The following is a 57,671-nucleotide window of genomic DNA, read 5'->3' on the forward strand; positions in this document are numbered from 1 at the left end:
GCGGCTGACGCGGTGGGAGAACCACACCCGCCGCCCGCTGCTCGGGCTCGCGCTGCTGTTCGCCGTCGCGTACGCGGTGCCGGTCGTGGCGCCCGACGCGCCGGGGGCCGTGCGCACGGCGTGCCACGCCGCGACGTGGGCGGTGTGGGCCGTCTTCGCCGTCGACTACGCCGTACGGCTGCGGCTGTCCCGGCAGCGGTGGCGGTTCGTCCGTACGCACCTGCTCGACCTCTGCGCGGTACTGCTGCCGCTGATCCGCCCGCTGCGGCTGCTCCAGCTGGTCTCGGCGCTGCTGCTCGCCGGACGGCTCTCCCGGGCCGCCGCGCAGGTGCGGCTGACGACGTATGTCGCGGGGTCGGTGCTGACGCTGTGGCTGTTCGGCTCCCTCGCGGTGCTGGAGGTGGAGCGCAACGCCCCCGAGTCCAACATCCGCACCCTCGGCGACGCGGTGTGGTGGGCCTTCACCACCATGACCACCGTCGGCTACGGCGACCACGCCCCGACCACGGGCCTGGGCCGGGTGCTGGCGATCGGGCTGATGCTCTCGGGGATCGCGCTGCTGGGTCTGGTCACGGCGAACATCGCGGCGTGGTTCATCTCCCAGGTGGAGCGGGAGAGCAAGCACGAGGAGGAGCAGACGGCGGCCCTGCGGGAGCTGACGCAGGAGGTGGCGTCGCTGCGGGCGGAGATCACGGCCCTGCGGCGAGCGGGCGACGCGGAGACGCCGGGGGCGGCCGGTGCGGGGGTGGCCGAGGCGGGCGCGGGCGGCGCGGGGGCGGGCCCGGGCGCGGCGGTGCCGGGGGCGGGGGTGGTGCCGGGGGCGGGGGTGGTGCCGGGGGCGGCGGCCCCGCGGGAGTAGCGGCGCCCGCGGGCGGCGGGCACCGCGGCGGCCGGCGCCGGTGCGCGACGCGCCCCGGCGCCCCGGCGCCCCCCGCGCCGCCTACTCCCGGCCCGCCGACGTGAAGCTCACGTCCGCGTACCGCGGCCCGGCGACCTGCTCCGCCAGCGGCTCCAGCAGCGCCCGCTCCGCCTCCGTCAGCTCGATCGACGCCGCCGCCGCGTTCTCCGCCACCCGCGACGGCTTCCGCGTCCCCGGGATCGGCACCACCGTCATCCCCCGCAGCGCGGCCTGCCCGTGCACCCACGCGAGCGCGATCTGCGCCGGCGTGGCCCCGTGCGCGTCCGCGACCTGCCGCAGCGGCGCGAGCAGTCCGGCGTTCTTCGCCGCGTTGTCGCCGCTGAACCGCGGCATCGTACGGCGGAAGTCGTCGGCGGTCAGATCGGCCTGGGCGTCGACGAAGGAGCCGGTGAGGAAGCCCCGGCCCAGCGGCGAGTACGGCACGAAGGCGACGCCCAGCTCCTTGGCCGCCGGCACGGCCGTCCGCTCCACGTCCCGGCTGAAGACCGACCACTCCGACTGGAGCGCCGCGATCGGGTGGACCGCGTGCGCGGCGCGCAGCTCCGCGCCGGTGACCTCGCTCAGCCCGAGCTGCCGCACCTTGCCCTCCTGCACCAGCTCGGCCATGTAGCCGACGGCGTCCTCCAGCGGTACCCGCAGGTCGCGGCGGTGCATGTAGTACAGGTCGAGGGTCTCGACACCGAGCCGCCGCAGGCTGGCCTCGATGCAGGAGCGCAGGTACGGGCGGTCGTTGCGGATCACGCGCTTCTGCGGGTCGTCCGGGTCGGTGGAGAGCGAGAACTTGGACGCCAGGGTGACGGCGTCCCGGTTCGCCCGGATGAAGGGGGCGATGAACTTCTCGTTCTCGCCGTCGCCGTACATGTCGGCGGTGTCGTAGAGCGTGACGCCGAGCTCCAGCGCCCGGTCCAGGGTGGCGCGGGCGGCGTCCGTGTCGGTGGGCCCGTACGCGAAGCTCATGCCCATACAGCCGAGGCCCTGGACGCCGACCTGGGGGCCGCCGGCGCCGAGCGGGACGGTGGGGAGAGGGGTGTTCACGGTGTGCATCGGGAGGCTGCTCTCTCGTAGAAGTCGATCTTGAAGTCGAGAACGGCGAGTGTCGACTGCAGATCGGCGATCTGCTGCCGGACCACCTCCCGGTGCTCGCGGAAGAGCTGGATCCGCGCGGTGAAGGTCTCCTCCCCCGCCCGCACCAGCTCGGCGTAGCGGACCATGTCCGCCACCGGCATCCCGGTGAGCCGCAGCTTGCCGACGAGATCCAGCCAGTCCAGATCGTCGTCGGTGTAGAGGCGCTGCCCGGTGTGCGAGCGGTGCACGTCGTTGAGCAGCCCGATGCGCTCGTACCAGCGCAGGGTGTGCGCGCTCAGCCCGGTGTACGAGGCGACCTCGCTGATGGAGTAGTGATCTTGGCCGACGGGCCGTACCCGGGCCGCTGTGGTCAGGCTCATTACCCGCTCCCCACTCTCGACGCGCTCGACGCTACTGACTTCGAGTGCACTCCAAGCAACAACATATGCCCGGGTTAGGCTCGCCGCATGGACAGCCTGCATGTGATCGAGTCCTGGCCCGTCGACACGGCGGCCGCAGCGGCCGTACGCGCCGACGGATCCCTCGCCGGGACCCACGGCCCGACAGACCACCGCTTCTACCTGGCCTCCGTGACAAAGCCGCTGGTCGCGTACGCCGCGCTGGTGGCCGTCGAGGAGGGCGCGATCGAGCTGGACGAGCCGGCGGGCCCCCAGGGCTCGACCGTACGCCACCTGCTGGCCCACACCTCCGGCCTCGGCTTCGACGAGCACCGCGTGATGGCCCCGCCCGGCACCCGCAGGCTGTACTCGAACGCCGGCTTCGAGGTCCTCGGCGACCACCTCACCAAGGCCACCGACATACCGCTGTCCGAGTACGTCCGGGACGCGGTCTTCGCCCCGCTGGGCATGACCGCCACCACCCTGGACGGCTCCCCGGCCCACGCCGGAACGTCGACGGTGGCGGACCTGGCGCGGTTCGCCGCGGAGCTGCTGACACCGCGGCTGATCTCGGCGGGCACGCACACGGAGGCCACGACGGTGGCGTTCCCCGGCCTGAAGGGCGTACTGCCGGGATACGGGCACATGAACCCGAACGACTGGGGCCTGGGCCTGGAGATCCGCGACGGCAAGTCCCCGCACTGGACGGGAACGTCCTCCTCCCCGCGCACGTACGGGCACTTCGGCCAGTCGGGCACGTTCCTGTGGGTCGACCCGGACGCGGCGACACCCGCGGGGCGGGGCGCGGCGTGCGTGGCGCTGGCGGACAAGAAGTTCGGCGACTGGGCGGCGCGGGTGTGGCCGCCGTTCACCGACGGGGTGCTGGCGGAGCTGACGGCGGATTAGGCTGGTGGCCACTCGACGGTGAGGGGGAGAAGGCCCGTGCTTTTCGGATTCGGCAACGCTTTAGAGAAGCTGGTCACGGTCGCGGGGGTGGTCGTCGCGGCGGTCGCGGTGGTGAAGCTGGCGGAGGACCCCGAGCCGGCTGACGCGGCGGGCGCCCCCGCGGGAGACGACGCACCACCACCGGAGGACGCCCGCCCCGCGGGGGCCTGAGCGGTGTTGCGCGGCCTGTGTCCCGGGCGTCCGCCCGGGACACAGGCAGTGCAACGCGAACCGAGGCGCTGCGCCCACGGGACCCCGTTCGGTGCATCCACCGCCCCCGACGCCTGACCCCCGCCTCGCGCTTCGCCCGCTGGCCCACCCCGGCGCCGTACCCTGCGCAGTGCCCGCCACCGTGACGGACACAGAACTGTCAGAGGAGCGGCATACCCTGGGGCGGGAGTGCGGGGATACGTGAGGCGGAATGCCGGATGCCGGATGCGGGGTCCGGAGCGCCGGCTGCGGGGCGCCGGACGCGGGGCGCGGGCCCCGGACGCGGGGTGCCGGATGCGGGGCGCCGAACTCAGGTGCGGGGATGCCGGATGCGGAGTGCGGGATCCCGGATGGGGGCGGCGGACGCGGGCGTGGCCCCACGCGGCGTACCGGGTGCCGTGTCGGTGCCCGTGCTCGGGCGGCAGCCGCCGGCGTCGTCGGCTGACCGTTCCGGCGCGTTCTGAGACCCGTCAGTCGGCTATCGCGTAAAGCGTGGACTTCTCCGTGCGGCCGTCCGTGGCCGTGAAGTAGACCGCCTTGTTCGTGGCCGTCGGGGGCGAGAGGAACCGGCCGCTGGTTCTGAACACCCACGCCTCCTCGGACACGGAGACCGCCCGCATGGTGCCGTCCTCGTGGCCGAGGAAGACCGTGGCGAACCCCACAACCGGATCGACCCTGATCTCGCTGGCCAGCGGATAGGACGACTTGTGCGTGCCGACCACGGTGTAGACCCCGTACAAGGTGTCGGTGTAGTTGTGGAAGTAGAGCGACGTGCCCGACAGGGCCAGTCCGCTGATTTCTCCCCTCGCCCGGAACGTCCAGCGCTGGCCGCCGTTCGCGACGTTCACCGCGTGCACCACCCCGTTGGTCGTGCTGCCGACGTAGACGGTGTCGTCGGACAAGGCGGGAGCGGAGTTCAGAGAGCCGCCCGCGACGTAGTGCCAGCGTGGGCGCCCCCCGGTGTCGAAGGCGTGCAGCTTGCCGTCGGCGGCGCCGACGTAGACCGTGCCGTCGCCGACGACCGGCGCGGCGGGGGCGCGGTCGCCGGGGGTGGCGTACTCGGCGGTCCAGCGTCGTCTGCCGCTCTTCGCGTCGACAGCGTGGACCAGGTTCCCGGTGCCGGCGACGTAGACCGCGCCGTCCCCGAACGCCGGGTCCGAGGGGAGCACCTTCCTGCCGAGGGGATACGTCCAGCGGGTGCTGCCGTCGGAGGTGTCGAGGGCGTGGAGTGTGCCGCCGGCGTCGGCGACGTAGGCCGTGCGCGCTTTGTCGTCCACCACGGTCCGGGTGTGGACGCGCTCGCCGAGCGAGACGGACCAGCGTTCCTTGCCGTTGATCGGGTCGATCGCGTGCATCTTCTTGTCGCCGCCGACGTAGATCATGTCTTCGACGTACGACGCGACCGGACCGAGCAAGGGCTTCGAAGTGTCCCAGAGGAGGGTGCCGGGTTCGGCGTCGTCGGCCGGGTCTTCGCGCTTGTCGTCGTTCGTGGTGTCCCCGTCGTCGCCCAGCACTTGCCAGGCGGTGAACCCGAGCGCCATGGCGCCCAGCGTGCCGAGCGTGGCCAAGGCCTCCCGGCGGCTGCGCGCCTGTTTGGGGGGCGGTGCGGGTTCGGGCAGCGGGTTGTTGGGCTGGCGGACGACGTGGGGACGGGACGAGGCCGGGCGGCGGGACGAGGGCGGGCGAGGGGACGGGGCGGGGCGGCGGGACGGTCGGGGCGGGGTCGCGGGGGCCGTGGGGGGATGCGGGGCGGCCGCGGGCGCGTCCGGCGTTGCCGGGGCGGTCGCGGCCTGGTGGAGGGGCGCCGCCGGGGCGTTCGGGGCCGGGGCGGGCTGCCGCTCCGGTACGGGCGGCTCCCCGGGGGCCCGGCGCGGGGCGGCGGGCATGGTCGGGTCGGCCGGTGCCGGTGCGGGGGCGGGGGCCTCCGCCGGTGCCGGTGCCGGTCCCTGCGCGGGTGCGGGTGCCGGTCCCTCCACCGACGCCGGTCCCTGCGCCGACGCCGCCGACGCCGCCGACGCCGGTGACGCCGGTGTCGCGCCGGGCCCCGCCGCCGGCGGCGGTGTCGCGGGCCCGTCGTCCGACGGCGGAGGGGAGACCCGCGCCGGGTCCCGGAGCGCGGTCGCGACCGCCGGCGGGAGCCACGAGTTGTCGTCGCCGGGCGCGTGCGCCAGCTCCGTCACCAGCGACGTGACGGAGGGCCGCTGCTCCGGGTCCTTCGCGATGCACCGCGCCACGACGTCCCGCAGGACCGGCGGGAGGGCGCTCAGGTCGGGCTGCTCGTGGACGATGCGGTAGTTCAGCGCCTGGAACGACCCCGTGCCGAAGGGGCCGTTGCCGGTCGCCGTGTAGACGAGCAGCGCGCCCAGCGCGAACACGTCCGTCGCCGGGCCCACGTTCCGGCCGCCCGTGAGCTGCTCGGGGGACATGAAGCCGGGTGTGCCGATCACCGTGCCGGTCTGTGTCAGCACGCTGGCCTCGGCGGCCACGGAGATGCCGAAGTCGATGACGCGCGGCCCGTCCTGGGCCAGCAGCACGTTGGACGGCTTCAGGTCCCGGTGGACCACCCCGGCCGCGTGGATGGCCTCCAGCGCCTCGGCCAGCCCGGCGGCCAGCGCGAGGACGCCGTGCTCCGGCCACGGGCCGTGCGTTTCGACGGCGTCGCCGAGCGGCAGGCCCGGCACGTACTCGGTGGCGAGCCAGGCGGGCGAGCCCTCCGGGTCGGCGTCCACGACCCCGGCGGTGAAGAACCCGGTGACGCGCCGGGCGGTGGCGACTTCGCGGGCGAACCGGCGCCGGAACCCGGGGTCCTGGGCAAGCTCGGAGCGTACGACCTTCACCGCCACGCTCCGGCCGCCGGGCGAACGGCCCAGGAACACCTGGCCCATGCCGCCCGCCCCGAGCCGGGCCACGATCCGGTACCTGCCCACCTGCCGCGGATCCCCCGCCTCCAGCGCCGTGAACACCCGAGCCGTACCCCCTCTGATTCCGCCCGACCGCGTCCGATCCGTCCGCGTGCCCCCCGCACGATAGCGCGGAGGCCCGACGTGACCTGGGCGGGCATGCGTTCCCGCGCAGATTCGATCTTGAGCGCGCCTTCCGGATGACCACGCAGACGCCGGGCCGGGCCCCCGCTGAAACTTTCGAAGAACCCCGTGCACGGCTGTTGCCGACGCGCGGGTTCGCTCCTACCGTCGTTGGGAGCGCTCCCATGAATCGTTTCAATCCTCTCCCCCGAAGAGAAAAGAGGACCCCCCATGGAACGTTTCGCAGCACGGCGAATCCCGCTACCGAAGGAGCAGCGGCCATGAGCCCCCGTCACCCGCACAAAGTGCGCGGCCCCCTCACGGCGCTGCTGGTCATGGCGCTCGCCGCCGTGTCGCTGGTCGCTGTGCAGGCCGCGCCGTCGCACGCCGCCGTCATCGACACCGACGAGTCCTACGTGCTCGTGAACCGGCACAGCGGCCAGGCGCTGGACGTGTACAACCTGGCGACCGAGGACGGCGCGCCGCTGGTGCAGTGGCCGCGCAACGACGGCGCCTGGCAGCAGTGGCAGTTCGTCGACTCGGGCGGCGGCTACTACCGGCTGAGGTCCCGGCACAGCGGCAAGGTGGTCGACATCGAGGGCGCGTCCACCGCCAACGGGGCGAACGTCATCCAGTGGACCGACAACAACGCCGCCAACCAGCAGTTCCGCGTCGTCGACACCGACAGCGGCCACGTACGGCTGATCAACCGCAACAGCGGCAAGGCGCTGGAGGTCTGGGAGTGGTCCACCGCGGACGGCGCGCGGGTCTCCCAGTACACCGACAACGACGGGGCCAACCAGCAGTGGCGGCTCGTGCCGGTGGGCGGGGGCGGCGACCCCGACCCGCCCGTGGAGGACGCCAAGCAGATGGAGGACCTCGACCGCGGGCTGGTCTCGGTCCGTTCCGGCGACGGCAACCTGGTCTCCTGGCGGCTGCGGGGTACGGAGAGCTACGAGACCGCGTTCAACCTCTACCGCGGTTCGACGAAGGTCAACTCCTCCCCCCTCACCGACTCCACCAACTACCGGGACGCGGGGGCGCCCGCCGACGCCTCATACACGGTGCGGGCGGTGGTCGACGGTGTCGAACAGCCCGCGTCGAAGGAGTCGCTGCGGTTCACCGGCGGAAACCACCTCGACGTTCCCCTCCAGTCCCCCGGCTCGGGCTACACCCCGGTCGAGGCGAGCCCGGGCGACGTGGACGGCGACGGCCGGTACGAGCTGATCGTCAAATGGGACCCGGACAACGCCAAGGACAACTCGCAGTCCGGCGTCACCGGGAACGTGTACGTGGACGCGTACCGCCTGAACGGCCAGCGGCTGTGGCGCATCGACCTGGGCCGCAACATCCGCGCGGGCGCGCACTACACGCAGTTCCAGGTGTACGACTACGACGGCGACGGCCGCGCCGAGGTCGCCATGAAGACCGCCGACGCCACCCGCGACGGCCAGGGCGCGGTCATCGGCGACGGAGGCGCCGACCACCGCAACTCCGGCGGCTACATCCTGACCGGGCCCGAGTACCTGACGGTGTTCGACGGCCTGACCGGCGCCGCCGTCGACACCGTGGACTACGTGCCGCCGCGCGGCAACGTCGGCGACTGGGGCGACGACTACGGCAACCGCGTCGACCGCTTCCTGGCCGGCACCGCCTACCTCGACGGCGAACGGCCGTCCCTGATCATGGCCCGCGGCTACTACACGCGCGCGACCATCGCCGCCTGGGACTTCCGCGACGGGCAGCTCACCCGCCGCTGGACGTTCGACTCCGACTCCTCGGGCAACGGCGCCGCCGCCGGCCAGGGCAACCACCAGCTGTCCGTCGCCGACGTCGACGACGACGGCCGCCAGGAGATCGTCTACGGCTCCGCGACCGTCGACGACGACGGCAGCCTGATGTACACCACCGGCTTCGGCCACGGCGACGCCCTGCACGTCGGCGACTTCGTGCCCTCCCGCTCCGGCGTCGAGGTCTTCACCATCCACGAACCGGGCGGCCAGCCCGGCTCCGACCTGCACGACGCCGGTACCGGCCAGGTCATCCACCGCACCCCGGCCAGCGGCTCCGAGGGACCGGGCCGCGGCGTGGCCGGCGACATCCACGCCGGCAACCCGGGCGCGGAGTTCTGGGGCTCGGGCCCGAACATGGACCACCTGCGCAACGCCTCCGGCGGCAACGTGGGACGCAACCCGTCCTCCGCGAACTTCCTCGCCTGGTGGGACGGCGACCCGGTGCGCGAGCTGCTGGACGGCACCCGTATCGACAAGTACGGCACCGGCGGCGACACCCGCCTGCTGACCGGCAGCGGCGTCTCCTCCAGCAACGGCACGAAGTCCACCCCGGTGCTGTCCGGCGACCTCTTCGGCGACTGGCGCGAGGAGGTGATCTGGCGCCACTCCGACAACTCCGCCCTGCGCATCTACGCGACGTCCACGCCCACCGCCACCAAGCTGCACACCCTGGCCCACGACGCCCAGTACCGCGTCGCCCTGGCCTGGCAGAACACCGCCTACAACCAGCCGCCCCACCCCGGCTACTTCCTCGGGGCCGGCATGACCCGCCCACCGCAGCCGAACGTCTACCTGCGCTGACCCGGGCGCCGGCGCCGCACGCCGCGCAGACGCGCGGCGTGCGGCGGGCCCGGCCGCCCCGCGCGGTTGGCTGCTCGTCCGGGCCTCTCGCCGCTCGGCACCGGTAGCCTGCGCGGATGATACGTACGGAACGAGCCCTTGCGACGGTCGTCGGGTCGGCGGTAGGCGACGCGCTGGGCGCCCCTTTCGAGTTCGGTCCCGCGGGGGCGTTCTCCGCCCGGTTCCCCGAGCCCGGGGGCGGGGGCGAGATGTGCGGGGGCGGCGGGTGGGATCCGGGGGAGGCCACGGACGACACGCAGATGGCCGTCTTCGTCGGGGAGTCGCTCCTGGAGCGGGGCGGGCTGGACCTGCCGGACATCTTCGCCCGCTTCCAGCGGTGGGCCGGGGCCGGGCCCAAGGACATCGGCCTGCAGACCGAGGACGTGCTGACGAACGGCAGGCCGTGGGACCGGGCCGCGGCGGCTCACTTCGAGGTCAACGGGCGGGCGGCCGGCAACGGCTCCCTGATGCGGGCGTCGACGTCCGCGGTCTGCTTCGCCCGCGCCGGCCGGGCCGCCACGATGGACGCCGCCCGGCGCATCGCCGCCCTCACCCACGGCGACCGCGCCGCCTGGGAGGGCACCGCCGTGTTCCACGAGCTCGTACGCCTCGCCCTGGCCGGCGCCGACCCGCTGGGCGCCCTGCCGGAGGTGCTGGAGCACGTCCATCCCGACCACCGGGAGCGGTACGCGACGGTCCTCGCCGCCGACTGGCACCCCGGCCGGGCCACCGAGGTCAACGGCGCGGTCTGGCCCTGCCTGGGGTCGGCGGTCTGGGCGCTGCGGACCACGGCGGGCTTCGAGGACGCCGTCCGCGCGGCGGTCGACCTGGGTGGCGACACCGACACCGTCGCCGCGGTCACCGGAGGTCTGGCGGGCGCGTATCACGGGCTGGACGCCGTCCCCGCCCGCTGGACCGAGCCCCTGCACGTTCCTCTGCCGGGGTTCGGCGGACGGGTGCTGCGCCTGGCCGATCTGCTCGATCTCGCGCGGCGCCTCGAAGCCGCCGCGCCCTGACGCGCGACGGCGCCTCGACGTCCGCTCCGCTACTCCGCGTCCTGGACGCGGGTGAACACGGAGGTCTCCAGTGGACCTCCGATCCAGTCGATCGTCAGGGTGTCGCCGCTGTACTCGAAGGACCCGGCGCGATTCGGCGGATCGCCCCGGCACAGAAAGCCCAGCCGGATGAGGTATTCGCCTTCCCGCACGCCCCACTCGCCCCGGCAGCTGTCACCGTCGATGTGGAGTTCGGCGCGGTGCCGGCCGGGTCCCTCGCCGCCGGGCTCGGCGAGTATCAGCTTGTCCCGCGCGTCCGCTTCGCCGCGCCAGACGCCCGGCGCGCCCTCGATGCCGGGTGCCGACTCGGACGGCCCGGGTTCGGGGACGGACGCTGGCTGCGTTTCGGCGGCGGAGGGCGAGTTCGGTAACCGGGCGGCGGGTTCGTCCTCGTCTCCGCCGAGGTGGAGCGTCAGCCCGGCGGCGCCGGCGGCGAGGAGGACGGCCCCGGCCAGCGCTCCCAGGACCGTGCGGCTCCGGCGCCGTCCGGACGCGGGCGGCCCTGCCGGCGGCGGCTTCTGTGGCGGGGCAGGCGTGTGTGACATCAGCGGTTCCCTCCCGGGCGCCCCCACGGCGCCCCGGAGCCTTCTACCACTGCCACGGCGAAGAAGGAGATCCATCCGCCACGGCATCCGCCCTCAGTCCCGGCCCGCGCCGCGCATCTCCCACACCAGCGCCTCCGCCCCGCCGTCCGCCGCCGTCAGGGCCTGCCCCTCGCAGCCCGCGATGCGGACCGCGTCGCCCGCTTCCGCGGGCGGGGTGCCGGGGTCGAGGCGGACGGTGCCGCGGGCGACGTGGACGTAGACCCAGGGGGCGTCGGGGAGGGCCGTGCGTTCGCCGGGGCGCAGGCGGCGCAGGTGCAGCACCGACGCGGCGCCTTCCACGGCGAGGGGGGTGCCGTCGGCGATGCCGCGGACGATCTCGTACGACGGGGGGCCGCCCGGTGCCGTGGGCATGAGCCACATCTGGAGGAAGGTCAGCGGCGCCGGGCCCGCGTTGCGTTCGACGTGGCGGATGCCGGTGCCGGCGGTCAGGTGCGCGACGTCGCCGGGGCGGAGGGTCCCGGTGCGGCCGGCGGAGTCCTCGTGGGTGAGTTCGCCGTCGAGGACCCAGGTGACGATCTCCATGTCGCGGTGGGCGTGTTCGGCGAATCCGGCGCCGGGCCGCAGCCGTTCCTCGTTGCAGGCGACGAGGGAGCCGAACCGGACGTTCCGCGGGTCGTAGAAGCCGCCGAAGGAGAACGCGTGCCGCGTCTCGATTCCCGCCTCCGGGTCCCCGCCGCGGTAGCGGCCCCGTCCGCGCCGTAGCTGAATCACCCCGCCACCGTACGCTCCGGGAGCCGGCCGCCGGACGGCTGTTTCGTCCGCCGCGACCCGGATAGGGCAGGCTAGACCCGTGCCTGAACCGACCGAGACACCCGAGCCGCGCGATCGCGACGCCGCCCGGCTGCAGCATCCGCACGCCGCGACCCTGCGCCGGCTGGAGAAGTCCTCCGGGGAGCTCGCCGCCGCCGCCATCGCCCGGATGGATGAGCAACTGCCCTGGTACCGGGCCATGCCACCGGAGCACCGTTCGTGGATCGGGCTGGTGGCGCAGGCGGGGATCGCGGCGTTCACGGAGTGGTTCCGGCACCCCGAGACGCCGCAGGCGATCTCCACGGACGTGTTCGGCACCGCGCCGCGCGAGCTCACCCGGGCGATCACGCTGCGGCAGACGGTCGAGATGGTGCGTACCACGATCGAGGTCATGGAGTCGGCCATCGAGGACGTCGCCGCCCCCGGCGACGAGTCCGCGCTGCGCGAGGCGCTGCTCGTCTACGCGCGCGAGATCGCCTTTGCCACCGCCCAGGTCTACGCGCAGGCCGCCGAGGCCCGCGGCGCGTGGGACGCCCGGCTGGAGTCGCTGGTGGTCAACGCCGTGCTCTCCGGGGAGGCCGACGAGGGCGCGGTGTCGCGGGCGGCGGCGCTCGGCTGGATCTCGCCGGAGCACGTGTGCGTGGTGCTCGGCACCGCGCCGGACGGGGACAGCGAGCTGACCGTGGAGGCGATCCGGCGGGCCTCGCGGCACGCGAAGCTCCAGGTGCTGACCGGGGTGCTGGGCAGCCGGCTGGTGGTGATCGCCGGCGGCAGCGCGGATCCGCTGAAGGCGGCGAAGGCGCTGATCGGCCCGTTCGCGCAGGGCCCGGTGGTGGCCGGGCCGGTGGTGGGCGACCTGCTGGCCGCGACCCGCTCCGCGCAGGCCGCCGCGGCGGGGCTGAAGGCGTGCTCCGCCTGGCAGGACGCGCCGCGGCCGGTGCTGGCGGACGACCTGCTGCCGGAGCGGGCGATCGCCGGTGATCCGGCGGCGCGCGAGCAGCTGGTGGAGGAGATCTACAGTCCGCTGGCGGAGGCCGGGTCGGCGCTCCTGGAGACGCTGAGCGTGTACCTGGAGCAGGCGTCGAGCCTCGAAGGTGCCGCGCGGATGTTGTTCGTTCACCCCAACACCGTTCGCTACCGGCTGCGACGTGTGACCGATGTCACGGGCTGGTCACCGTCCGACGTCCGCTCAGCGTTTACTCTGCGTATCGCGCTGATCCTCGGGCGGCTGACGGAGACGGAACCCCCGCGGTAGCCATTTGTTCGGTCCCCACAAATCCCTCCGGTGTTCTTCGTCCCCGTCCCCACGGGCGGCACACACCCCCGACAAGAGAAGGTTGAAGGGTGCTCGTACTCGTAGCTCCCGGCCAGGGCGCCCAGACGCCCGGCTTCCTCACCCCCTGGCTCGGCCTCCCCGGCGTCGCCGAGCGGCTGTCGGCCTGGTCGGACGTGGCCGGGCTCGACCTGGTCCGCGCCGGCACCGAGGCGGACGAGGACGAGATCCGCGACACCGCCGTGGCGCAGCCGCTGCTGGTCGCCGCCGGCCTCGTCAGCGCGTACGCGCTCTTCGACGGCCCCGAGCCGCTGCGCCGGCAGGTGGGCATGGTCGCCGGGCACAGCGTCGGCGAGCTGACCGCCGCGGCGCTCGCCGGGGTGATCACCGACGAGGAGGCCATCGCGCTGGTACGGGCCCGGGGCCTGGCCATGGCGGAGGCGTCCGCCGCCGTGGAGACCGGCATGGCCGCCCTTCTCGGCGGCGAGCAGGACACGGTGCTGGGGCATCTGGCGCAGCTCGGCCTGACCCCGGCCAACGTCAACGGCGCCGGCCAGATCGTCGCCGCCGGCACCGCGGCGCAGCTCGCCGAGCTGGCCGCCGACAAGCCCGAGGGGGTGCGCCGCGTCGTTCCGCTGAAGGTCGCCGGCGCGTTCCACACCGAGCACATGGCGCCCGCCGTCGCCGCGCTGGCGGAGCGGGCCGGGCGGCTCGCCCCCGCGGATCCGCGGATCCCGTACGTGTCCAACGCCGACGGCCGGGTCGTCGACGGCGGCGCGGAGGTGATGCGACGTCTGGTCGCGCAGGTCGCGAGCCCGGTGCGCTGGGACGCCTGCATGGAGACCTTCGCGGCCCACGGCGCGACCGCGCTGGTGGAGGCCGCGCCGGGCGGCACGCTCACCGGGCTCGCCAAGCGGGCGCTCAAGGGTGTGCTGCCGGTGCCGCTGAAGACCCCCGAGGACCTGGAGAAGGCCCGCGCCGCCGTCGCCGGGACGGCCACAGAGACGGCCGCCTCCGCGGCCGCGGAGGAGAGCGCATGACCGCGAAGATCCGGCCCACCAAGGGGGCCCCGTACGCCCGGATCATGGGCGTCGGCGGCTACCGCCCGACCCGCGTCGTGTCCAACGAGGAGATCCTCAAGTACATCGACTCCTCCGACGAGTGGATCCGCAGCCGCTCCGGCATCGCCACCCGGCACTGGGCCGGGCCGGACGAGACCGTCGCGCAGATGTCCGTCGAGGCCGCCGGCAAGGCGCTCGCGGCGGCCGGCGTGACGGCGGAGCAGGTCGACGCGGTGATCATCTCGACCGTTTCGCACTTCATGCAGACGCCGTCGGTCGCCACCGAGATCGCGCACCTGCTGGGCGCCGGCAAGCCGGCCGCGTTCGACATCTCCGCCGCCTGCGCCGGCTTCGGGTACGGGCTGACGCTGGCCAAGGGCCTCATCGTGGAGGGCAGCGCGGAGCACGTGCTGGTCGTCGGCGTCGAGCGGCTCTCCGACCTCACCGACCTGTCCGACCGCACCACCGCCTTCCTCTTCGGCGACGGCGCCGGCGCGGTCCTCGTCGGCCCCGCCGAAGAGCCGGGCATCGGCCCCTCGGTGTGGGGCTCGGAGGGCGACAAGCACCAGACCATCAAGCAGACCGTGTCGTGGGACCGCTTCCGGATCGGCGACGTGGAGCAGCTGCCGCTGGACGAGAACGGCGACGTCAAGTTCCCGGCGCTGACCCAGGAGGGCCAGACGGTCTTCCGCTGGGCGGTCTACGAGATGGCCAAGGTCGCCCAGGAGGCCCTGGACGCCGCCGGTATGACGCCGGACGACCTGGACGTCTTCATCCCGCACCAGGCGAACATGCGGATCATCGACTCGATGGTGAAGACCCTCAAGCTGCCGGAGCATGTCGCGGTCGCCCGCGACATCGAGACGACCGGCAACACCTCGGCCGCCTCCATCCCGCTGGCCATGGAGCGGATGCTGGCGACCGGGCAGGCGAAGAGCGGGGACACCGCCCTCGTCATCGGGTTCGGAGCAGGTCTGGTCTACGCCGCCACGGTCGTGACCCTGCCCTGACCCGCGGGCCGCCGGTCCGCAGGCCGGGCCGCCCGGCCACCCGCAGCTCATCCCTCATTGAGATCAAGGAACGGAAGAAGGAGTCCCCAAGATGGCCGTCACGCAGGAAGAGATCGTCGCCGGTCTCGCGGAGATCGTGAACGAGATCGCCGGCATCCCGGTCGAGGACGTCCAGCTGGACAAGTCCTTCACCGACGACCTGGATGTCGACTCGCTGTCCATGGTCGAGGTCGTCGTCGCCGCCGAGGAGCGCTTCGACGTCAAGATCCCGGACGACGACGTCAAGCAGCTGAGGACCGTGGGCGACGCCTCGGACTACATCCTCAAGCACCAGAGCTGACCCCCGCCCCGCTGTCGCCACCCTCTCCCCCGCGCCCCGGCGCGGACGGCGGTCCGCGGTGGCGCCGTAGTACGACCCTCGACCTTTCGGAGTGAGCTTCGACGTGAACACGACCAATCGCACCGTGGTCGTCACCGGAATCGGCGCAACCACACCGCTGGGTGGCGACAGCGCATCCACCTGGGACGGGCTGGTGTCCGGCCGGTCCGGCATCGCGGACCTGGACCACGCGTGGGCCGCGGACCTGCCCGTGCACTTCGCCGGCGAGGTCGCGGTGGAGCCCACCGAGGTCATCCCCCGGCCGCAGGCCCGGAAGCTGGACCGGGCGGCGCAGTTCGCGCTCGTCGCCACCGGGGAGGCGTGGGCCGACGCCGGGTTCACGGCCCGGGCCGGCGAGGACGCGGCGGTCGACCCCGACCGGCTGGGCGCGGTCGTCGCCTCCGGCATCGGCGGGGTGACGACGCTGCTCGACCAGTACGACAACCTCCGCGACAAGGGCCCCCGGCGGGTCTCGCCGCACACGGTCCCGATGCTCATGCCCAACAGCCCGGCGGCCAACGTCGGCCTCCAGATCAACGCCCGGGCCGGCGTGCACACGCCGGTCAGCGCGTGCGCCTCCGGCGGGGAGGCGATCGGGTACGCGGTAGAGATGATCCGCTCCGGCCGCGCCGACGTCGTCGTGGCCGGCGGCACGGAGGCGGCGATCCACCCGCTGCCCATCGCGGCGTTCGCCAACATGATGGCGATGTCGAAGAACAACGACGACCCGCAGGGCGCCTCCCGCCCGTACGACAAGGCCCGCGACGGCTTCGTCCTCGGCGAGGGCGCGGGCGTGCTGGTGCTGGAGTCGGCGGAGCACGCCGCGCGGCGCGAGGCGAAGGTCTACTGCGAGGTGGTCGGCCAGGGGCTGTCGGCGGACGCGCACCACATCGCGCAGCCGGAGCCGAGCGGGCGCGGCATCGCCGCGGCGCTGGAGAACCTGTTCGCGCACAACGACGTGACGCCCGCCGAGGTCGTCCACGTCAACGCGCACGCGACGTCGACGCCGCAGGGCGACGTGGCGGAGATCAAGGCCATGCAGAAGGTGTTCGGCGACGAGCTGGGGCACGTCCTCGTCTCCGGTACGAAGTCGATGACCGGACATCTGCTGGGCGGCGCCGGCGGCGTCGAGTCGGTGGCGGCCGTGCTGACCGTCGAGCACCGCACCGCGCCGCCGACGATCAACGTCGACGACCTGGACGACGAGATCGACCCGGCGCTGATCGCCGTGAAGGCGACGCCGCTGCCGGCGAGCGGCCCGATCGTGGCGCTGAACAACTCGTTCGGCTTCGGCGGCCACAACGTGGTGCTGGCGTTCCGCGCGCTCTGACCTCGCACCGGCCGGGGACGGAGAACTCAACGGAACCGGGGCGGGTCTGGCGAGCGGCGCGTGGTGCCGGGAGGCCGGGGCGGGTGTTCCGCCGTCCGGTGCGCTGCCGCCGGTCGGCGACGCCGCCGCGGCCGGGCCCCGATCCCCGGTATCGCCCGCCCGGCGAGGGCACCGTTCAGACGACCTGGTGCAGCCAGCGGACCGGCGCGCCCTCGCCGGCGTAGCGGAAAGGTTCCAGCTCGTCGTCCCACGGCTTGCCCAGCAGCCGGGCGATCTCCGCCTCCAGCTGCGTCTCCCCGCGCTGCGCGCGGGTCAGGGCCGCGCGCAGCCGGTCCTCGGGGATGAGGATGTCGCCGTGGACGCCGGTGACGGCGTGGAAGATGCCGAGGTCGGGGGTGGAGCTGTAGCGCTCGCCCTCGGCGGTGGCGTACGGGTCGGCGGTGACCTCGAAGCGCAGCAGGTGCCAGCCGCGGAGCGCGGAGGCGAGCTGCGAGGCGGTGTCCGGCTCGCCCTGCCAGGAGAACTCCGCGCGCAGCGTGCCGGGCGCGGCGGGCTGCGCGATCCAGTCGAGGCTGACGCGGCCGCCGAGGACGCCGGCGACCGCCCACTCGATGTGCGGGCAGAGCGCCCGCGGGGCGGAGTGAACGAACAGAACTCCACGTGTCGTCACCGGGGGCCTCCATCCGCGGGCTCGAAGCGGCCTCGAAGTTGCCTAGAAGAAGTTGCCTAGAGTAAACACCACGGGTCGCCTTTCCGGGTAAACAGGACACTCCGTCACCCGGTGCTGTTCCGCCGGGATACGGCCGCGCTACGGCCCGTTGAGCACCAGCCAAGCTACCGTGCCACCGCGCGGCGCGAGTGCCGTACGGTCGGTCCTGGGCATGCTGACCTACGTTCGGAGGAGGACCTCGGGGGCGGGAGGGAGCGCAGCGATGCGCGGAGTGGCGGCACTTGTCTGCTCGGGAGCGGTAGCGGTGTCACTGGTGCTCGCCGGCTGCACCGGCGAGGGCGGTACGCGCGGGGAGGACAAGGGATCCGCCGCGCCGTCGGGGTCGGGCGGGGCGGAGGACGTGGGCGAACCGTCGCAGCGGGCCCGCGCGGCGCTCCGGCCGCCGCGGTCGGTGGCGGCGCTCGGCGACTCCATCACGCGCGGGTTTCACGTCTGCGAGCCCCTCGCCGACTGCCCGGAGAAGTCGTGGTCGACGGGCACGTCCGAGGACGTGGACAGCCTCGCCCGGCGGTTACTCGACAAGCCGTCGGGGCACACGTGGAATTTCGCCCGTTCGGGCGCGCAAGTGGCGGATCTGCCCGTCCAGACGGGCGAGGCGATCGTCCACCGCCCCGACCTGGTGACCGTGCTCATCGGCGCCAACGACGCCTGCACGGAGAGCACCGCGGCCATGACACCGGTGGCGGACTTCCGCACGGCGGTGGCGGACTCGCTGGACCGGCTGGAGCGGGATCTGCCGCGGACGCAGGTGTACGTGTCCAGCGTGCCGAGCCTGCTGCGGCTGTGGGAGGTGGGCCGGGACGGGGTGGTGGCGCGGCAGATCTGGTCGCTGGGCGACGTCTGCCAGTCGATGCTGGCGGACCCCACGGACCTCGGCACCTCGGCGACCGGCCGGCGGGAGGAGGTGGAGGACCGGGTGGTGGAGTTCAACGCGGTGCTGGAGGAGGAGTGCGGGCGGCATCCGCTGTGCGTGTACGACGGCGGGGCGGCGTTCCGGTACGACTTCACCAGCGGCCACCTGAGCCGCTGGGACTCCTTCCACCCGGACGAGGAGGGCCAGAACGTGCTGGCGGAGATCGCGTACCGAAAGCTGCGCGAGGCACGGTAGGCGCGCCGGGCGCGCGGTGCCGGGCTCCGGGGCCGGGCACGGGAGCCGGATTCGGGAGCGGGGCTCGGGGGCCACGAGAGGCGAACACGGACGCCGGCCGGCGCCGTGCGGCGGCACCGCACGCGCGTACGCGGGCGCGGCGGGCTGCCGGGAGCACGGTCCGGGCCCGAGCCCAGGGACACCCGGGCTCCGGGGCCGGGCACGGGGCGGGCGGTGTCCCGCGGGTTCGGCCCCCGGGCCGCATAAAGTCTCCCCATGGCCACGACTCCGCTGCCCCCGCCCGACGCCGCGTCCGCGCCCGCCGTCACCGCCGAGCCCTTCGGCAAGCTCGCCGACGGCACCCCCGTCGAGCGGTGGACGCTCACCGCGGGCGGGACCCGGGTGCGGGTGCTGACGTACGGCGGGATCGTGCAGTCCGTGGAGGTGCCCGACCGGGCCGGGCGGTACGCGAACGTGGCGCTGGGGCTGGCGACCCTGGACGAGTACGTGGCGCACGGGGACCCGTACTTCGGGGCGCTCATCGGCCGCTACGCCAACCGCATCACCGGCGCCTCCTTCGTCCTCGGCGGGCGCTCGTACCCGCTGCGCGCCAACGACGGCCCCAACTGCCTGCACGGCGGCGCCCACGGCTTCGACAAGCAGGTCTGGGCCGCGGCCGAGGCGCCGGCCGCGCCCGGGGCGGCCGCGCTGCTGCTGTCGCGTACCAGCCCGGACGGCGAGGAGGGCTTCCCCGGCACGCTCCGGGTGCGGGCGACGTACACCGTCACCGCCGGCGGCGCGCTGCGCTTCGACTACGAGGCGACGACCGACGCGCCGACCGTGGTGAGCCTGACCAACCACACCTACGTCAACCTCGACGGCGAGGGCAGCGGCAGCGTCGAGGACCACCACCTGCGCGTCGCCGCCTCCCGGTTCACGGTCAACGCCGCCACCTCCGCGCCGACCGGCGAGATCGCCGACGTGGCCGGCACCCCCTTCGACTTCCGCTCCGCGCGCCCGGTCGGCGCCGAACTGCGCTCCGGGCATCCGCAGTTGCTGATCGGCCGCGGGTACGACCAGAACCTCGTGCTCGACAAGGGTGTCACCCCGTCCCCCGAGCCGGTCGCCGAGGTCCGCTCGCCGGCCTCGGGGCGGGTGCTGCGGGTGCTGACCACCGAGCCCGGGCTCCAGCTCTACACCGCGAACGCCGTCTCCCCGTCGTTCACCGGCCCGTCCGGCCGGGCCTACCGGCCGGGCGACGGGCTCGCCCTGGAGACCCAGCACTTCGCGGACTCCCCCAACCACCCGCACTTCCCCTCCACCGTGCTCCGCCCCGGCGAGCATTACCGTTCGGCCACGGTCTACGAGTTCGCCGTGCGCTGACCGTTGACACCTGCCGTGCCTCGTCCTTACTGTCTCGCCAACATTTCGAACGCGTGACGAAATCTCGAACGACACGGTGAAGGAGCCACCAGCCCGTGCGCATCACCGGAATCAGCACGCACGTCGTCGGCACCCCCTGGCGGAACCTGACCTACGTCCAGGTGCACACCGACGAGGGCCTGACCGGGGTCGGCGAGACCCGGATGCTGGGCCACACCGACGCCCTCGTCGGCTATCTGCGGGAGGCGGAGGCGAACCACATCGCGGGCTCCGACCCGTTCGCGATCGAGGACCTGGTCCGCCGGATGAAGTACGGCGACTTCGGCCGGGCCGGCGAGATCGTGATGTCGGGGATCGCGTGCGTGGAGACGGCCTGCTGGGACATCAAGGGCAAGGCGCTGGGCGTGCCGGTGTGGCAGCTGCTCGGCGGCGCGGTCACCGACCGGGTCAAGGCGTACGCCAACGGCTGGTACACCACCGAGCGCACCCCGGAGGCGTACCACGAGGCCGCCCGCCGGGTGGTCGGGCGCGGCTACCGGGCGCTGAAGATCGACCCGTTCGGCGCCGGCCGCATGGAGCTGGACCACGCGGAGTCCCGCTACGCGGTCTCCCTCGTCGAGGCGGTGCGCGACGCCGTCGGGGACGAGACGGAGCTGATGCTGGAGATGCACGGCCGCTTCTCCCCGGCCACCGCGGTGCGGCTGGCGCGGGAGATGGCCCCGTTCCGCCCGGCGTGGCTGGAGGAGCCGGTGCCGCCGGAGAACCTCAAGGCGCTGGCGAAGGTGGCCAAGCGGGTGGACCTGCCGGTGGCGACCGGGGAGCGGATCCACGACCGGATCGAGTTCCGCGAGCTGTTCGAGAGCCAGGCCGCGGACATCGTGCAGCCGGACGTGGGGCACGTCGGCGGCATTCTGGAGACCCGCAAGCTCGCCGCCACCGCCGAGACCCACCAGGTGCTGCTCGCGCCGCACAACGTCGGCGGCCCGGTGCTGACCGCGGCCAGCCTGCAGGTCGGCTTCTGCACGCCGAACTTCAAGATCCTGGAGCACTTCAACGACTTCGCCGACGCGGAGATCAGGAAGGTCGTCACGGGCGCGCCCGAGGTGGTCGACGGCTACTTCGCCCGCTCGTCGGCGCCCGGTCTGGGGGTGGAGCTGGACACCGACGCGGCGGCGGAGTTCCCCCAGCGGCGGGCGCGCTTCGACCTGTGGGCCGAGGGCTGGGAGAAGAGGAACCCCGATGACTGAGACCCACCGCGCGGTCGTGCTCCGGGAGCCCGGGCGGGCGCGGGTCGAGAGCGTGCCGTCGCCGCCGCCCGGGCCCGGCGAGGTGCGGGTGCGGGTGTACGCGGCCGGGGTGTGCGGCAGCGACCGGGAGGTGTACGACGGCACCCGGCCGGACGGCTACGTGACGTACCCGCTCACGCCCGGGCACGAGTGGTCGGGGACGGTCGAGGCCGTCGGGCCCGGCGTCGACGCGGCGCTGACCGGGCGGAAGGCCGTCGCCGAGGGCTTCCGCCGCTGCGGGGCGTGCGCCCGCTGCCGGGCCGGCGAGACGAACCTGTGCGCGGGCCCGTACGCCGAGACGGGGTTCACCCGCCCCGGCGCGTTCGCGGAGACGGTCACGGTGCCGGCGGCGCTGCTGCACGTCCTGCCCGACGCCGCCGGCCTGCGCGGCGCCGCGCTGCTGGAGCCGGCGGCCGTCGCCGCGGCGGCGGTGCTGCGCGGCGGGCCGCTGCCGGGCGAGCGGGTGGCCGTGGTGGGGGGCGGCACGCTGGGGCTGCTGGCGGTGCGGCTGCTCGCCGCGTACTCGCCGGCGGAGCTGCTGGTGGTGGAGCCGCGGGAGGAGCGGGCCCGGGTGGCGCGGGGGTGGGGCGGCGTACGGGCGGTGGCGCCCGGCGCTGCCGCCGGCCTGGCGGGGGCGTACGACTTGGTGGTGGAGACGGCCGGTGCGGCGCGGTCGGCGGTCGACGCGGTGGCGCTGGCGCGGCGCGGGGGGCGGGTGGTCGTCACCGGTATCCCGCCGGGCGGCGCGGCGGGCATCGACCCGCTGGAGCTGTCGATGCGCCAGGTCGACGTGCTGGGCGTGTTCGGCGCGCCGTCGGCGGCGTGGTCGTACGCGGTGCGCGCGTTCGCCGCCGGGTCGCTGGATCCGGCGGAGCTGGTCACCCACGAGCTGCCCCTGGACGCGTACGAGAAGGCCGTCGGGCTGGTCGGCGGCGGGGATCCGGGGGTGGGCAAGGTGCTGCTGCGGCCGTAGCCCGGTGAAGCGGCCGTGCGCCCCGGGCGGCGGCCGCTTTTTCACCGCATCAACGCCGAATGACGTCTGAGATATCGAACGAAGGAGTCCCGTGGCTCACGCACCTGGTGAACCGGCCCTCGGCCGCCTCGGCTTCGGCGCCCCGCCGCCCGATCCGGCCGACACCTCGCCGCACGCCTTCCCCGACGGAGGCCGCTGGCGCACCGAGATCCCGTCCGTCGAAGGCCCGGAGGCGCTGGCCGCCGTGCTGAAGGAGAGCACCCGCCTCGGCGTGCCGATCCACCGGATCAGCCAGGGCAGCGGCGTGTGGATGCTCACCGACGACGAGATCACCGACATGGTCGCGGCCTGCGCGGCACGCGACATCGAGCTGTCGCTGTTCACCGGCCCGCGCGGCACCTGGGACACCGGCGGCGCCACCCGCAGCGAGTCCGGCGGCGCCGGGCTGCGGGCCCGCGGGCACGACCAGCTCGCCGGCTGTGTGGAGGACGCGCTGCGGGCCGCGAGCCTGGGCGTGAGGTGCCTGCTCGTCGCCGACGAGGGCGTGCTGTGGCTGCTGCACCGGCTGCGCGCACTGGGCGAGCTGCCCGCGGACACCACGTTCAAGGTCTCCGCGCTCGTCGGCCCGGTGAACCCCGCCGCGTACGCGGTGTGGGAGCGGCTCGGCGCGGACTCGCTCAACATCCCCTCCGACCTGTCGCTCCAGCAGCTCACCGAGATCCGCCGGGCCAGCGCCGCCCCGATGGACCTGTACGTGGAGGCGCCCGACGACCTCGGCGGCTTCGTGCGGATGTACGACGCCGCCGAGCTGATCCGCCGCGGCGCCCCGCTGTACCTGAAGTTCGGCCTGTCCAAGGCCCCCGGGATCTACCCCTACGGCGCCCACATGCGCGAGACGGTGCTCGCCGCCGCCCGCGAACGGGTGCGCCGCGGGCGGCTGGTCCTGGACCTCCTCGACCGGCTCGGCGCCGGCGACGCCATGTCGCCGCCCGGCTCCCGGCTGCCCGGCGACCTGCGCCGGTTCCCCGTCCCCGCCCCCGTCTCCGACCCCGTATCCGTGACCGAAGGGATCTGACCACCATGCGCACCCCCCGAGCCGCACGCCTGCGCACCGCCGCCGCCGTCTCCGCTCTCGCCCTCGCCCTGGCCGCCTGCGGCCAGGACAGCGAGGGCGGCAGCGAGGAGAAGAAGGACACCTCGGAGGGCGGCGGCACGATCGGCATCTCGATGCCGACCAAGTCGTCCGAGCGCTGGATAGCCGACGGCGAGAACATCGTCAAGGAGTTCGAGAAGGCCGGCTACGACACCGATCTGCAGTTCGGCGAGGACAAGGTCGAGAACCAGGTCGCGCAGATCGACAACATGATCACCAAGGGCGTCGACGCGCTCGTCGTGGCGGCGATCGACAACACCTCGCTGACGGAGGTGCTGGCCGACGCCAAGGAGGCGGACATCCCCGTCATCGCGTACGACCGGCTGATCCTGGAGACGGAGAACGTCGACTACTACGCGTCGTTCGACAACGAGCGGGTCGGCAAGCTGCAGGGCCAGTACATCGCGGACGCCCTGGAGCTGGAGGAGAACAAGGGCGAGAAGTTCAACATCGAGCTGTTCGCGGGGTCCCCGGACGACAACAACACCCGCTACTTCTTCAAGGGCGCCATGAGCGTCCTCCAGCCCTACCTGGACTCGGGTCAGCTCACCGTGCAGTCCGGCCAGACGGAGCTGAACCAGATCACCACCCTGCGCTGGGACGGCGGCACCGCGCAGAAGCGCATGGACAACCTCCTGAGCGCCCACTACGGCGGCGGGACCACCGTCGACGCCGTCCTCTCCCCGTACGACGGGATCTCCATCGGCATCATCTCCGCGCTGAAGAGCGTCGGCTACGGCAGCGGCGACAAGGAGCTGCCGGTGATCACCGGGCAGGACGCCGAGGTGGCGTCGGTGAAGTCCATCATCGCCGGCCAGCAGACCCAGACCGTCTACAAGGACATGCGCAAACTCGCCAAGGTGGCCGTGCAGATGACCGACGCCGTGCTCACCGGCGGCAAGCCCGAGGTCAACGACACGAAGTCGTACGACAACGGCGTCAAGGTCGTGCCGGCGTACCTGCTGGACCCGGTCAGCATCGACAAGTCCAACACCGACCTGCTCATCGAGGAGGGCTTCTACACGGAGGGGGACCTCAAGTGACCGCTGCGGTCCTGGAGATGCGCTCCATCACCAAGACCTTCCCCGGGGTCACGGCGCTCGCCGACGTCAGCCTCACCGTCGGGCCCGGCGAGATCCACGCCGTGTGCGGCGAGAACGGCGCCGGCAAGTCCACCCTGATGAAGGTCCTGAGCGGAGTGCATCCGCACGGCAGCTACGAGGGGGACATCCTCTTCGAGGGCGAGCCGTGCGCCTTCCGGGACATCAGGGCCAGCGAGCGCCGCGGCATCGTCATCATCCACCAGGAGCTGGCCCTGGTGCCGTACCTGTCCATCGCCGAGAACATCTTCCTCGGCAACGAGCAGGCCAGCCGCGGCGTCATCTCCTGGACCGAGACGCTGCGGCGCGCCACGGAGCTGCTGAAGCGGGTCGGCCTGGGCGGCGAACGGCCGCAGACCCGGATCGCCGACATCGGCGTGGGCAAGCAGCAGCTCGTGGAGATCGCCAAGGCGCTCTCCAAGGAGGTGAAGCTGCTCATCCTCGACGAGCCGACCGCCGCGCTCAACGACGAGGACAGCCGCAAGCTGCTCGACCTCATCCTGGAGTTCAAGCGGCAGGGGATCGCCTGCATCCTCATCTCGCACAAGCTCAACGAGATCCGGCAGGTCGCCGACTCGGTGACCATCCTGCGCGACGGGCGGACGATCGAGACGCTCGCCGTGCGCCCCGACGAGACCGGGGACGGGCACGGGCTGTCCGAGGACCGCATCATCCGCGGGATGGTCGGCCGCGACCTCGACCACCGCTTCCCGGAACGCTCGCACTACCGCGGCCCGGACGCGGGCACCGTCGCGCTGTCCGTCGAGGGCTGGACCGTACGCCATCCCATCGACCACGAGCGCAAGGTGGTCGACGACGTGTCGATCGAGGTCCGGCGCGGCGAGATCGTCGGCATCGCGGGCCTGATGGGCGCGGGCCGCACGGAGCTGGCGATGAGCGTCTTCGGCCGCTCCTACGGCCGCTACGAGGCCGGGACGCTGCGGGTCGGCGGCCGGGCGGCCGACGTACGCACCGTCCCGGACGCGGTGCGGCACGGCATCGCGTACGTCACCGAGGACCGCAAGACGTTCGGCCTCAACCTCATCGAGAACGTCATGCGCAACATCACGCTCTCCGCGCTGCCGAAGCTGGTCCGCCGCGGCACGGTCGACGAACACGCGGAGCGGCGGGTCGCCGAGGACTACCGCGCCTCGATGAACATCAAGACCCCGACGGTCTTCGAGCCGGTGAACCGGCTGAGCGGCGGCAACCAGCAGAAGGTCGTGCTCAGCAACTGGATCAACGCCGACCCCGAGGTGCTGCTCCTCGACGAGCCCACCCGCGGCATCGACGTGGGGGCGAAGTACGAGATCTACGCCGTCATCGACCAGCTGGCCGCCCGCGGCAAGGCGGTGGTCTTCATCTCCTCGGAGCTGCCCGAGCTGCTGGGGATGTGCGACCGGATCTACACCATGACCGCGGGCCGGCTGACCGGTGAGGTGCCGCGCGCCGAGGCCACCCAGGAAGTTCTCATGCGCCACATGACCACGCACGTAAAGGACGAAGGATGAGCACGGTGACAACCCGGAAGGGCGGCACCCCCTCCCCCGCGCCGCCCGCGGGCGGACCCGGCGGCGCGCTCGCCGCCGCGCTGCTGAACGCGATGCGTGCCAACGTGCGCCAGTACGGCATGCTCGTCGCGCTCGGCCTGATCGTCATCCTCTTCCAGATATGGAGCGACGGCACCCTGCTGCTGCCGCGCAACGTCTCCAACATCGTCCAGCAGAACAGCTACATCCTGATCCTGGCGATGGGCATGATGATCGTCATCATCGCCGGGCACATCGACCTGTCGGTCGGCTCGCTGGTGGCGTTCGTCAGCGCCATGGCCGCCGTGATGATGGTCAACCACGACTTCCCGTGGCCGCTCGCCCTGACGCTCTCGCTCCTCATCGGCGCCGTCGCCGGAGCCTGGCAGGGCTTCTGGATCGCCTACGTCGGCATACCATCGTTCATCGTGACCCTCGCGGGCATGCTGATCTTCCGCGGGCTCACCCAGATCGTCCTTGAGGGCCAGTCGCTCTCGCCCTTCCCCAAGGGCTTCCAGAACATGGCCCAGGGCTTCCTCCCCGAGGCCGGGCCCGAGACCAACTACCACAACCTCACGCTGCTCCTCGGCACCGCGGTGTGCCTGTTCCTGCTCTGGCGGGAGTGGCGGGACCGGCGGCGGCAGCTCTCCTTCGAGCTGGAGGTGCTGCCGCACCCGCTGTGGCTGGGCAAGTGCGCGCTCATCGTCGCGGCGGTCGCCACCGCGACCCTGATGCTGGCCAGCTACCGGGGGGTCCCGGTGGTGCTGCTCATCATGGCCGGGCTGCTGATATCGCTCGGCTACGTGATGCGCAACGTGGTGGTCGGCCGGCACGTCTACGCGCTCGGCGGGAACAAGGCCGCGGCCAAGCTGTCGGGCGTGAAGGACAAGCGGGTCACGTTCCTGGTGTTCGTGAACATGGGCGTGCTCGCGGCGCTCGCCGGCTGCGTCTACGCGGCGCGGCTGAACGCGGGCGTGCCGAAGGCCGGCGAGATGTTCGAACTGGAGGCGATCGCCGCGGCGTTCATCGGCGGCGCGTCGATGAGCGGCGGCATCGGCACGGTGTTCGGGGCGATCATCGGCGGCCTGGTGCTGGGCGTGCTGAACAACGGCATGTCGCTCGTCGGCCTCGGCACCGACTACCAGCAGGTCATCAAGGGGCTGGTGCTGCTGGCGGCGGTGGGCTTCGACATCTGGAACAAGCGCCGGGCGGGGGTGTGACCCCGTGACCGGTGTGACCCGACCCGACTTCCCCTTACGAGGAGCTGCATCCCCATGACCCCTGCCCGCACCCCGGCCGGAACCCCCGCCCGCACCACGGCGCCGGACCCGGCCCCCGCCGCGGCGGCACCGGCGGCCGCGCGCCGCCGGACGCTGCTCGCCGCCACGGCCGGCGGCCTGGCCGCCGCCGGCCTCGCGGCACCGGCCGCGGCGGACTCCGCGCGCCACCCCCGCAGGCCGGTGCGCGAGCCGTTCGGCCGGCTGGCCGACGGCACCCGCGTGGACCGCTGGACGCTCGCCAACGGCGGCACCCGGCTCCGGGTGCTGTCGTACGGCGGCATCGTGCAGTCCCTGGAGCTGCCGGACCGGCACGGCCGGTACGCCAACGTGTCGCTCGGCTTCGCGGACCTCGACGACTACGTCGCCGGCAGCCCGTACTTCGGCGCCCTCATCGGCCGCTACGGTAACCGCATCGCCGCCGGCCGCTTCACCCTCGACGGCCGGACGTACCAGCTGCCGCTGAACGACGGCGACCACAGCCTGCACGGCGGCGACAAGGGCTTCGACAAGCGGGTGTGGGACGTCGAGCCGTTCGTCTCCGCGAAGGGCGTGGGCCTGACCCTGCGCTACGTCAGCGGCGACGGCGAGATGGGCTACCCGGGCGCGCTGACCACCCGGGTCGACTACACGCTCACCGCGGACGGCGACTGGCGCATCGACTACGCCGCCACCACCTCCGCGCCGACGGTCGTCAACCTCACCAGCCACGTCTACTTCAACCTCGCCGGCGAGGGCAGCGGCGACGTCTACGACCACGAGCTGCGGCTCGCCGCCTCCCGCTACACCCCCGTCGACGCCGGCCTGATCCCCACCGGCGAGCGGGCCCGGGTGGGCCGCACCCCCTTCGACTTCCGCCGGGCCAAGCCCGTCGGCGCCGACCTGCGCGACGACCACGAACAGCTGCTGTACGGCCGGGGCTTCGACCACAACCTGGTCCTGGACAAGGGCGCCACCCGCGCCCCGGAGCGCGTCGCCGCGGTCCGCGAGCCGTCCTCGGGCCGCACGATGAGCATCGCCACCACCGAGCCCGGGCTCCAGTTCTACAGCGGCAACTTCCTCGACGGGTCCCTCGTGGGCACCTCGGGCCGGGTCTACCGGCAGGGCGACGGCTTCTGCCTGGAGACCCAGCACTTCCCGGACTCCCCGAACCAGCCGTCGTTCCCCAGCACGGTCCTCCGCCCGGGCGCCACCTACCGCTCCACGACGGTCCACTCCTTCGCCGCGCACTGACCGCGCGCGAGGGCCCCGCCCCGCAGGCACCCGACGTCCTGCGGGGCGGGGCCCGTCCGTCGGCCGTCGCCGCGCCCGCGGCGCCGCGTCAGCCCGCGAACGGCGCCTGCGGCAGGCCGCGGCCCGCGTCCGGCAGGACCAGCACCGACCCCGCCAGCGGGTGCGCGTCGTCCAGCGACGACGAGGTGATGTAGAGGTCCGTCAGCTCCGGGCCGCCGAAGGCGCAGGAGGTGGGGCGGCGCACGGGGACGTCCACCGTGCGGGCCAGGGTGCCGTCCGGGGCGTAGCGGCGGACGGCGGCGCCGTCCCAGAGCGCGACCCACACGTACCCCTCGGCGTCCACGCAGAGCCCGTCCGGGGAGCCCGGGGTGTCCTCGACGGCGGCGAAGAGACGCCGGCCGGTGATCCCGGTGCCGTCGGTGTCGAAGACGTCGATGCGGCCCGTCGGGGTGTCGGCGTAGTACATCAGGCGGCCGTCCGGGCTCCAGCCGGTGCCGTTGCTGATGGTGACGTCGTCGAGGACGACGGTCCGGGTGCCGTCGCCGGTGACGCGGGCGAGGGTGCCGCCGCCGGGGGCGGAGTCGTAGCGCATGGTGCCCGCCCAGAGGGCGCCGTCGGGGGCGACCATCGCCTCGTTGCCGCGGCGGCCCGGGACCGGCTCGTGGACGAGCCAGCGGAAGGCGCCGTCCGTGTCGTAGAGGCCGACGCCGTCGCGCAGGTTGACCACGTAGCCCGCGCCGCCGGCGCGCGGCTTGGCGGCGCCGACGTGCTGCTCGGTGGTCTGCACGGTGCGCCGGCCGGTGGCCGGCTCGTACACGTGGATGCGGGCGCCCAGGATGTCCACCCAGACCAGCCGGCCGGCCGCCGGGTCCCAGGTGGGTCCCTCGCCCAGCTCGGCGCGGGTGCGTACGGCCACGTCCGGCGTCGTCACAGGGTTCCCTCCCGGCGGTGGCCCAGGCGCTCCGACAGCCGGCCCGCGCCCTTGGCGGCCAGCTCCGCCAGCTCGTCCCGGCGCTCCGCGCTCCACCGGATCATCGGCACCGAGATGCTCAGCGCGGCGACCACCCGGCCCGCGGAGTCGCGCACGGGCGCGGCCACGCAGCTGACGTCGGGGTTGGACTCGCGCTCCTCCACGGCGATGCCGCGCTCGCGGACGGCGGCGAGGTGGCGGCGCAGCTCGCGCACGGAGGTGTGGCTGCGGTCCGTCATGGCGGCCAGCGGGCGGCCCTCCGGCAGCCGCGCGTCGAGCGCCTGCTCGGGCAGCGACGCGAGCAGCATCTTGCCGACGGCGGTGCAGTGCGCGGGGAGCCGGCGGCCGGTGGCGGAGACCATCCGTACCGCCCGGGTGCTGTCGACCTTCGCGATGTAGATGACGTCCGCGTCCTCCAGGATCGCGATGTGCACCGTCTCGTCGCACGTCTCGGCGACCTCGCGGGCGACCTCCCGGCCCTCGGCGGCCAGGTCGAGCTGCGCGCCGAAGGTGCTGCCCAGCTGGTACGTGCGCACCCCCAGCCGGTAGCGCCCGGGCTGGCCGGGGACGGTGCTGAGGTAGGAGCGGGCGGCCAGGGTGGTGACCAGCTCGTGCACGGTGGTCCGGGGCAGGCCCAGCCTGCGGGTGATCTCGGGGGCGGAGAGCGTCGCGTCCCGGTCGAGGAACAGCTCCAGGATGTCGAGCGCGCGTGTCACGGCCGGCACGAGTCGCCCCATCGCGCTCACCCACCCCTCCGCCGGGTCCGAAATCTCGACCGGCTACCGAAATGACGAACGCAGCGTAACGCCCGCCGCCGCGACGGGCAATGGGGGCCGGGGATCCGCCGGGGTCCGGCTCAGAGGTCGACGTGCATGCAGTGCAGGCCGACCAGGCCCTCCGTCGGGTGGCGGAAGGCGCGGGGCTGGGTGCCGGTGATGCGGAAGCCGAGGGACTCGTAGAGCTTGACCGCATAGATATTGGTCTCGACCACCGCGTTGAACTCCATGGCCGCAAAACCCTGTGCCCGGGCCCAGCGCAGGGAGTCCTCGCACAGCGCGCGGCCGACGCCGCGCGCCTGCCGGTCCGGGTCGACCATGTAGCTGGCGCTGGCGACGTGGTCGCCGTTGCCGGGCCGGTTGACGTTCATCTTCGCCGTGCCCACGACCAGGCCCGCGTCGTCGACCGCGACGGCCGTACGGTCCGGGGGCGCCAGCAGCCACCACGCGCGCCCCTGCTCCGCGTCCAGGTCGAGCGGGTAGGGGTAGGTCTCGCCGGCGGCGACGATCCGGTGGAAGAAGGGCCAGATCGCGGGCCAGTCCTCGGCGGTGGCGTCCCTGATCAGCATGGGCTCAGCATGCCGGGGCGGCGACGGGGGCGCCACCCGTTTGCCGCGCCGGCGCCGTCCGCGCGATCCACTCGAATAATCGTACAAAAGGTGCGAAAGTGGGCGCCATGAGCGACCGGGGAGGCATGGCGAGGCCGGCCCCGGAGGCAGGCGCCTGGCCGGCACACGCGGATCTCAGCATGGAGCTCAACCGCATGGGGAGCTTCGACTGGGATCTCGACGGCGGCCAGATGTACCTGGACGACGGGGCGCTGCGGGTGTTCGACCTGCGCCCGGAGGAGTTCGACGGCGATCCGCGGACCCTGGCCACCCGGGTGACCCCGGAGGAGAGCGCGCGGCTGGAGGCGATGATCACCGGGGCCATCGCCGAGGGCCGCTCGGCGTACGGCGCCTACCTGCAAGTACTGATGCGCGACGGCACGGTCCGCTGGACCCACACCCAGGGCACCATCCTGCGCGACGAGGGCGGCGCGGCGCACCGCATCATCGGCATGGTCCGCGACGCCACCCTGGAGCTGAACAACTCCGCGCAGCAGATCGCGCTGGACCGGGAGCGGCGCCGGCAGACCAGCGTCGTGGAGCTGACCACGGCGGTGCTGGCGGAGGCCAGGACCGTGCACGACGTGATCGGCGTGCTCGGCGGCGCGGAGGGGCTGGCCCGGCTCGGCGCGGTGAACATGGTCCTGGGGATGGTGGAGGCGGGGCGGATCCGGGTGGTGGCCATGGGGGAGGGCGTGGACGCGCCGCTGGCGGACTACACCAAGGTCGACGAGCCCGGGCTGCCGCTGAGCGAGGTGGTGCGGACGGGCCGGCCGCGGCTGGTGCTCTCCCGCGCGGAGTTCGCCGCCAGGTACCCGCGGCTCTACCCGTACGCGGAGGCCATGGGCATCGACTCCGCCGCCTATCTGCCGCTGATCGCCGAGGGGCGCGTCATCGGCGCACTGGGCCTGTCGTACCGCGGCAAGACCACCTTCTCGCCCGAGGAGCGCAACCTGCTGGTCTCGCTGAGCAGCGGCATCGGGCAGAGCCTCCAGCGCGCCAAGCTGCACGACCGCGAGCACGACCTCGCCGAGGACCTCCAGCAGGCCATGCTGCCGCGCAGCATCCCCGAGGTGCCCGGCGCCGAGATCGCCGTGCGCTACCGGGCCGCGCACGAGGGGCAGGACATCGGCGGCGACTGGTACGACGTGATCTCCCTGCCCGGCGGCCGGGTCGGCGTCGTCATCGGCGACGTCCAGGGCCACGACACGCAGGCCGCCGCGGTCATGGGGCAGCTGCGCATCGTGCTGCGGGCGTACGCGGGCGAGGGGCACGCGCCGGGCACGGTGATGGCCCGGGCCTCGGAGTTCCTGCACGAGCTGGACACCGAGCGCTTCGCCACCTGCACGTACGCGGAGATCGACCTGTCCACCGGCGCCCTGCGGCTGGTCCGCGCCGGGCACGTCGACCCGCTGCTGCGGCACGCCGACGGCCGGTGCCGCTGGCTGCCCGTGCCGGGCGGGCTGCCGCTCGGCCTCTCGGCGGCCTTCGGCCCGCTGGACTACCCCGTGACGGCGCTGGCCCTCGACCCCGGTGACGCGCTGCTGATGTGCACCGACGGCCTGGTGGAGGTCCCGGGCACCGACCTGGACGACGGCATGGCGCAGCTGGCGGAGCTGGTACGCACCGGGCCGCGCGACATCGGGGAGCTGTCCGACCGGCTCTGCGACGTGGTGGACGAGCGGCGCATCGAGGACGACATGGCGCTGGTGATGCTCCGCCGCACCGCGGGCGGCACGGTCGAGCCCGGCGGGCGGCTGCGCCAGTTCATCCCGCCCTCCGACCCCGACGCGCTGTCCGCCGCCCGGCACATGATCCGCGGCGCGGTGCGCTCCTGGGGCGCGGGCGAGCGCGCGGACGAGATCGAGCTGGTCTCGGACGAGCTGATCACGAACGCGCTGCTGCACACGGACGGCCCGGCGGTGGTGACCATCCGCCCGCTCAGCGGCCCCGCGCGCCGGTTGCGCGTCGAGGTCGAGGACCGCTCCAGCGCGCTGCCGCACCGCCGCGAACCGGGCGAGGCCGGCGTCTCCGGGCGGGGGCTGCTGCTGGTGGACCGGCTGGCGGACGTGTGGGGCGTGGAGCCGCGCGGCAACGACAAGTGCGTGTGGGCCGAGTTCGGCTGAGAACAGTCGCCGGCGACGCCGCCGCGCCCCCGCCCGCGCCGCCGCGCACCGGCGCCGCGCACCGACGCCGGACCGCCGCGGCGCGCCACCGCACGGTGACTACTTGTCACCTGGTCGACAAAAATTCGCCATCGATACGACTCTGTGTCCCCGGCGTGTCCCCGCCCCCGCCCGGGGGTGCCGGCGGGCACGGCAAAGCCCCCGCCGCGCCCCTGGGCGGCGGGGACGAATGCCAGGTCAGGAGCGGTCGAAGCTGATCAGCGGGACGTTGGGCTGATCCGGCGTGGCGTTCAGCGCGGCCACCATGCCGAGGGCGGCGCCCACGGCGAGGGCGGCGGCGGCGACGCTGGTCACGACGGCGGCTACCAGTCGGTTCTGCATGGACGCTGAGTGTGGGAGCAGCATTGACACCCTGTCAAGCACAGCCTTACGTTACCGACCCGTAGAACTTGCACCGCGGTGACAAAACCAGCGTCGTAAACCAGCCCCTGCCGGGAGTGCAGCATGAGCCGCCGTACCGCGTCACCCCTGTCCCTCGTCCTGCTGGGGTTGGGCGTCTTCCTGCTCGTGCTCGCCCCCATGCTCGCGTTCTACGTCGAGCCACGGGCCAAGCTGAACCCGGTCGACATCGACTCGACGACCCGCTACGAGGGCACCGGGACCTTCTACGACACCGACGCGCAGAAGGAACGGGACAACCAGGAGATCACCATCCTCCGCCGGGTGCTGGGCGACGTGGCCGCGAGCGACGACGACACCGCCGTCTGGGACGCCGCCACCACCATCGACACCCCGGTCACCCGGGACATCGACGACCCGCGCCGCGCCTTCCAGTTCACCAAGGAGCGGTGGGTCATGGACCGGGAGACCAACCTCCCGGAGCAGTGCTGCGGCGCGGACACCGGCGTGGACGGCAAGCGGTTCGCCGGGGACGCGTACCTGAAGTTCCCCTTCGACGTCGAGAAGGGCGCCACCTACCGCTGGTGGGACAGCACCGCCCAGGACACCGTGGCGCTGCGCTACGAGGGCGAGAAGGAGATCCAGGGCTACACCGGGCTCGCCTTCAGCGGCGAGGTCGAGCCGGTCAAGACCGGCACCCGGCAGGTGCCGGGGGTCATGGTCGGGCTGCCCGACAAGGACCAGGTGTTCGCCGACGAGTGGTACGCCAACGAGAAGATCGAGCTGGTCGCCGACGAGCGCACCGGCCGCATCATCTACGCCTCCATCGCGCCGAAGAAGACCCTGCGCCAGCCCGGCGGCGGCACCGACGAGGTCACGCTGCTCCAGAGCGACGGGATCGCGTTCACCGAGGAGACCCAGCAGGAGCAGGTGGACCTCGCCGACGAGGACAGCAGCCGGCTCCAGCTGGTCGGCGAGACCCTGCCGGTGGTCGCCCTCGTGGCCGGGTTCGTCCTCGCGGGCGCCGGCGCCGTGCTGCTCGCCCGCGGCGGCCGGCCGGACGAGCCGGACCACGACCGGGAGCCGGACGGCGTGCCGCCCCAGCCGGTCGCGGCCTGATGACCCCCTCCCCCCACCCGGGCGGCGGGGGCGCCGGACCCCGGCCGGCGCCCCCGCCGCCCCCCCCCTCCTACCGACCTGCCGCACCCCACGAACGGCCCTGGACCACCCGCCCGCACCCTGAGACGAGTTGGAGCGCCGATGCCCCAGCACGTACCCCCGTCCCTGGACGCGGACGCGCTCCGGCGTACGCACCCGCTGCCGGCCGCTGCCGCCGGCTCCCGCGCGCCCGCCGACCGGGCCGCCGCCGCTCGCGACACCCCCCGCGACGCCGCCGCCCACGCCGCCCGGCGCATCACCTTCCTCGCCCGCCGCGACCTCGGCAACCCCGCCGCCGGGGGTTCGGAGCTGCTGGTCGACCGGCTCGCCGGCGGCCTGACCGCCCACGGCCACCAGGTCACCCTGGTGTGCGGGGGCCCGGCCGCGTACCGCGACTACCGCGTGGTCTCCGCCGGCGGCGACGCCGGCCACTTCCTGCGCGCGCGGCGCGCGCTGTCCCGCCACGTCGGCGGCACCGACCTGCTGGTCGAGGTCTGCAACGGCATGCCGTACCTGGCGCCGCTGTGGCACAGCGGCCCGTCGCTCTGCCTGGTCAACCACGTGCACACCGAGCTGTGGTCGATGCGCTACCCCGGGCCGCTGGCCCGGCTGGGCCGCCGGCTGGAGCACTGGGCGCTCGCCGGCGCGCACCGCGGCAACCTGCTGGTCGCCGTCTCCTCCTCCACCGCCGCCGCGCTGCGCAACATCGGCGTCGACCCCCGGCGGATACGGGTCGTGCACAACGGCGTCGAGGACCCGGGCCCGCTGCCGCCGAAGTCGCCGGAGCCGCTGTTCCTGGCGATGGGGCGGCTCGTGGAGTACAAGCGCATCGACCTGCTGCTGCGGCTGTGGGAGCGGGTGCGCCCGGTCACCGGCGGCCGGCTGGTCATCGTCGGCACCGGCCCCGAGCGCGGCCGGCTGGAGGCCATGGCGGGGCCGGGCGTGACGTTCACCGGCCACGTCTCCGAGGGCGAGAAGCACCGGCTCCTCGCCTCCTCCTGGCTGCTGCTGCACCCGTCGCTGGTGGAGGGCTGGGGCCTGGTGGTGACCGAGGCGGCGGTGCGCGGCACGCCCGCGATCGGCTTCGACATCCCGGGGCTGCGCGACTCCATACGCGACGGCGACACCGGCATGCTCGCCCGCGGCGAGAGCGCGTTCGCCGCCCACTGGTGCGCGCTCACCCTCAGCGAGGAGCGGCGGAACGCCCTGGGGGCCGCGGCCCGGCGGCGCGCCGCCCGGCTCAGCTGGGAGGCGACGGTACGCGACTTCCGCACCGTCGCCGACGAGGCGCTCGCCCGCGCCGCGCAGCACGAGAAGCGGGAGGGCTGAGCGCAGTGCGGGACCCCTCCATCCGGCGGTCGGTCACTCTCTTCCGCGCCTTCATGCGGGAGCAGAACGACCCCGCCCGCGCGTACAGCCTGCTGGCGCGGGACGCGGCGGACCAGGTCGAGCGGCTCACCCCGCTCAAGGACCGGCTGGTCGTCGACGTCGGCGGCGGCGGGGGCTGGTTCACGGAGGAGTTCCGCAGCCGGGGCGCGGAGGCGTACCTCTTCGACTGCGACGCGGGCGAGATGTCCGGCGCGGGCGGCGGGGCGGATGTGAAGTCCGGCTCCGTGGTCGCCGACGGCTATCTGCTGCCGCTCGCCGACGGCGTCGCCGACGTCGCGTTCTCCTCCAACGTGCTGGAGCACGTGGCCGACCCCGAGACCTTCCTCAGCGAGCTGATCCGGGTCACCAGGCCCGGCGGCCTGCTGTACGTGGCGTTCACCAACTGGCTCTCCCCCTGGGGCGGCCACGAGCAGGCGCCCTGGCACTACCTGGGCGCGGACCGGGCGCGCCGCCGCTACGCGCGGCGCACCGGGCGCGACCCGAAGCACACCCTGGGCGAGAACCTCTTCCCCATCCACATAGGCCCCACGCTCCGGGCGGTACGGGCCCGGGACGACGTCGAGGTCGTCGCGGCCCGCTCCCGCTACTGGCCGTTCCTCGCCGAGGCCGTCGTCCGTGTCCCCGGCGTACGCGAGTTCGCCACCTGGAACCTTCTTCTCATACTCCGGCGGTGCCCATGACCTCCACCCTCCCCGCCCAGCCGGCCACGCCCGGCCGGCCCTACTCACCACCGCCCCCGGCGGGGCCCGCGGAGGCGCGGCCACCCGAGAACCGGCGCGGCTGGCGCTGGCCGCTCGGCTTCTGGGCGCTCGCGTTCATCGCCTGGCTCATCCCCTCCGCGGGGAAGACGACGTTCGAGACGAAGCTCGGCGTGGCGGTCGACCCGTGGAAGTTCGCCGGGGACCTCGGCGAGCTGTGGCACGACCAGAACGGCTTCGGCGGCATCCACGACCAGTACTTCGGCTACGCCTTCCCGATGCTGCCGTACTACCTGCTCACCGATCTGCTGCAGATCCCGACCTGGCTGGCCGAGCGGCTGTGGCTGTCGCTCGTCGTCACCGCCGCGTTCTGGGGCGCGCTGAAGCTGGCCGAGCGCCTGGGCTTCGGCACCTCCGGCACCCGGCTGCTGGGCGCCGCCGCGTACGCGCTGTGGCCGGTCTTCACCGTCATCGTCGGCTCCACCTCCGCCGGCGCGCTGCCCGGCGCGGTGCTGCCGTGGGTGCTGCTGCCGCTGCTCGACCAGCGGCTGACCCCGCGGGTCGCCGCGGCCCGCTCGGCGCTGGTCATCCCGTTCATGGGCGGGGTCAACGCGGCCTCCACGCTGGCGGCGCTCCTGCCCGCGCTGCTGTACGTGTGCACCCGCACCGGCCCGCGCCGCACGAAGCTGCTGCTGTGGTGGGTACCCGGGGTGGTGCTGGCCTGTCTGTGGTGGATCGTGCCGCTGCTGCTGCTCGGCGTCTACGGCGAGAACTTCCTGCCGTTCATCGAGACCGCGGACAACACCACGACCACCATGTCGGCGACCGAGGTGCTGCGCGGCACCGGCAACTGGGTGGCGTACCTGAACTTCGGCGAGGAGTGGCTGCCCGCCGGCTGGACGATGGCCACCGGCTGGCTGCCGATCATCTCCTCCGCGCTCGCCGCCGGCCTGGGCCTGGCGGGCCTCGCCCGGCGCGACATCCCCGAGCGGCGCTGGCTGCTGCTCACCGTGCTGCTCGTCGCGCTCCTCACGCTGGCCGGCTACGGCGGCGCGCTGGGCGCCCCGTTCGCCGAGAGCGTGCAGGACGCGCTGGACAGCTGGCTGAGCCCGTTCCGCAACATCTACAAGTTCCAGCCGGGCCTGGCGCTCGCCCTCGCCCTGGGCCTCACCCACGCCGTCACGGTCGCCGCCGAGCGCCGCGGCACCCGCGCCAACCCGCGGCGCAGCGCGTGGATCCCGGCGATCGCGTCCCTCGTCGTGCTGCCGGGGCTGCTGCTGCCGTACGCCAACGGCGACGCGCTCCAGCCGGGCGCGTTCGACAAGCTGCCCAAGCACTGGGAGCAGACGGCGGACTGGCTGGAGGAGTACTCCCCCGACAGCCGCGCCCTGGTGGTGCCGGCGACCGCGCACGGCACGTACGAGTGGGGCAAGCCGATCGACCAGCCGCTCGACGTGCTCGCGGAGTCCCGCTGGGCCCAGCGCGACTACGTGCCGTTCGGCACGGCGGGGTCGCGGCGCGCGATGGACGCGGTCGACCAGGCGCTGATGACCGGCGGCGAGGTGCCGGGGCTCCAGCGGTTCCTGGCGCGCGCCGGGCTGCACTACGTCGTCGTACGCAACGACCTCGACCCGGACCAGGTGGGCTACGTCCCGCCGACCACCGTCAAGCAGACGCTCACCGCGTCCGGCTACGAGAAGGTCGCCGAGTTCGGCCCCGAGCTGACCGGCGGACGGATCCCCGAGGGCACGCCGCTCCAGATCGAGGGGCTCTACTCGCGCCAGCGGGCGGTGGAGATCTTCCAGCCGGCCGGCGGCGAGGACCTGCGCCCGGGCCCGGCCGGGGCGCTCAACGCCGCCGACACCGCCGTCCTGTCCGGCGGCCCGGAGTCGCTGCTGCCGCTGTCCGCCGACCCCGACTGGCAGGGCCGGCCCGCGGTGCTCGCCGCCGACGCCCACCCGGGCGTCGACGAGCCGGCGCTCAAGGTGCAGGCGGACGGGCTGCGCCGGGCGGACACCCGGTTCGGCGTGGTGAACAACAACACCTCGTACACCTATACCGAGGACGAGAAGAACCCGCCGGAGAGCCTCCAGGACGCGGGCGAGGACCCGCGGATGATCGTGCCGGAGGAGGGCGAGGAGCACCAGACGACCGCCGTCATCGACGGGGCCGCCTCGGTGACCGCCTCGACCAGCGGCAACTGGATGTTCCACCTGCCGCAGTTCGACCCGGTGGGCGCCTTCGACGGCGTACCGCAGACCGGCTGGGCCGAGGGCAACCCGGACACCTCCGAGGGCGAGTGGCTCCAGATCGACTTCACCGAGCCCACGAACCTGGAAGGCACGGTCGACCTGACGCCGCTGGCCGGCGGCGGCATCCGCCCCGAGCCCGTCGAGGTCGAGGTGGAGACCGCGCGCGGCAGCGAGGTCAGCACGCTGCAGCCCGGCGGCCGGCCCCAGACCGTCGCCTCCCCGAAGGGGCAGGCGGAGTGGCTGCGGATCACCATCCGCAAGACCGAGGGCGACCGCACCGGCTTCGCCGGCGCCGGCTTCGCCGAGGTCGAGATCCCCGGCGTCGAGCCGGTCAGCCGGCAGCTGCGGCTGCCGGCGGACGCGGCGCAGGTCACGGCCGACGCCGAGCAGATCTCCCTGCACCGCGGCAGCGACCTCGGCGGCCTCAACCCGGCCGTGGCCGAGACCGGGCTGCTGCGGCGCTTCGAGTCCGGCGGGGGCGACTACACGGTGACCGGCCGGGCGATGCCCGTCCAGGGTCAGGACCTCGACGCGCTGCTCGACGAGCTGGGCGCCGGGGACGACGAGGACCGGATCACGGTCACCGCGGGCTCCACGCTGCCGCTCAGCCCGCAGCTGAGCCCGCGCAACCTCGTCGACACCGACCTGACGACGGCCTGGATCGCCGGCCGGGACCAGACGCTCACGCTGAGCTGGCCGGAGCCGGCGGAGATCAGCGAGTTCGTGCTCGCGCCCGCCGGCGGGCTGTCGGCGCGGCCGACCGAGGTCGAGGTGAGCACCCCGACCGGGGCGCAGACCGTCGGTGTGGACGACAACGGCTGGGTGCGGATCCCGCCGGTGACGACCGACCGGCTCGACATCAAGGTCACCGAGACCGAGTCGCTGGCGGTGCACAACCCGTTCGCGGACCGCGACGTGCAGCTGCCCGTGGGCCTCACCGAGGTCTACGTCCCGGCGCTCGGCGAGGACGCCGAGAAGGACCTGCGCTCCGAGCCCGTCGACAAGGACGAGCCGTTCGAGCTGGAGTGCGGCCGCGGCCCGACCGTGTCGGTGGACGGGCAGCTGCTCAGCACCCGCGCCGAGGGCACGCTGGGCGACCTGGTCGACCGCCGGCCCGTCGACATCGAGCTGTGCCCGGGCGACGGCGAGGCCGCCGGCCCGCTGGCGCTGGACGAGGGCCGGCACGCCGTCGCCGCCGGCGACGGGGACGCGCTGGCCGTCACCGACCTGACGCTGACCCGCGGCGAGCCGGCCGCGGCGGCGGACAGCCGCACGGTGGAGGCCACCGACTGGGCGGGCGACGAGCGCACCGTCACGGTCGGCGAGGGCGCCGACACGTACCTGACGATGTACGAGAACTACAACGACGGCTGGAAGGCCACCCTCGACGGCGAGGAGCTGGAGTCGGTGCGGCTCGACGGCTGGCAGCAGGGCTTCCTGGTGCCGGAGAAGCTGAGCGGCGAGGTGAAGCTGGAGTACCGGCCGGCCGTCTGGTACGACGCCGGGATCTTCGCCGGCGCCGCCGCGATCCTCGCGCTGCTCGGCCTCGCGTTCGTCCGCGCCGGGCGCCGCGAGGCGGCCGCCGCGGAGCCGGCGCCGCCGGCGCCGGGCTGGGTGCTGGGCACGCTGCTGCTCACCGCTGTGGTCGCCGTGGTCGCCGGGCCGTACGCGCTGATCGTGCCGGCGCTGGCGCTGCTGGCCCGGGCCCGGTCCGGGCTGCTCGCGCCGCTGGCGCTGGTGGCGATGGCCGGCGCAGGTGTTGCGGCGCTGACCGGCGCGGGCGAGGCTGTCCGCATGGACGAGGGGGCCTACAGCGGGGTGGCGCAGGCGCTGGCGGTGCTGGCGCTGGCCGCGGCGCTGGTCACCGCGGAGCGGCCGGAGCCGGCGGGCGCGGAGACCGGGTACGTCCCGGGCGCCGACCCGGAGGCGGAGACGGCCGCGTTCCCGGCCTACGGCGCCGCCGCGGGTGCGGGTGCGGCCGGTGCGGGTGCCGGTGCCGCGGGCGGTCCCCCGCCCGGGCCCGGCGGGCCGCCCGGACGTACGGCCGCGGCCCCGGCGCCGTCCGCGGCGCCCCCGGCCACCGCGCAGGCGGAGCCGGACCGGCCGACGGCGAGGTTCTGGCGCCGGGGCGGCGCGGCCCGCGGTGCCGCCGCGGGGTCCGCCGCCGGGCCCGGGTCCGCCGCCGAGGCGACGCCGCCGCTCGGCACGGCGCGCGACGGGGACGACCCCGCGGCCCCGCCGCCGGGCACCGGCCCGGACGAGCCGGGCGACGCCTTCGTACCCCGGCCGCCGATCCCGCTCAGCGGCACGGCCGACGCGGAGGACGTCCAGGACACCCCGCCCGCGGACACCCCGCCGGACGACGGCACGCCCGCCGACCGGCGGGAGGAGAACGGCAGTTAGGTGACGGTGGGCGCCCCGGACCCCGGGGCGCCCACCGCGAAGGAGAGGCGTAGATGACGGTGACGCAGCCCGCCCGGCCCGCCCCGGCGGCGCCGGGACTGGTCCCGTTCCCCACGGTGGACGAGGTCTCGCTGCACTGCGCGGATCCGGCCGAGCCGGAGACCGTGCACATCGAGCTCCACTTCCCCGGGCGGTTCGAGCCCGAGCGGCTGCGCACCGCGCTCGCCGAGGCGGCCCGGCGGCACCCGCGGTTCCTCCAGCGCAAGGCCGACAGCCGGTGGTGGCACCGGCGTTACCGGTGGCAGGTGACCGCGGAGCCGGACCTCGACCCGGTGACGTTCCGGGCCGCGGGACCCGGCGTCCTCGAAGCGGCGCGCGAGCGGACCATGACCGACTGCCCGCCGCTCACCGCCGCGCCGCCGGTGCGCCTGGAGGTCGTCGAGACCGCGGACGGCGGCTCGGTGCTGATGACCACCGTCAACCACACCGCCATGGACGGCCCCTCGTGCCTGCGGGTGCTGGCCACGGCGGCCGAGGTCTACGCCGCCGGGGCGGGCGCGGAGCCCCCGGCGCCGCCCTCCCCCGGCGGTGCCGGCCCCGGCGGTACGGGGACGCGGACGGCCCCCGCGAAACCCGCGCCCGCGCCTCCGCCCCCCGCGGCGGGCCGCTCCGGGCCGACCCGCCCCGCCCGCATCGCCGCCGACACGTCGGCCCCCGCGTCGGCCCCCGCGTCCCCCGGGGCGTCCGCCACCGGCAACGGCATGCACCTGCTCGACCTGCCCGCCCCGCGCCGCACCTCCTACGGCGCCACCGTCAACGACCAGCTCCTCGTCGCCACCTGCCTGGCGGCGGCCCGCTGGAACCGCGCCCACGGGCAGCGCAGCGCCCCCGTACGCATCACCATGCCCGTCGACAACCGCTCCCGGGAGTCCGCCGAGATGCCGATCGGCAACGGCACCCGGCTGACCGAGGTCGGCTTCGGCCCGGAGGAGCGGGCCGACGCGGAGGCGCTGACCGGCGGCGAGACGCCGGACCGCGCGGCGGTCGCCCGGCTGCTGCGCGCGACCATGGCCCGTACGCACGCGCTGAAGTCCGAACCGAGCCACCCGCTGGGCCTGTCCGGCGTGCTGCTCACCGCGCCGGTGCTGCCGGTGGGCGTACGCGGCGCGCTGGCCCGCACGCTGCGCCGAACCGCCGCGCCGCTGATGTCGACGACCCTGCTGTCCAACCTCGGCCGGATCGTCTACCCGCTGGCCTTCGGCCCCGCCGGCCGCCCCACCGCGGTGTGGTTCTCCGCCCCCGCGCGCATGCCGCGCGGCCTCGCGATCACCGCCGCCTCCACCGCCGGCCGGCTGCACCTGACCGTCCGCTACTCCCGCGCCCTCCTCGACCACGCCGCCGCCGTCCGCATCGGCGAGCTGCTCCAGCAGGGCCTCGCGGCCTGCGCGGAGGAGCCGCGATGACCCGCGCCGAGGCGCCGGCCTCGTTGCGGGAGTTCTACGAGAACCCCGCCGTGCCCGTCGCCTCCGGCGACGCCCGCAGCCGCCGGCAGGCGCGGATGCTGGCCGACGCGCTGGGCCCGTTCCGTACCGGCGCGGCGCCCGCGGTCGTCGTGGACGCCGGGTGCGGCGACGGCTCCGCCGCGGCCGTGGCCGCCGCGGTGCTCGACGAACGCCGCCCCGGCGGGCAGCGCCTCGTCGCCGTCGACTGGTCGCACGACGCCCTGCGCCGCGCCCGCGACCGTACCCGCGGAGCCGCGCCCGGCACGCCGGTCCACGTCGTCCGCGGCGGGCTGCCGGACGGCGGTGCCGCCGGCGAACGGCGCGCCGGCGGGCTCCCGCTCGCCGACGGCAGCGCCGACGCCGTGCTCTTCAGCGAGGTCGTGGAGCACCTGGTCGACCCGGACGCCGCGCTGGACGAGCTGCGCCGGGTGCTGCGGCCCGGCGGCCACCTGCTGCTGTCCACCCCGAACCTCGCCGCCTGGTACAACCGCGCGCTGCTGCTGGCCGGCGTGCAGCCGGTGTTCTCCGAGGTGAGCCTGCGCGGCATCCACGGGCGGCCGGGCAGCCAGGTCGTCGGCCACCTCCGGCTGTACACGGCCCGCGCACTCCGGGGTTTTCTCACGGCCTCCGGCTTTACCGTGGAGAAGGTGGCCGGCGCGCCGTACCACGACGTGCCCCGGCCGCTGCGGCCGTTCGACCGCGTCGCCTGCCGGGCGCCGTCGCTGGCCTCGATCCTGCTCGTCCACGCCAGGCGGGAGTAGCCGATGTGGTGGGGGGTTGCCGCGGCACTGCTGGCCAACGTCTTCATCAGCTGCGGGTTCGTGCTGGAGAAGCGGGCGCTGTCCGCGCTGCCCGAGCTGAGCGTGAAGCGGCCCGCCCGGCTGGTGCGGGTGCTGCTGTCCAGCCCCCTGTGGCTCGCCGGCTGCCTCAGCCTGGGCCTCGGCTTCGCCGCCCAGCTGGTCTGCTACCGCACGCTGCCGCTGGCCGCCGCGCAGGGGATCCTCGTCTCCGGCCTGGTGCTGCTGATCCTGCTGTCGTCGCGGTTCCTCGGCGAGCGGCTGAGCGTGCGCGAGATGGCCGGGGTGGGCGCGATCCTCGCGTCGCTGGCGATGATCGTGCTGTCGCTGGACAGCGAGGCCGACACGGTCAGCAAGTCGGCGCCGGCCGGGCGGTTCCTGCTGATCGCGCTGCCGTCGCTGGCCGCGGGCGTGTGGCTGTACCTGGCGGCGGAGCTGCGCGCCCGGCGGCGGCACCGGATCCCCACCACGGGCATCGCGTACGGGGTCGGGGTGGGCTTCCTGTACGGGGTCAGCTCGCTGACGATCAAGGGCGTCTCGGGTCTGGTGTCGGGCCCGGACCCGCTCGGCACCGCGGCGGACCTGCTGGCCTCGCCGTACCCGTACACGCTGCTGTTCACCGGGGCGGCGGGGCTGGTGATGTCGCAGGCGGCGCTCCAGCGCTGCCGGGCCTCGCTGATCGTGCCGGTGTGCACGACGGCCAACTGCCTGCACGCCGTCGCCGCGGGCACGTTCGTCTTCGGCGAGCCGCTGCCGGACGACGCGCCGCGGCTGCTGCTGCGGCTGGGCGGGATCGCGCTGGCCGTGTCGGTGCTGCTGGCGCTGCCGCGCCACGACGAACCGGCGCCGGGGACGGGGACGGAAGCGGAGCCCGGGTCCGGCGCGGGGCCCGGGGAGGGGCCCGTACGCGACGGGACGCCGGAACCCGGCCCCGTACGCGCCCTCGGGCCCGCGCCCGGGACTGCCCCCGCGCCCGGGTCCGCCGCCGGGCCCGGACCGCCGCGGGAGCCCGCCGCCCTGCCGCCCACCCCCGTACCGACCCCCGACCGTGGAGGACCCGCCTCGTGAACCCCGACGACCCGCGCCTGAGAATCCTCGTCTGCCCGCTCGACAAGGGCCCGCTGACCCTGCTGGACTCCGGCGACGCGCTGTACAACCCGCGGCTGCGCCGCCGCTACCCCGTGCGCGACGGCGTCCCGCAGCTGCTGCCGGCCTCCGGCGAGCCGGTGTCGGACGAGGAGCACGAGCGGATCACGGGCGGCTTGCAGCCCCAGCCGTAGGAGCCGCGGCGCCTACGTCCCCGGCCCCTTGCCGACGCGCACGCCCTTGTCGCGCAGCCACGGCTCCGGGTCGATCCCCGAGCCGAACTGCGGCGTCACCCGCACCTCGAAGTGCAGGTGCGGCCCCGTGGAGTTGCCGGTGCTGCCGGCGAGGCCGAGGTGCTGGCCGGGGAAGACCCGGTCGCCGGGCGCCACCCGGGTCTCGGAGAGGTGGGCGTAGAAGGTGTAGTAGCCGTCGTCGTGGCGGACGGTCACGGAGTTGCCGAAGGCGTCGCCGCAGCCGATCTCGTAGACCACCCCGTAGCCCACGCTGCCGACGGGCTCGCCCTCGTCGACGGCGAAGTCCAGGCCGGTGTGCCGGCCCGACCACATGCCGCCGGACTGGTCGAAGCGCGAGGTGATGGTGTCCCCGGCGACCGGCGCCGCCCACCTGCGCCCCGCCAGCGACTTGCCGTCGACGCTCAGCGTCACGGCCCGGGAGCGCTCGCCGCGCGGGCACTGGGAGCCGCGGGAACGGGTGCTCTGCGCGGCCTGCAACCGCTCCAGCCGCCCCTGCGCGCGCTCCAGCTTCCGCTCGATGACCCGCTTCACGCGCGCCTGCGTGTGCAGTTCGGCGCGCAGGTCCGCGAGCGCGACGGCCTGCCGCTCACGCTCGTCCGCGAGCCGGCGCTCGGCCTGCTCGACCCGGTGGTAGAGACCGGCCACGGCCTGCTGCCCCTTGTCCAGCAGGAAAACCTTGTCGAGGAGGTCCTCGGGGGACCGGGAGAGCAGCAGCCGGGCGGTGGGGACGAGGCCGCCGGACTGGTACTGGCGGGCGGCGAGCTGCCCGATCCGGCCGCGCAGCACGACGAGCCGGCGGTGCTGGGCGCGTACGGCCCGCTGGAGTCTGGCGACCTTCCTGCGCTGCGCGGCGGACGCCCGGCGGGCGGCCTCGTAGCGCTCGGTGGCCGCGGCGGCGTCCCGGAACAGCCGGTCGACGGTGCCGCGCACCGCGCGCACCCCGCCCTTGCCGTCGGTGCCCGGGTCGGGGCGGGCCGCGGCGTGCGGGGCGCCGCCGGCGGGGACGGCGAGGGCGACGCACAGGACCGTGGCCGCTCCCGTTTGTGTGACAATTCGTCGCATCGGTCGAAGTTATCGGCATTTCCGCGCGCCCCGGCGAAGGAAACGCGGGGAGCCGGTGTATATCGCCCGTCCGGCGCAGCCCCGCCCCCGGCGACGCCGCACCCCGCCGGCCGGGGACGCCGGCGGGCGGGGTGCGGGTCAGGATACGGCCCGCGGGCGCGGGCCCCGGGGCTACTTCACGGAACCCGCCGTCAACCCGGAGACGACGTGCCGCTCGATGAAGGCGAAGAGCACGACGACCGGGAGGATCGCGACCACCGAGGCCGCGAAGAGGTAATTCCATTCGACGGTGTAGTTGCCGATGAAATTGTTGATGCCGACGGTCAGCGGCTGCTTCTCCGGCTCCGTCATCAGCGTCAGGCCCATCACGAACTCGTTCCAGGTCGCGATGAACGTGAAGATGAGCGCCGTGACCACGCCCGGCATGGCCAGCGGCAGCGTCACCCGGAACAGCGCGCCGAACCGCCCGGTGCCGTCCACCATCGCCGCCTCCTCCAGCTCCGCCGGGATGGAGGAGATGTAGGCGGTGAGGATCCAGACGGCGAAGGCGAGGTTGAACGCGCCGTTGGCCAGGATCAGCGTCCAGGTCGAGTTGAGCATGTCGAGCTGGTAGAACTGCCGGTAGAGGCCGATGAGCAGCGCCGTGGGCTGGAACATCTGGGTGACCAGCACCAGCAGCAGGAACACCTTGCGGCCGCGGTAGCGCACCCGCGCCGTGTAGTACGCGGCCGGCAGCGACACCAGCAGCACGAGCACCGTGGCGCCGCCCGCGATGAGCAGGGTCGTCTTGAGGTTGTCACCGAGGGTGGACTCGCTCCAGACGTCGACGAAGTTGTTCCAGTCGAACGACGAGGGCAGGTACGTGCGGTCGCGCAGCTCGTCCGCGGGCCGCAGCGCCGTGACGATCATCTCCAGATACGGCGCGAGGAAGATGACGGCCAGCATCCAGGCGCTCGCGGCGGTGACGAGGGTGCGCGGCCCGTACTTCCGGCGCGTCTTGGCGGCGCCCTTGCCGCCCTTGGGGTTCCCGCCGTTCCCGGCGGTCGTGCCGCCGGATGTGCGTGAGGGCGCGGAGACCTTCATGCGTCCTCCTTGTTCCAGCGGCTGACCTTGAGGAAGATCAGGACGAGTACGACGACCATCGCGAAGTTGACCACGGACATCGCGGCGGACTCGCCGATGTCGGAGCTCTTCAGCTGGTACATGAACACCGTGGTCGTGGCGGTGTCGCTGCCGGGCCCGCCCTGGGTCATGCCCCAGATGATCGGGAACGAGTTGAAGACGTTGATGAGGTTGATGACGAAGCCGACGAGGAACGCCGGCCGCAGCAGCGGCACGGTCACCCGCCAGTAGGTCTGGCGGGAGTTGGCGCCGTCGATGCGCGCGGCCTCGTACACCTCGTGCGGGATGGTCTGGAGCCCGGCGAGCAGCGTGTAGGTGGTGAAGGGCAGCGAGACGAAGACCGCGACGAACATCATCCACGGCCAGGCGGTCGCGGGGTCGCCGAGCCAGTCCTTCGGCCCGTCGATCAGCCCGATGTCGGTCATCAGGGTGTTGAGCACGCCGGCGGTCTGGTCGAGCATCCAGCGGAAGCCGATGGCGGTCATCAGCACCGAGGCGGCCCACGGCGCGATGAGCGCCCAGCGGGTGACGGTGCGGCCCGGGAAGGGCTTGTTGAACAGCTGGGCGAGGCCGAGGGAGAGCAGCATGGTGACGCCGACGACGGTGACGGTCCATACCACTGTCATCGTCAGTACGCTGCCGAAGCCGGACTCGTCGAAGAGCTGGCGGTACTTCTCGGTGCCGGCCGAGCCGCGGACGAAGCCGCTGATGCTGACGTTGAGGAACGAGGTGCGGACCAGTTCGTAGATGGGCCACAGGACCACCACGGCGATCAGCAGTATGACGGGGGCAATCCAGGGCAGCGGGCCGAGCCGGGCGATGCCGCCGCGACGGCGGCGCCGCGGCCCGGCCTTCCGCCCGCCGGGCCCGGGGCCGGTACCGGCCGCGGGCTCCTTGACCGTGACGGGCACGGGGGACTCCTTGCGGATACGGCGGCCCGGGGACCGCGCTTGAGCTGGGGGGCACGACGGCGCGTCAGAGGCGCGCGTGGTGCTACGGGCACGGGGTGCCGCGGCGACGCGGCCGGGGCGGGCCGCCGCACGCCGCGGCGGCCCGCCCCGGTGCGGTCACCGGGGCCGGTCGGAACCCGTGCCGGGGGTCACTCGCCCATGTCGGCGGCGACGTCCTCGGCCTTCTGCTGCAACTCACCGAGCACGTCGGCCGGGTCGTCGGCAGCGGCCTTGCCGCCCGTCTTCTTGATCTCCGCGGAGACCGCGTCCCAGCTGGTGTTGCCCAGCGGGTAGAACTCGGCGGACGGCAGCACCTCGAAGAAGGGCTCCAGGTCCTTGTGCTTGCCGTTCGACTGCATCTCCTCAAGGGTGTCGGTGGTCACCGGCATGAGGTTGTACATCTCGTCGAACTTCAGCGTGTTCTCCTTGGAGTACGCGAAGTCGAGGAACTTCTTGATCTGTTCCTGCTTGCCGCCGTCCTTGAACGCCATCATCCAGTCGGCGACGCCGAGGGTGGAGTCCAGCGGGCCGTCCTTGCCGGGGATGGGGGCGACCTCGTAGTCGACGCCGCCGTCCTTGGCCATCTGGATGAGCGTCGGGTGGCCGTTGAGCATGCCCACCTTGCCGGCGGCGAAGTCGGCGAAGGCCGTCTTGCGGTCGGTGGTGGCGGGGTTGTCGTAGGTCAGGCCGGGGCCGACCAGGTTCTCCTGGAGCCATTCGAACGTCTCGACGTTCTGCTTGCTGTCGAGGGTGTAGTTGCCCTCGGCGTCGGTGTAACCGCCGCCGTTGCCGAGCTCCCACATCATCGTCTCGCCCTGGGCCTCCTCCGGGCCGAGGGGCAGCGCGTAGGGGATCTCGGCGGCCTTCTTGTCCTTGATCTTACTAGCCGCGGCGGCGAGGTCGTCCCAGGTCTGCGGGACCTCCACGCCGGCCTTGTCGAGGACTTCCTTGTTGTAGAACATCAGCCGCGCGGAGGAGACGAACGGGATGCCGTACTGGGTGCCGTCGACCTCGCCCGCCTTGGCGAACGACTCGATGAGGTTCGACTTCGTCTTCGGCGAGAGCACCTCGTCGGCCTCGTACAGCAGGTCGTCGGCGACCTTGTCGGCGTAGCCGCCGGTCTGGAGGATGTCCGGGACGTTCCCGCCCTGGATCATCGTCTTGACCTTGGCGTCGATGTCGTTCCAGTTGATGACCTGGACGTCGACCTTGATGTCTTTGTTCTTCGCCTCGAAGCGCTTGACGACGTCGTCCCAGTAGACCTTGGACGCGTTCGACGCCTTGTCCCCGTAATCGGCCGCAACCAGCTTGATGGTGGTCGTGCCGTCGTCCGAGCCGCCCCCGTCGTCACCGCATGCCGCCAGCCCCAGTACCAGCGCAGAGGCCGCTGCGCCGGCACTGATCAACCGTACTGTCCTCACTGTTGAACCCCTTTGTCCTCGGCGCTGGTTTACGGCCAGATGAAGATCATCCAGCGTGCGCTGGGCGTCAGCCTACCGACGGGCGCCTCTCGCGAACAGGTCTAGGCCACTGCCGTGACCTGCCTGCAATCAGGCACTTCCGACCGCTTCCGTTTCGCTTCGGGACGCGACTCTGCGTAGTCACCCGGACGGGCCTCCCGGCCGTGTTCGAGAGCCGTCCGGCCCTTAGCGTGGAGCGCGTGGCGCAGGCAGGGTGGCCACCGCCCTCCGTCCCCCACCGCCGCAGAGCGCGAGAGAACCGAGGTAGCCGTGGCCGGAATCGACGGTGCCGCCACCGACCTGCTGTTGCGTACGGGCCGCTGGTTCACCCGCGCCCCGGTCTCGCCCGACCTACGTACCGTGACGAAGACGGGCGGCCGCGCGGGCGACGTCTTCTACCGCGACCGGTGGAGCCACGACAAGGTCGTCCGCTCCACCCACGGCGTGAACTGCACGGGCTCGTGCCGCTGGAAGGTCTACGTCAAGGACGGGATCATCACCTGGGAGACCCAGGAGACCGACTACCCCTCGGTCGGGCCCGACCGGCCCGAGTACGAGCCGCGCGGCTGTCCCCGCGGCGCCGCCTTCTCCTGGTACACCTACTCCCCCACCCGCGTCCGCTACCCGTACGTGCGCGGCGTGCTGCTGGAGATGTACCGCGAGGCGAAGCGGCGCCTGGGCGACCCCGTGCTGGCGTGGGCCGAACTCCAGGACGACCCCGCGCGCCGCCGCCGCTACCAGCGGGCCCGCGGCAAGGGCGGGTTCGTCCGGGCCACCTGGGACGAGGCCGTGGAGCTGGTCGCCGCCGCGCACGTGCACACCGTCCGGCGGCACGGCCCGGACCGGATCGCCGGCTTCTCCCCGATCCCGGCGATGTCGATGGTCTCGCACGCCGCCGGTGCCCGCTTCCACTCCCTCATCGGCGCCCCGATGCTCTCCTTCTACGACTGGTACGCCGACCTGCCGGTGGCCTCGCCGCAGGTCTTCGGCGACCAGACCGACGTGCCGGAGTCCGGCGACTGGTGGGACGCCGCGTACCTGATCATGTGGGGCTCCAACGTCCCCGTGACCCGCACCCCGGACGCGCACTGGATGGCGGAGGCCCGCTACCGGGGCCAGAAGGTCGTGGTCGTCGCCCCCGACTACGCCGACAACGCCAAGTTCGCCGACGAGTGGCTGCACCCGCACCCCGGCACCGACGGCGCGCTCGCCATGGCCATGGGGCACGTGATCCTCAAGGAGTGCTTCGTCGACCGGCAGGTCCCCTTCTTCACGGACTACGTCCGCCGCTTCACCGACCTGCCGTTCCTCGTCACCCTCCGGCAGCGCGGCGGGAGCCACGTGCCCGGGAAGTTCCTGCGCGCCGCCGACCTCACCGGCCGTCCGGAGGCGGCGGCCGAGGGCGCGGAGTGGCAGACGGTGCTGCTGGACGAGACCACCGGCGGCACCGTGGTGCCGGGCGGCTCGATCGGATTCCGCTGGACCGAAGCGGGCCGGGGCCGGTGGAACCTGGACCTCGGCGGGACGGTTCCCCGCCTCAGCCTGTCCGGGGCGCCCGGCGCCGAGCCCGCCGAGGTGCTGCTGCCGCGGTTCGACACCGAGGGCGGCGACCACGGCCAGGGCCGCGGCGAGGTGGTCGCGCGCGGCGTGCCGGCGCTGCGGCTGCCCGGCGGGCAGCTGGTCACCACGGTCTTCGACCTGCTGCTCGCCCAGTACGGCGTGGCCCGCCCGCGGCTGCCGGGCAGCTGGCCGCAGGGGTACGGGGACGCCGCGCAGCCGGCGACGCCGGCGTGGCAGGAGACGCACACCTCGGTGCCCGCCGCCCGGTGCGTGGCGATCGCCCGCGAGTTCGCCCGTACCGCGGAGGTCTCCCGCGGGCGCTGCATGATCCTCATGGGCGCGGGCACGAACCACTGGTTCCACTCCGAGACCATCTACCGCGCCTTCCTCGCCCTCCTTCAGCTCACCGGCTGCCAGGGCGTCAACGGCGGCGGCTGGGCGCACTACGTCGGGCAGGAGAAGTGCCGGCCCGTCACCGGCTGGGCGACGCTGGCCTCGGCGAGCGACTGGTCCCGGCCGCCGCGGCAGATGATCGGCACCGCGTACTGGTTCCTGAACACCGGCCAGTGGCGCTACGACCACTTCCGCGCCGACGTCCTCGCCTCCCCCCTCGGCCGCGGCGACCTCGCGGGCATGACCGGCGCCGACTGCCTGGCCGCCGCGACCCGGGCCGGCTGGATGCCCTCGTACCCGACCTTCGACCGCAACCCGCTGGACCTCGCCGAGGACGCGGCGGCCGCCGGCAAGGACCCCGTCGCGTACACCGTGGACGAACTGCGCGCCGGGCGCCTCGGCTTCGCCTGCGAGGACCCCGACGCCGAGGAGAACTGGCCCCGCATCGTCACCCTCTGGCGCGCCAACCTGCTCGGCTCCTCCGCCAAGGGCGCCGAGTACTTCCAGCGCCACCTGCTCGGCACCCACTCCTCGCTGCGCGCCACCGAGGCGCCGCCGGAGGTCCGCCCGCGCGACGTCCGCTGGCGCGACGAAGCGCCCGAGGGAAAGCTCGACCTGCTGCTGTCGCTGGACTTCCGCATGACGTCCTCCACGCTGCTGTCGGACGTGGTGCTGCCGGCGGCCACCTGGTACGAGAAGCACGACCTGTCCGCCACGGACATGCACCCCTACGTCCACTCCTTCACCCCCGCCGTGAACCCGCCGTGGCAGGCCCGCACCGACTTCGACGCCTTCCAGGCCCTCGCCCGCCGCTTCAGCGAGCTGGCCCGCGACCACCTCGGCGTCCGCCGCGACGTCGTCGCCACCGCGCTCCAGCACGACACCCCCGGCGAGACCGCCCAGCCCGGCGGCGTCGCGCCGGACTGGCGGCGCGGCGACTGCGAGCCGGTGCCCGGGAGGACGATGCCGCAGCTGACGGTGGTGGAGCGGGACTACACCGCCGTCGCCGACAAGATGACCACGCTCGGCCCGCTCGCCGAACGCCTCGGCCTGCCCGCCAAGGGCATCGCGCTCCGGCCGGACCGGGAGGTCGAACTACTCGGCGCCCTCGGCGGCACGAAGGACGGCGGCCCGGCGGCCGGCCGCCCGCTGCTGGACACCGCGGTGAAGTGGGCGGACGCGATCCTCGCGCTCTCCGGCACCACCAACGGCCGGCTCGCGGTCCAGGGCTTCCGCACCCTGACCGAGCGCACCGGGCAGGAGATGGCGCACCTGGCCGCGGAGCACGAGGGCAAGCGCGTCTCGTACGCGGACACCCAGGCCGCGCCGGTGCCCGTCATCACCTCGCCGGAGTGGTCGGGCAGCGAGGCCGGCGGGCGCCGCTACACCGCCTTCACCCTCAACACCGAGCAGCTGAAGCCCTGGCACACCCTCACCGGGCGGCAGCACTTCTTCCTGGACCACGACTGGATGCACGAGCTGGGCGAGGCGCTGCCCGGCTACCGGCCGCCGCTGGACATGCACCGGCTCTTCGGCGAACCCGATCTGGGGCCGGGAGGCGAGCGGCAGGTGACCGTCCGCTACCTCACCCCGCACAACAAATGGTCGATCCACTCCGAGTACCAGGACAACCTGTTCATGCTCTCGCTCTCCCGCGGCGGGCAGTCGGTCTGGATGTCGACGGAGGACGCGGCGGCCATCGGCGTACGGGACAACGACTGGATCGAGGCCGTCAACCGCAACGGCGTGGTCACCGCGCGGGCCGTCGTCTCGCACCGGATGCCGCGCGGCACGGTCTACATGCACCACGCCCAGGACCGCACGGTCGGCGTGCCGAAGGCCGAGACCACCGGCCGCCGCGGCGGCGTCCACAACTCGCTGACCCGGCTGCTGATCAAGCCCACCCACCTCATCGGCGGCTACGCCCAGCTGTCGTGGGCGTTCAACTACCTCGGCCCGACGGGCAACCAGCGCGACGAGGTGACCGTCATCCGGCGCCGCGACGGGGAGGTCACGTACTGATGCGCGTCATGGCCCAGCTCGCGATGGTGATGAACCTCGACAAGTGCATCGGCTGCCACACCTGCTCGGTGACCTGCAAGCAGGCGTGGACCAACCGGGCCGGCGTCGAGTACGTGTGGTTCAACAACGTGGAGACCCGCCCGGGCCTCGGCTATCCGCGCCGCTACGAGGACCAGGAACGCTGGCGCGGCGGCTGGGAGCTGAACCGGCGCGGCCGGCTGAAGCTCCGGGCCGGCGGCCGGTTCAGGAAGCTCGCCTCGATCTTCTCCAACCCCGTCCTGCCGGTCATCAAGGACTACTACGAGCCCTGGACGTACGAGTACCGCAACCTGATCGACGCGCCGCTGGGCGACGACTTCCCCGTCGCCGCGCCGCGCTCCGCGCTCACCGGCAAGCCGATGAAGATCGAGTGGAGCGCCAACTGGGACGACAACCTCGGCGGCACCGCCGAGCACGGCGACCTCGACCCGATGGTGGAACGGACCCGGCGGCGGGCGGCGGAGAAGGTGAAGTTCGAGTTCGAGCAGACCTTCATGTTCTACCTGCCGCGGATCTGCGAGCACTGCCTGAACCCCTCCTGCGTGGCCAGCTGCCCGTCCGGCGCGATGTACAAGCGCACGGAGGACGGGATCGTCCTGGTCGACCAGGACCGCTGCCGCGGCTGGCGGATGTGCGTCTCGGGCTGCCCGTACAAGAAGGTCTACTTCAACCACCGCACCGGCAAGGCCGAGAAGTGCACGCTGTGCTACCCGCGGCTGGAGGTGGGGCTGCCCACGGTGTGCTCGGAGACCTGCGTGGGGCGGCTGCGCTACCTCGGGGTGGTGCTGTACGACGCGGACCGGGTGCTTGAGGCGGCGTCCGTGCCGGAGGACACGGACCTGTACGAGGCGCAGCTCGGCGTCCTCCTCGACCCGGAGGACCTTCAGGTGCGGCGGGCTGCGGAGGCGGCGGACATTCCGCACGACTGGATCGAGGCGGCCCGGCGCTCGCCGGTGCACGCGCTGATCAGCCGGTACCGGGTGGCCCTGCCGCTGCACCCGGAGTACCGGACGATGCCGATGGTCTGGTACATCCCGCCGCTGTCCCCGGTGGTGGAGGCGCTGACGGAGACGGGCTTCGACGGCGAGGACGCGGGCAACCTCTTCGGCGCCATCGACACCCTGCGCATCCCGCTTACGTACCTGGCGGAGCTGTTCACGGCCGGGGACACCGGGCCGGTGCGGGCGGCGCTGGAGAAGCTGGCGGCGATGCGCGGCCACATGCGCGCGGTCAACCTCGGGGAGCCGCCCGGCGACGCGGCCGCGGCCGCCGGCATGACGGGCCGGGAGGTCGAGGACATGTACCGGCTGCTGGCGATCGCGAAGTACGACGAGCGCTACGTCATCCCCACCGCCGCCGTCGGCGACGCCCGGACGCTGGAGGAGTCGGCGCTGCCGCAGGACTGCAGCCTCGACCACGAGGGCGGCCCCGGCATGGGCGCCGACGGCCCGGTGGGCGCCGGCTCCGGGCACCGGCGGCTGCCGCTGGTGACCATCGAGAGCTTCCACGCGCTGCGCCGCCGCCAGACGGCCGACACCCCCGACGAAAGAGACGACGTCTCATGAGCACCGCCGTCGTGCGCCAGGTCGCCGCCCGCTGCCTCGGCTACCCCGACGACGACTTCTTCGCCGCCCTGCCGTCGCTGCGCCGCGCGCTGCCCGCCCGGCACGCCCTGCACGGCTTCCTCGACCACGCCGAGCGCATCGGCCCGGCGGACCTGGCCGCGCACTACGTCGAGGTCTTCGACTTCCGGGCGCGCCGCTGCCTGTACCTGACCTGGTGGACCGACGGCGACACCCGCCGCCGCGGCATGGCGATGGTCCGCTTCAAGGAGGTCTACCGGTCGTACGGCATGGACCTCACCGGCGAGGAGCTGCCCGACTTCCTGCCCGCCGTGCTGGAGTTCACCGCCGCCACCGGCGACGACGGGCTGCTCACGGACCACCGCCCGGCCGTCGAGCTGCTGCGGCTGTCGCTGGCCGAGCACGGCACCCCGTACGCCGCCGTGCTCGACGCCGTCTGCGCCACGCTGCCCGGCCCCTCTCCGAAGGACCGGGCCGCCGCCCTGGCGCTGGCCCGCGGCGGCCCGCCGCGCGAGGACGTGGGGCTGGAGCCGTACGGACACGCGCCGCTGCCGCTCGTCGACACCCCCGGAGGCCGGTCGTGAGCACGCTGTGGAACGTCCTGCCGTACGTCGTGATCGCGCTGTTCCTCTCCGGCACGGCGTGGCGGTACCGCTACGACAAGTTCGGCTGGACGACGCGCTCGTCCGAGCTGTACGAGTCACGGCTGCTGAGCGTCGCCTCGCCGGTGTTCCACTACGGCATCCTCTTCGTCCTCGCCGGACACCTGGTGGGGCTGTTCATCCCCGACTCCTGGACCTCGGACCTGGGCGTCAGCGAACACGCGTACCACCTGCTGTCGCTCTACACCGGCACCGCCGCCGGGCTGCTGACCGTCGCCGGGATCGTGCTGCTGATCTACCGCAGGCGTACGACGGGCGCGGTGTTCCGGGCGACGACGGCCAACGACAAGGCCATGTACCTGGTGCTGCTGGGCGCGATCGTCATGGGGATGTGGGCCAAGCTCACCCACGCGACGGGCGACGGCTACCCCTACCGCGAGACCATCGCGCCCTGGGCGCGCGGCGTCTTCACCCTCCAGCCGGACGGGTCGCGGATGGAGGGGGTGCCGGTCACGTACCAGATCCACGTGCTCATCGGGCTCGCGCTCATCGCGCTGGTGCCGTTCACCCGGCTGGTGCACATGCTCAGCGCGCCGGTGCAGTACCTCTTCCGCCCCTACATCGTCTACCGCAGCCGGGAGCCGCGGCAGCTCGCCGCGCGGGCCGCCCGGCGCGGCTGGGAAGGCGCCGAGTGAACGCCCCCGCGGTGGAGAGGCCCGCCGCCGGCGCCGGGGAGCCGCCGCCCCGCGCCGCGTACGTCAACCTGCTGGTGGCCACCCTCGGCTTCACCCTGACGTTCTGGGCGTGGAACCTGATCGCGCCGATCGCCGGCCCGCTCGGCGACGACCTGGGCATCAGCTCGTTCGAGCAGTCGCTGATGGTCGCGGTGCCGGTGATCGTCGGCTCGCTGGGCCGGATCCCCGTCGGCGCGCTGACCGACCGGTTCGGCGCGCGGGTGATGTTCCCGCTGACCTCGGCGCTGACCATCGTGCCGGTGCTGCTGCTGATCCCGGCGAAGGAGTCGTACTGGGCACTGCTGCTCGCCGGCTTCCTGCTGGGCATCGGCGGCACGACCTTCGCGATCGGCGTGCCGCACGTCAACTCCTGGTTCCCGCCGGCCAGACGGGGCTTCGCCATCGGCGTCTTCGGCATGGGCATGGGCGGCGTCGCGCTGTCCGGCTACGTCACCCCGCGGATCTACGACCACGGCCACCGCCTGCCGTTCCTGGTGCTGGCGATCGCCCTCGCGGCGTACGTGGTGCTGTCCTGGCTGACCCTGCGCGACCACCCCGGGCGCAAGGCGCCGACGACCTCGCTGGGCCACCGGCTGCGGGAGGCGGCGCGGCTGCGGGTGACGTGGGAGCTGTCGGCGCTGTACGCGATCGGGTTCGGCGGCATCGTCGCGTTCGGCGTCTACCTGCCGACGTACCTGAAGACCTGGTACGACCTGGGCGCCACCGACGCCGGCACCAAGGCGGCGGGCTTCTCGCTGGTGACGGTGCTCTTCCGGCCGTTCGGCGGCTGGCTGTCGGACCGGGTGCACCCGGCGGTGGTGACGTCGTGGTCGCTGGGGATCGTCGGGCTCTTCGCGGTGGTGCAGTCGTTCGACCCGGAGCTGGACTGGCTCGGCACGGTCTGCCTGCTGGTGCTGGCCGCGGGCCTCGGCGCGGCGAGCGGCGCGGTCTTCGCGCTGGTCGCGCAGGTCACGCCGGAGCCGCGGGTGGGCAGCGTGACGGGCATCGTGGGCGCGGTGGGCGGCCTGGGCGGGTTCGTGCCGCCGCTGGTGATGGGGGCGATCTACAGCGCGAAGGACTCGTACTCGATCGGCTTCATGCTGCTGTCGGACCTGGCGCTGGCGGGGTGCGTGTACGCGTTCGGCCGGATGAGAACGGCGGGCCAAGCCAGAGGATGACCACCCCACCGAGCCCAGCCCCCGAGCCCGAAGCCCCCACGGGCCCGGGGCGGAGCCCCAGCGGGGCCCGGGGCGCAGCCCCAGCGGGGCCCAAGGGCCGCAGCCCCGGCAGGGGTCCAGGGGCGCAGCCCCAGCGGGGCC

47 protein-coding genes (1 of these 47 cut by a window edge) are annotated in these 57,671 nt (G+C 73.8%); 33 read left to right on the top strand and 14 right to left on the bottom strand.

The genetic code is table 11. The features are described 5' to 3' along the window. Positions 1-859, top strand: partial view of a potassium channel family protein gene (locus tag ACHZ99_RS03965; RefSeq protein ID WP_420303197.1) — the 3' portion only. It extends 26 nt beyond the left edge of the window; only the last 859 of its 885 coding nucleotides appear in the window; the start codon falls outside the window, past its left edge; the stop codon is at positions 857-859. A gap of 81 nt (positions 860-940) precedes the next feature. Here ACHZ99_RS03965 and ACHZ99_RS03970 read toward each other — a convergent pair whose 3' ends face one another. Both ACHZ99_RS03970 and ACHZ99_RS03975 read right to left on the bottom strand, forming a co-directional pair. After that, entirely contained in the window at positions 941-1,963 is a 1,023-nt protein-coding gene (locus tag ACHZ99_RS03970) for an aldo/keto reductase (RefSeq protein WP_420302888.1), read from the bottom strand. After that, the gene (locus tag ACHZ99_RS03975) at positions 1,951-2,364 is read right to left on the bottom strand and encodes a MerR family transcriptional regulator (protein WP_420302889.1); all 414 of its coding nucleotides are present in this window, start codon (positions 2,362-2,364) and stop codon (positions 1,951-1,953) included. Before ACHZ99_RS03975 ends, ACHZ99_RS03970 begins: the two co-directional genes overlap by 13 nt. An 87-nt stretch (positions 2,365-2,451) precedes the next feature. Here ACHZ99_RS03975 and ACHZ99_RS03980 point away from each other — a divergent pair, with 87 nt between their 5' ends. Together ACHZ99_RS03980 and ACHZ99_RS03985 are read left to right on the top strand one after the other, a co-directional pair. After that, positions 2,452-3,288, top strand: a complete 837-nt coding sequence (locus ACHZ99_RS03980) for a serine hydrolase domain-containing protein (protein WP_420302890.1) — start codon at positions 2,452-2,454, stop codon at positions 3,286-3,288. Between the two features lie 36 nt (positions 3,289-3,324). Beyond that, positions 3,325-3,498: a hypothetical protein gene (locus tag ACHZ99_RS03985; protein WP_420302891.1), complete on the top strand. Its 174-nt coding sequence runs from the start codon at positions 3,325-3,327 to the stop codon at positions 3,496-3,498. 509 nt (positions 3,499-4,007) lie between these two features. Here ACHZ99_RS03985 and ACHZ99_RS03990 read toward each other — a convergent pair. Beyond that, positions 4,008-6,500: a PQQ-binding-like beta-propeller repeat protein gene (locus ACHZ99_RS03990; RefSeq protein WP_420302892.1), complete on the bottom strand. Its 2,493-nt coding sequence runs from the start codon at positions 6,498-6,500 to the stop codon at positions 4,008-4,010. 395 nt (positions 6,501-6,895) lie between these two features. On the opposite strand from ACHZ99_RS03990, the gene ACHZ99_RS03995 reads away from it, so the two are divergent. After that, positions 6,896-9,154, top strand: a complete 2,259-nt coding sequence (locus tag ACHZ99_RS03995) for an RICIN domain-containing protein (RefSeq protein WP_420303198.1) — start codon at positions 6,896-6,898, stop codon at positions 9,152-9,154. Between the two features lie 116 nt (positions 9,155-9,270). After that, positions 9,271-10,209, top strand: coding sequence for an ADP-ribosylglycohydrolase family protein (locus ACHZ99_RS04000; protein ID WP_420302893.1), 939 nt, complete (start codon positions 9,271-9,273; stop codon positions 10,207-10,209). Between the two features lie 29 nt (positions 10,210-10,238). Here the strand turns inward: ACHZ99_RS04000 and ACHZ99_RS04005 are convergent, their stop codons facing one another. Both ACHZ99_RS04005 and ACHZ99_RS04010 read right to left on the bottom strand, forming a co-directional pair. After that, positions 10,239-10,793 (bottom strand): hypothetical protein, encoded by a 555-nt coding sequence (locus tag ACHZ99_RS04005; RefSeq protein ID WP_420302894.1) that lies wholly within the window; start codon positions 10,791-10,793, stop codon positions 10,239-10,241. A 93-nt stretch (positions 10,794-10,886) separates the two neighbouring features. After that, positions 10,887-11,564 (bottom strand): pirin family protein, encoded by a 678-nt coding sequence (locus ACHZ99_RS04010; protein WP_420302895.1) that lies wholly within the window; start codon positions 11,562-11,564, stop codon positions 10,887-10,889. Positions 11,565-11,643: 79 nt separating this feature from the next. Between ACHZ99_RS04010 and ACHZ99_RS04015 the strand changes: the two genes are divergently transcribed. The 5 genes from ACHZ99_RS04015 (at position 11,644) to fabF (ending at position 16,656) form a co-directional block, all read left to right on the top strand. Further along, positions 11,644-12,858, top strand: coding sequence for a PucR family transcriptional regulator (locus tag ACHZ99_RS04015; RefSeq protein ID WP_420302896.1), 1,215 nt, complete (start codon positions 11,644-11,646; stop codon positions 12,856-12,858). 89 nt (positions 12,859-12,947) lie between these two features. Continuing rightward, the gene (locus ACHZ99_RS04020) at positions 12,948-13,916 is read left to right on the top strand and encodes an ACP S-malonyltransferase (RefSeq protein WP_420302897.1); all 969 of its coding nucleotides are present in this window, start codon (positions 12,948-12,950) and stop codon (positions 13,914-13,916) included. Beyond that, positions 13,913-14,947, top strand: a complete 1,035-nt coding sequence (locus ACHZ99_RS04025) for a ketoacyl-ACP synthase III (protein WP_420302898.1) — start codon at positions 13,913-13,915, stop codon at positions 14,945-14,947. Before ACHZ99_RS04020 ends, ACHZ99_RS04025 begins: the two co-directional genes overlap by 4 nt. A gap of 91 nt (positions 14,948-15,038) precedes the next feature. Next, the gene (locus ACHZ99_RS04030) at positions 15,039-15,287 is read left to right on the top strand and encodes an acyl carrier protein (protein WP_420302899.1); all 249 of its coding nucleotides are present in this window, start codon (positions 15,039-15,041) and stop codon (positions 15,285-15,287) included. Between the two features lie 103 nt (positions 15,288-15,390). Then, positions 15,391-16,656 (top strand): beta-ketoacyl-ACP synthase II, encoded by a 1,266-nt coding sequence (gene fabF / locus ACHZ99_RS04035; RefSeq protein ID WP_420302900.1) that lies wholly within the window; start codon positions 15,391-15,393, stop codon positions 16,654-16,656. Between the two features lie 175 nt (positions 16,657-16,831). On the opposite strand, the gene ACHZ99_RS04040 is transcribed toward fabF, so the two are convergent. After that, on the bottom strand, positions 16,832-17,326 hold the full coding sequence (locus ACHZ99_RS04040) for a DUF3145 domain-containing protein (RefSeq protein ID WP_420302901.1): 495 nt from the start codon (positions 17,324-17,326) through the stop codon (positions 16,832-16,834). 262 nt (positions 17,327-17,588) lie between these two features. Here ACHZ99_RS04040 and ACHZ99_RS04045 point away from each other — a divergent pair, with 262 nt between their 5' ends. The 9 genes from ACHZ99_RS04045 to ACHZ99_RS04085 all read left to right on the top strand — a co-directional run bounded on the left by ACHZ99_RS04045 (position 17,589) and on the right by ACHZ99_RS04085 (position 28,407). Next, a complete protein-coding gene (locus tag ACHZ99_RS04045; protein ID WP_420302902.1) occupies positions 17,589-18,494 on the top strand; it encodes an SGNH/GDSL hydrolase family protein in 906 nt (301 codons plus the stop codon). Positions 18,495-18,749: 255 nt separating this feature from the next. Next, positions 18,750-19,856 carry an aldose epimerase family protein gene (locus ACHZ99_RS04050; protein ID WP_420302903.1) on the top strand — a complete coding sequence of 369 codons (1,107 nt, stop codon included), beginning with the start codon at positions 18,750-18,752 and terminating at the stop codon, positions 19,854-19,856. A gap of 95 nt (positions 19,857-19,951) precedes the next feature. Further along, positions 19,952-21,103 carry a mandelate racemase/muconate lactonizing enzyme family protein gene (locus tag ACHZ99_RS04055; RefSeq protein ID WP_420302904.1) on the top strand — a complete coding sequence of 384 codons (1,152 nt, stop codon included), beginning with the start codon at positions 19,952-19,954 and terminating at the stop codon, positions 21,101-21,103. Then, the gene (locus tag ACHZ99_RS04060; protein WP_420302905.1) at positions 21,096-22,115 is read left to right on the top strand and encodes a zinc-dependent alcohol dehydrogenase; all 1,020 of its coding nucleotides are present in this window, start codon (positions 21,096-21,098) and stop codon (positions 22,113-22,115) included. Before ACHZ99_RS04055 ends, ACHZ99_RS04060 begins: the two co-directional genes overlap by 8 nt. Positions 22,116-22,206: 91 nt before the next feature. Next, positions 22,207-23,190: a hypothetical protein gene (locus ACHZ99_RS04065; RefSeq protein WP_420302906.1), complete on the top strand. Its 984-nt coding sequence runs from the start codon at positions 22,207-22,209 to the stop codon at positions 23,188-23,190. Positions 23,191-23,195: 5 nt separating this feature from the next. After that, positions 23,196-24,311, top strand: a complete 1,116-nt coding sequence (gene chvE / locus ACHZ99_RS04070) for a multiple monosaccharide ABC transporter substrate-binding protein (protein WP_420302907.1) — start codon at positions 23,196-23,198, stop codon at positions 24,309-24,311. Beyond that, on the top strand, positions 24,308-25,879 hold the full coding sequence (gene mmsA / locus ACHZ99_RS04075; RefSeq protein ID WP_420302908.1) for a multiple monosaccharide ABC transporter ATP-binding protein: 1,572 nt from the start codon (positions 24,308-24,310) through the stop codon (positions 25,877-25,879). Before chvE ends, mmsA begins: the two co-directional genes overlap by 4 nt. Continuing rightward, a complete protein-coding gene (mmsB, locus tag ACHZ99_RS04080) occupies positions 25,876-27,117 on the top strand; it encodes a multiple monosaccharide ABC transporter permease (protein ID WP_420302909.1) in 1,242 nt (413 codons plus the stop codon). The genes mmsA and mmsB overlap by 4 nt, the downstream gene beginning before the upstream one ends. Positions 27,118-27,171: 54 nt before the next feature. Then, on the top strand, positions 27,172-28,407 hold the full coding sequence (locus tag ACHZ99_RS04085; RefSeq protein WP_420302910.1) for an aldose epimerase family protein: 1,236 nt from the start codon (positions 27,172-27,174) through the stop codon (positions 28,405-28,407). A gap of 88 nt (positions 28,408-28,495) precedes the next feature. On the opposite strand, the gene ACHZ99_RS04090 is transcribed toward ACHZ99_RS04085, so the two are convergent. The 3 genes from ACHZ99_RS04090 to ACHZ99_RS04100 all read right to left on the bottom strand — a co-directional run bounded on the left by ACHZ99_RS04090 (position 28,496) and on the right by ACHZ99_RS04100 (position 30,722). Further along, entirely contained in the window at positions 28,496-29,338 is an 843-nt protein-coding gene (locus tag ACHZ99_RS04090; protein WP_420302911.1) for an SMP-30/gluconolactonase/LRE family protein, read from the bottom strand. Next, on the bottom strand, positions 29,335-30,114 hold the full coding sequence (locus ACHZ99_RS04095) for an IclR family transcriptional regulator (protein ID WP_420302912.1): 780 nt from the start codon (positions 30,112-30,114) through the stop codon (positions 29,335-29,337). Before ACHZ99_RS04095 ends, ACHZ99_RS04090 begins: the two co-directional genes overlap by 4 nt. 119 nt (positions 30,115-30,233) lie before the next feature. Beyond that, positions 30,234-30,722, bottom strand: coding sequence for a GNAT family N-acetyltransferase (locus tag ACHZ99_RS04100; protein WP_420302913.1), 489 nt, complete (start codon positions 30,720-30,722; stop codon positions 30,234-30,236). Between the two features lie 107 nt (positions 30,723-30,829). Here ACHZ99_RS04100 and ACHZ99_RS04105 point away from each other — a divergent pair, with 107 nt between their 5' ends. Then, the gene (locus ACHZ99_RS04105; RefSeq protein ID WP_420302914.1) at positions 30,830-32,887 is read left to right on the top strand and encodes a SpoIIE family protein phosphatase; all 2,058 of its coding nucleotides are present in this window, start codon (positions 30,830-30,832) and stop codon (positions 32,885-32,887) included. 237 nt (positions 32,888-33,124) lie between these two features. On the opposite strand, the gene ACHZ99_RS04110 is transcribed toward ACHZ99_RS04105, so the two are convergent. Next, positions 33,125-33,268 carry a hypothetical protein gene (locus ACHZ99_RS04110; RefSeq protein ID WP_420302915.1) on the bottom strand — a complete coding sequence of 48 codons (144 nt, stop codon included), beginning with the start codon at positions 33,266-33,268 and terminating at the stop codon, positions 33,125-33,127. Positions 33,269-33,391: 123 nt separating this feature from the next. On the opposite strand from ACHZ99_RS04110, the gene ACHZ99_RS04115 reads away from it, so the two are divergent. The 8 genes from ACHZ99_RS04115 (at position 33,392) to ACHZ99_RS04150 (ending at position 44,765) form a co-directional block, all read left to right on the top strand. After that, positions 33,392-34,405 carry a DUF3068 domain-containing protein gene (locus ACHZ99_RS04115; protein ID WP_420302916.1) on the top strand — a complete coding sequence of 338 codons (1,014 nt, stop codon included), beginning with the start codon at positions 33,392-33,394 and terminating at the stop codon, positions 34,403-34,405. Positions 34,406-34,546: 141 nt separating this feature from the next. Continuing rightward, positions 34,547-35,773 (top strand): glycosyltransferase family 4 protein, encoded by a 1,227-nt coding sequence (locus tag ACHZ99_RS04120; RefSeq protein ID WP_420302917.1) that lies wholly within the window; start codon positions 34,547-34,549, stop codon positions 35,771-35,773. 5 nt (positions 35,774-35,778) lie between these two features. Then, positions 35,779-36,513 carry a class I SAM-dependent methyltransferase gene (locus ACHZ99_RS04125; RefSeq protein WP_420302918.1) on the top strand — a complete coding sequence of 245 codons (735 nt, stop codon included), beginning with the start codon at positions 35,779-35,781 and terminating at the stop codon, positions 36,511-36,513. Then, positions 36,510-41,186: an alpha-(1->3)-arabinofuranosyltransferase domain-containing protein gene (locus ACHZ99_RS04130; protein WP_420302919.1), complete on the top strand. Its 4,677-nt coding sequence runs from the start codon at positions 36,510-36,512 to the stop codon at positions 41,184-41,186. Before ACHZ99_RS04125 ends, ACHZ99_RS04130 begins: the two co-directional genes overlap by 4 nt. Positions 41,187-41,239: 53 nt before the next feature. Beyond that, entirely contained in the window at positions 41,240-42,649 is a 1,410-nt protein-coding gene (locus ACHZ99_RS04135; protein ID WP_420302920.1) for a condensation protein, read from the top strand. Beyond that, complete coding sequence (locus ACHZ99_RS04140; protein ID WP_420302921.1) at positions 42,646-43,449, top strand: class I SAM-dependent methyltransferase; 804 nt, start codon at positions 42,646-42,648, stop codon at positions 43,447-43,449. The genes ACHZ99_RS04135 and ACHZ99_RS04140 overlap by 4 nt, the downstream gene beginning before the upstream one ends. Before the next feature lie 3 nt (positions 43,450-43,452). Beyond that, entirely contained in the window at positions 43,453-44,553 is a 1,101-nt protein-coding gene (locus ACHZ99_RS04145; protein ID WP_420302922.1) for a DMT family transporter, read from the top strand. After that, on the top strand, positions 44,550-44,765 hold the full coding sequence (locus tag ACHZ99_RS04150) for a Trm112 family protein (protein ID WP_420302923.1): 216 nt from the start codon (positions 44,550-44,552) through the stop codon (positions 44,763-44,765). The genes ACHZ99_RS04145 and ACHZ99_RS04150 overlap by 4 nt, the downstream gene beginning before the upstream one ends. 12 nt (positions 44,766-44,777) lie before the next feature. On the opposite strand, the gene ACHZ99_RS04155 is transcribed toward ACHZ99_RS04150, so the two are convergent. The 4 genes from ACHZ99_RS04155 to ACHZ99_RS04170 all read right to left on the bottom strand — a co-directional run bounded on the left by ACHZ99_RS04155 (position 44,778) and on the right by ACHZ99_RS04170 (position 49,365). Next, positions 44,778-45,887, bottom strand: a complete 1,110-nt coding sequence (locus tag ACHZ99_RS04155; RefSeq protein ID WP_420302924.1) for a murein hydrolase activator EnvC family protein — start codon at positions 45,885-45,887, stop codon at positions 44,778-44,780. 171 nt (positions 45,888-46,058) lie between these two features. Then, the gene (locus ACHZ99_RS04160) at positions 46,059-46,970 is read right to left on the bottom strand and encodes a carbohydrate ABC transporter permease (protein ID WP_420302925.1); all 912 of its coding nucleotides are present in this window, start codon (positions 46,968-46,970) and stop codon (positions 46,059-46,061) included. After that, positions 46,967-47,920: a carbohydrate ABC transporter permease gene (locus ACHZ99_RS04165; protein WP_420302926.1), complete on the bottom strand. Its 954-nt coding sequence runs from the start codon at positions 47,918-47,920 to the stop codon at positions 46,967-46,969. The genes ACHZ99_RS04160 and ACHZ99_RS04165 overlap by 4 nt, the downstream gene beginning before the upstream one ends. A gap of 188 nt (positions 47,921-48,108) precedes the next feature. Continuing rightward, the gene (locus ACHZ99_RS04170; RefSeq protein WP_420302927.1) at positions 48,109-49,365 is read right to left on the bottom strand and encodes an ABC transporter substrate-binding protein; all 1,257 of its coding nucleotides are present in this window, start codon (positions 49,363-49,365) and stop codon (positions 48,109-48,111) included. Between the two features lie 324 nt (positions 49,366-49,689). Here ACHZ99_RS04170 and ACHZ99_RS04175 point away from each other — a divergent pair, with 324 nt between their 5' ends. The 5 genes from ACHZ99_RS04175 to ACHZ99_RS04195 are packed head-to-tail and all read left to right on the top strand — an operon-like array spanning position 49,690 to position 57,530. Further along, positions 49,690-53,394 carry a nitrate reductase subunit alpha gene (locus tag ACHZ99_RS04175; protein WP_420302928.1) on the top strand — a complete coding sequence of 1,235 codons (3,705 nt, stop codon included), beginning with the start codon at positions 49,690-49,692 and terminating at the stop codon, positions 53,392-53,394. Beyond that, complete coding sequence (narH, locus tag ACHZ99_RS04180; protein WP_420302929.1) at positions 53,394-54,998, top strand: nitrate reductase subunit beta; 1,605 nt, start codon at positions 53,394-53,396, stop codon at positions 54,996-54,998. The genes ACHZ99_RS04175 and narH overlap by 1 nt, the downstream gene beginning before the upstream one ends. After that, positions 54,995-55,600, top strand: coding sequence for a nitrate reductase molybdenum cofactor assembly chaperone (gene narJ / locus ACHZ99_RS04185; protein WP_420302930.1), 606 nt, complete (start codon positions 54,995-54,997; stop codon positions 55,598-55,600). Before narH ends, narJ begins: the two co-directional genes overlap by 4 nt. Then, on the top strand, positions 55,597-56,313 hold the full coding sequence (narI, locus tag ACHZ99_RS04190) for a respiratory nitrate reductase subunit gamma (protein ID WP_420302931.1): 717 nt from the start codon (positions 55,597-55,599) through the stop codon (positions 56,311-56,313). Before narJ ends, narI begins: the two co-directional genes overlap by 4 nt. Then, complete coding sequence (locus tag ACHZ99_RS04195) at positions 56,310-57,530, top strand: MFS transporter (RefSeq protein WP_420302932.1); 1,221 nt, start codon at positions 56,310-56,312, stop codon at positions 57,528-57,530. The genes narI and ACHZ99_RS04195 overlap by 4 nt, the downstream gene beginning before the upstream one ends. Positions 57,531-57,671 lie beyond the last annotated feature (141 nt).

The organism is Streptomyces sp. MAR4 CNX-425 (assembly GCF_048656465.1).
Lineage (GTDB): Bacteria > Actinomycetota > Actinomycetes > Streptomycetales > Streptomycetaceae > Streptomyces.

What these genes read in the sequence shown, in the direction of transcription:
- ACHZ99_RS04105 (WP_420302914.1), top strand. Translation starts at nt 30,830, where the DNA reads ATGAGCGACCGGGGAGGCATGGCGAGGCCGGCCCCGGAGGCAGGCGCC.
- ACHZ99_RS03980 (WP_420302890.1), top strand. Translation starts at nt 2,452, where the DNA reads ATGGACAGCCTGCATGTGATCGAGTCCTGGCCCGTCGACACGGCGGCC.
- ACHZ99_RS04095 (WP_420302912.1), bottom strand. Translation starts at nt 30,114, where the DNA reads ATGGGGCGACTCGTGCCGGCCGTGACACGCGCGCTCGACATCCTGGAG.
- ACHZ99_RS04060 (WP_420302905.1), top strand. Translation starts at nt 21,096, where the DNA reads ATGACTGAGACCCACCGCGCGGTCGTGCTCCGGGAGCCCGGGCGGGCG.
- ACHZ99_RS04110 (WP_420302915.1), bottom strand. Translation starts at nt 33,268, where the DNA reads ATGCAGAACCGACTGGTAGCCGCCGTCGTGACCAGCGTCGCCGCCGCC.
- ACHZ99_RS03970 (WP_420302888.1), bottom strand. Translation starts at nt 1,963, where the DNA reads ATGCACACCGTGAACACCCCTCTCCCCACCGTCCCGCTCGGCGCCGGC.
- ACHZ99_RS04155 (WP_420302924.1), bottom strand. Translation starts at nt 45,887, where the DNA reads ATGCGACGAATTGTCACACAAACGGGAGCGGCCACGGTCCTGTGCGTC.
- ACHZ99_RS04140 (WP_420302921.1), top strand. Translation starts at nt 42,646, where the DNA reads ATGACCCGCGCCGAGGCGCCGGCCTCGTTGCGGGAGTTCTACGAGAAC.
- narJ (WP_420302930.1), top strand. Translation starts at nt 54,995, where the DNA reads ATGAGCACCGCCGTCGTGCGCCAGGTCGCCGCCCGCTGCCTCGGCTAC.
- ACHZ99_RS04000 (WP_420302893.1), top strand. Translation starts at nt 9,271, where the DNA reads ATGATACGTACGGAACGAGCCCTTGCGACGGTCGTCGGGTCGGCGGTA.
- ACHZ99_RS04085 (WP_420302910.1), top strand. Translation starts at nt 27,172, where the DNA reads ATGACCCCTGCCCGCACCCCGGCCGGAACCCCCGCCCGCACCACGGCG.
- ACHZ99_RS04120 (WP_420302917.1), top strand. Translation starts at nt 34,547, where the DNA reads ATGCCCCAGCACGTACCCCCGTCCCTGGACGCGGACGCGCTCCGGCGT.
- ACHZ99_RS03995 (WP_420303198.1), top strand. Translation starts at nt 6,896, where the DNA reads ATGGCGCTCGCCGCCGTGTCGCTGGTCGCTGTGCAGGCCGCGCCGTCG.
- ACHZ99_RS04005 (WP_420302894.1), bottom strand. Translation starts at nt 10,793, where the DNA reads ATGTCACACACGCCTGCCCCGCCACAGAAGCCGCCGCCGGCAGGGCCG.
- narH (WP_420302929.1), top strand. Translation starts at nt 53,394, where the DNA reads ATGCGCGTCATGGCCCAGCTCGCGATGGTGATGAACCTCGACAAGTGC.
- ACHZ99_RS04130 (WP_420302919.1), top strand. Translation starts at nt 36,510, where the DNA reads ATGACCTCCACCCTCCCCGCCCAGCCGGCCACGCCCGGCCGGCCCTAC.
- ACHZ99_RS04145 (WP_420302922.1), top strand. Translation starts at nt 43,453, where the DNA reads ATGTGGTGGGGGGTTGCCGCGGCACTGCTGGCCAACGTCTTCATCAGC.
- chvE (WP_420302907.1), top strand. Translation starts at nt 23,196, where the DNA reads ATGCGCACCCCCCGAGCCGCACGCCTGCGCACCGCCGCCGCCGTCTCC.
- ACHZ99_RS04050 (WP_420302903.1), top strand. Translation starts at nt 18,750, where the DNA reads ATGGCCACGACTCCGCTGCCCCCGCCCGACGCCGCGTCCGCGCCCGCC.
- ACHZ99_RS04030 (WP_420302899.1), top strand. Translation starts at nt 15,039, where the DNA reads ATGGCCGTCACGCAGGAAGAGATCGTCGCCGGTCTCGCGGAGATCGTG.
- ACHZ99_RS04045 (WP_420302902.1), top strand. Translation starts at nt 17,589, where the DNA reads ATGCGCGGAGTGGCGGCACTTGTCTGCTCGGGAGCGGTAGCGGTGTCA.
- ACHZ99_RS04115 (WP_420302916.1), top strand. Translation starts at nt 33,392, where the DNA reads ATGAGCCGCCGTACCGCGTCACCCCTGTCCCTCGTCCTGCTGGGGTTG.
- mmsB (WP_420302909.1), top strand. Translation starts at nt 25,876, where the DNA reads ATGAGCACGGTGACAACCCGGAAGGGCGGCACCCCCTCCCCCGCGCCG.
- ACHZ99_RS04100 (WP_420302913.1), bottom strand. Translation starts at nt 30,722, where the DNA reads ATGCTGATCAGGGACGCCACCGCCGAGGACTGGCCCGCGATCTGGCCC.
- ACHZ99_RS04160 (WP_420302925.1), bottom strand. Translation starts at nt 46,970, where the DNA reads ATGAAGGTCTCCGCGCCCTCACGCACATCCGGCGGCACGACCGCCGGG.
- ACHZ99_RS04135 (WP_420302920.1), top strand. Translation starts at nt 41,240, where the DNA reads ATGACGGTGACGCAGCCCGCCCGGCCCGCCCCGGCGGCGCCGGGACTG.
- ACHZ99_RS03975 (WP_420302889.1), bottom strand. Translation starts at nt 2,364, where the DNA reads ATGAGCCTGACCACAGCGGCCCGGGTACGGCCCGTCGGCCAAGATCAC.
- ACHZ99_RS04025 (WP_420302898.1), top strand. Translation starts at nt 13,913, where the DNA reads ATGACCGCGAAGATCCGGCCCACCAAGGGGGCCCCGTACGCCCGGATC.